Genomic DNA, 57671 nt, shown 5'->3' on the forward strand with positions numbered 1-57671 from the left:
TAGAGATCGGCAAACACCGCCACTGTCCCATAGGCCTCGAAGCGAGGCACCTCGCGAAACTCGACGCCCTTGGCAAGCATCGCCTGGTGGTCGCGGGCGAAGTCGTCGGTCTCGAGGAAGAGAAACACCCGGCCGCCGGTCTGATTGCCGATGCGGCTCGCCTGCGTCTCACCCGAAGCCTCCGCCAGGAGCAGCTGCGCGCCGTGTCCGCTTGGCGGCGTGACCGTCACCCAGCGCTTACCGCCGCCGAGGTCGGCATCCTCGCTCAGCACAAAGCCGAGTCGGTCGACATACCAGGCGATCGCATCGTCATAGTTTTCGACGACGAGCGCCACGGTCGCAAATGCTGCGCTTCTCGGCAAAGCTGCTCATTTGTTGCGGATCGCAAATTGACCGATCATGCGGCGTTCGGCGATGTCGTAGACGAAGATTGCTCTGCCGCCGTCGGCAAGCTCGGCGTCGATCGACAGGCGGTTGYCGGACAGCGCCTGGCTCACGACCTTGGCGCCTACCGGCAACACGATGTCGCCGGAGAGCGGCGCGCCGGCCGGGGCTTGGGCATCGGCGACGGGTACCGGCCCGGCACCGGGTGCATTGCGCGCTTTGTAGACAAGGGCCCCGATCACCACCATAAGGGCAAGGAACAGAAGACCGAGATTGACGACCATGAAGCYGATAAGCTTCCTGCGCACTCTCTCGGCCGCGGGGTCGAGCGGCTTTTCCCCGCCTTCAACAAACGGGGCTTCTTCGGCGTTGGGCCGGGCCATGGCTAAACATTCCGCAACGGGTTTCGATGAGCGCTCATAACGAAGACACTCCGATTTTGATAGGGCCCCGATTTTTGACAGAGGATGAATCGGCAGGCGAGGCGTTGAGCGGCGGCGAGGCGGTGGAGCTGGAAGCCGGCGCGGAAGCCGCCGGCCAGCGCCTCGACCAGTGGCTGGCCGCCAGGCTCGGTCCCGAAATTTCACGCAGCCGTGTGCAGGCGCTGATCAAACAAGGCGCCGTCTCGATCGCCGGTAAGCCGGTCGAGGAGGCCAAGCGCAAGATGGTCGCCGGCGAGCGTGTCTCGGTGGTCATGCCCGCGCCGGAGCCGTCCGAACCGCAGGGCGAGGCGATCGCCCTCGACATCCTCTATGAGGACGACGAACTGATCGTCGTCAACAAGCCGGCCGGACTGGTCGTCCATCCCGGCGCCGGCAACTGGACCGGCACGCTTGTCAACGCGCTGATCCATCACTGCGGCGACAGCCTGTCCGGCATCGGCGGCGTGAGGCGGCCGGGGATCGTGCATCGCCTGGACAAGGAAACCAGCGGCGTCATGGTGGTGGCCAAGACCGACCGCGCCCACAAGACGCTGTCGGAGGCCTTTGCCGACCACGGCCTGACCGGCGATCTCGAGCGTGCCTATCTGGCGCTGGTCTGGGGCATTCCGCAGCGGCCGACCGGCACCGTCGACGCGCCGCTCGGCCGCGCCGCCGATCGCGTCCGCCGCGCCGTCGTTCCCGAAAACCGCGACGACGCCCGCCACGCCGTCACCCATTTCACCGTGGTCGAGCGCTTCGGCGAAGGGCAGAAGGCCTTCGCCACCGCAAGCCTGGTCGAATGCCGGCTGGAAACGGGCCGCACCCATCAGATCAGGGTCCATATGGCGCATATCGGCCATCCCGTCATAGGCGATCCGGACTACGGCCAGGCCTTCCGTACCAAGGCCAACCGACTGCCGGGACCGCTCAAAAACGAGGTCAATGCATTTCCCCGGCAGGCGCTCCACGCCTGGCTCCTTGAATTCCGGCATCCGACTACCCATGTAACGATGCGGTTCGAGGCGCCGATGCCGAGGGACATGGAGGAACTCGTCGGCGGCTTTCGGAAGCTCTGAACCCGCCATCAAGACGCTTCAAACCAGCCATCAAAAAACCTGACTGGCGTTGTTCACTTAAGCGTGACACACTGTTTTGCGTTGAACAAATGCCTGTCCTTTCTGGTTTTGTTCCTATATACAGCCGTTGCCGCGGATGAGCCGATTGGCATTCGCGTCACATGCCCGCCGCGTTTAGGGGGCATCACTCCAATAGAGAGGGGGCGCAATCATGGCCCAGTCACTACCCAGTATCGTTTCCGGTGAAGGYGGTCTCGCCCGTTACCTGGAAGAAATCCGTCGCTTCCCGATGCTGCAGCCGCAGGAAGAGTACATGCTCGCCAAGCGTTATGCCGAGCATGGCGACACTTCGGCTGCCCACAAGCTCGTCACCAGCCATTTGCGGCTCGTCGCCAAGATCGCCATGGGCTATCGCGGCTACGGCCTGCCGATCGGCGAGGTGATCTCGGAAGGCAATGTCGGCCTCATGCAGGCCGTCAAGAAATTCGAACCCGAGCGCGGCTTCCGCCTCGCCACATACGCGATGTGGTGGATCAAGGCCTCGATCCAGGAATACATCCTGCGCTCGTGGAGCCTGGTCAAGATGGGCACCACCGCCAACCAGAAGCGCCTGTTCTTCAACCTGCGCAAGGTGAAGGGCAGGATCCAGGCGCTCGACGAAGGCGATCTGAAGCCCGATCAGATCAGCGAGATCGCCACGCGCCTCAACGTTTCCGAGGCCGAGGTGGTGTCGATGAACCGCCGCCTGTCGGGCGACGCTTCGCTCAACGCCCCGATCAGGGCGAGCGAGGGTGAGTCCGGCGAATGGCAGGACTGGCTGGTCGACGACCACGAAAGCCAGGAAGAGATGCTGATCGAGCAGGACGAGTTGGAAAGCCGGCGCGCCATGCTGTCGGGCGCCCTCTCGGTGCTCAACGATCGCGAGCGGCRCATCTTCGAGGCGCGCCGCCTGGCCGAGGAGCCGCTGACGCTGGAAGARCTGTCGGCCGAGTTCGACATCAGCCGCGAGCGCGTGCGCCAGATCGAGGTGCGCGCCTTCGAGAAGGTGCAGGACGYGGTCAAGGCCGCGGCCAAGCGCCAGAACCAGGCGTTGCGCACCATCGAGGCGCAGCCGGCGGCCTGACAAGCTCGACATCGAATAGAAAAAGGCGGCGCTCCGGCGCCGCCTTTTTTAATGTCCGCGATTGGCGAAAGCGGCGCGGCCAGTTCCCTTCTCCCCGTCACTATAYGGGGAGAAGGTGCCGGCAGGCGGATGAGGGGCAGTGCGAACTTCGACAGTTAGCGCGCTCAGAATCAAGTGCGGGCCTGAAGCCCCGCCCCTTGCCTATCCATCCAACGCTGGCGCCGCCCCTCACCTGCCTGCCGGCATCCTCTCCCCGTATAGTGACGGGGAGAGGGCGCTCTCATCGATGGTTTCGCCAATCGCCAAGGCCGCCAATCACGCCGTCGGCTGCTTGGTCTTGCGCAGATACGGCAGCACCGTGTCAAAGGCGCCGAAGCGCTTGATCGCGTCCTCGTTGGAGACGGCGGCGGTGATGATGACATCCTCGCCMTGCTTCCAGTTCGCCGGCGTCGCTACCTGGTGCTTGGCCGTCAGCTGGATGGAATCGATGACGCGCRGGATTTCGTCGAAGTTGCGTCCCGTGGTCATCGGATAGGTCAGCACCAGCTTGATCTTCTTGTCCGGGCCGATGACATAGACCGAACGCACGGTGGCGTTGTCGGCCGGCGTGCGGCCTTCCGACGTCTCGCCGGCACCTGCCGGCAGCATCTCGTAAAGCTTGGCGACCTTGAGGTCTTTGTCGCCGATCAGCGGATAGTTCACCGTCTGGCCAGTGGCAGTCCTAATGTCGTCCTGCCACTTCTCATGGCTCGATACGGGATCGACGGAAATGCCGATGATCTTGACGTTGCGCTTCCTGAACTCGCCTTCCAGCCCGGCCATCGTGCCGAGCTCGGTCGTGCAGACAGGCGTGAAGTTCTTCGGATGGCTGAAAAGCACCGCCCAGCCGTCACCGATCCATTGATGGAAATTGATCGTTCCTTGCGTGGTCTCGGCCGTGAAGTCCGGCGCGGTATCGTTGATGCGAAGGCTCATGACGTGCTCCCTTACCCTTGTGACATGCCGCCGGCACAGGCCAACCCGTCCGGCTCGGCTCAGCCTTCTATACTGCCGGACGGCCAGGTTCAAAAGGCTTGTGTCTGCCGGCCTGATGGAGGCGGCGGAAAAATTTCGTCTTTTCCTGGAAAAGACAGCTGGAATTTCCGACGCAGCCGCCCGACCGGGAATGGAGCGGCAGCATGTCGCTAATGCATGTCGCCCAAAAGTGCGCAGCGGTTTTGGGGGAACGCCATGCCTCGAAACACAAAGGCTTAAAGCGCGCCGTCTGAATACATTTCAGCGCGACGTGCCTTGAAGCAAGTCTCCCGAAAGCGGGAGCCGGTTTCGGGACAAAGACATGCGTAAAATCAAAAACATAAAGCGCATGGAACGTACCTGAAGGATCGCGACGCGCTTTGAGAAACTTGCAGCGGTTGGGAAAAAGACGTCGATGGAAAGAGGATTTGAAGGCGTCGCCTGAGCTCGCTTCGACGCGGCGCGCTTAGGCCTTCTTCATCGCCAGCGTCGCCGCCAGATCTTCCATGCGCTGGGCGAGCGCGCCGAGCGCCGTGACCAGCACGCTGTCGTTTCTGTCGGCCTTGATAAGCGCCTCATCGCGTGTCTTGCGCAGCGTCTGTACCTCGCTTTCCATGCCCTTGACGCGCTTGGCGAGTTCCGAGAGCTCATCCATCACCATGATGCCGGCCATCACGGTCAGCCGCTGGTCGCCGATCTCCCCGAACGAATCCTTCAGATGCATGACATAGCGGTCGAAGYGCTCGGCGAGGTCGATCAGGTGCYCCTCCTGGCCCTCGTCGCAAGCCATGCGATACTGCTTGCCGTCGATGGAAACCGTGACCTGTGCCATTGGCCTACCTGTCCAGTACCGCGCGGATGGTCTCCATGGCTGTCACCAGCCGGCGCGACACTTCCTTGTTGGCATCCTCCAGCCGTTCGGCGCGGGCTTCGGAATTGTCGAGCTCCTGTGCCAGCCGCGAGYGGTCGGCGTTCATGCGCTGCACCTCGGCTTCGGCTTCGGAATAGTCGCGCTCATGCTCAAGCCGCGCCGCCACGGCATTTTCCAGCCCTTCCATGGCCTTRCCGAGCCTGGCGATGACTTCCTTGAGGGTCGTTTCCCCGGTCATGGCCTTCGTCCTATGCCCTGCCCATCACCGAATCGCTCGCGTTCAGAACGCGTTATCCGGGAAAGATTAGGCGTCGTGTGAAGCGCGCGTCAATAAAGCTCTCGCGACTGTCCCCCGCTAACGCTAATGTTGCGCGATYGACCCCATCACAAGCCCGGCAAAAGCCGAGCGATTTGTTGACTAAAAGGCCGCGGCTGCTATGTGTCGCGGCATCCTTTCCAAGGGCTCTCCCAAGGCTCCAACCCCTATTTCCGGAGGAAGCATGACCTCGCGTGAACAACATGACCGGATGGCCAATGCGATCCGTTTCCTTTCCATGGATGCCGTCGAAAAGGCGAATTCCGRGCATCCCGGCCTGCCCATGGGCTGCGCCGACATCGCCACGGTGCTGTTCASCCGCTTCCTGAAATTCGACGCCAAGGCGCCGCACTGGGCCGACCGCGACCGCTTCATCCTGTCGGCCGGCCACGGTTCGATGCTGCTCTATTCGCTCCTGTACCTCACCGGCTACGAGGACATGACGATCGACCAGATCAAGAACTTCCGGCAGCTCGGATCGCGGACCGCCGGCCATCCCGAATATGGCCATGCCGCCGGCATCGAGACCACCACCGGGCCGCTCGGCCAGGGCCTTGCCAATTCGGTCGGCTTCGCGCTGGGCGAGCGCATCATGAACGCAGCCTTCGGCAACGACCTCGTCAATCATTATACCTATGTGCTGGCCGGCGACRGCTGCCTGATGGAAGGCGTTTCCCAGGAGGCCATCGCTCTCGCCGRCCATCTCAAGCTCAACAAGCTCATCGTCTTCTGGGACAACAACAACATCTCGATCGACGGTCCGGTCTCGCTCGCCGACAACACCGACCAGGTCGCCCGTTTCCAGGCTAGCGGTTGGAACGCCAGCCACATCGACGGCACCGATCCGGAAGCGATCGCCTACGCCATCGAGGCGGCGCGCCATTCCGACAAGCCGACGATGATCGCCTGCAAGACGACCATCGGCTTCGGCGCCMCGACCAAGGCCGGCACCAACAAGGCGCATGGCTCGCCGCTCGGCGCCGAGGAAATCGCCGGCGCCCGCAAATTCTTCAACTGGGAGTCGCCGCCCTTCGAGGTGCCGGCCGACATCCTCGACGCCTGGCGTGAGGTCGGCAAGGCCGGCGCCAAGGCGCGCGCCGACTGGGAAGGCCGGCTTGCCAAGGCGGACGCCAAGCTGAAGGGCGAATTCGAGCGCCRCATCGTCGGCAAGCTGCCGGACAATTTCGACGCCGTCATCACCGAGTACAAGAAGAAGCTCTCGGCCGACAAGCCGAAGGTCGCCACCCGCAAGTCCTCGGAAATGGCGCTGGAAGTGATCAACGGCGCGATTCCCGAAACCATCGGCGGCTCGGCCGACCTCACCGGTTCCAACAACACCAAGACCAGCCAGACCAAGAACATCACGGCGGACGACTACGGCCAGCGCTATGTCCACTACGGCATCCGCGAGCACGGCATGGCGGCGGCGATCAACGGGCTGACCCTGCATGGCGGCCTGATCGCCTATGGCGGCACCTTCCTCTGCTTCTCCGACTATGCCCGCCCCTCGATGCGCCTTGCCTCGCTGATGGGCATCCGCTCGATCTTCGTCATGACGCATGACTCCATCGGGCTCGGCGAGGACGGTCCGACCCACCAGCCGGTCGAGCATCTGGCAGCGCTGCGCGCCATTCCCAACCACAACGTGTTCCGCCCGGCCGATGYGGTCGAGACGGCGGAATGCTGGCAGCTGGCGCTGAAGTCCGAAAAAGCGCCGTCGACTCTGGCGCTGACCCGCCAGAACCTGCCGACCGTGCGCACGGAATTCAGTGAGGAGAACCTCAGCGCCTCCGGCGCCTATGAGCTTGCCGCGGCCAGCGACGAGGCGGCCRTGACCATCTTCGCCACCGGCTCGGAGGTGGAGGTTGCCCTCGGCGCCCGCGAGCTGCTCGAGAAGCACGGCCACCCGACCCGCGTCGTCTCGGTGCCCTGCTTCGAATTGTTCGCCCAGCAGAGCGAGGACTACCGCAAGAAGACGATCGGTAATGCTAAGGTGAAGGTCGCCATCGAGGCCGGCATCCGCGAGGGTTGGGACCACATCATCGGCATGGACGGCATCTTCATCGGCATGACCGGCTTCGGCGCGTCCGGATCGATCGAGCAGCTCTACCCGCATTTCGGCATCACCGCCGAGGCTGCGGCCAAGGTGGTTGAAGCCCGCCTGCACGGCAATTGAGGCATTGCATGTCGCTCAAAAGCGGGCAGCCGCTTTGAGCGACATGTAACGAAGCAATAACGTTCCGGTGCAGCGAAGCCTTTCGGACGGCTTCACTGGGCTGGGCTAGCCTAATCGATTTAAATATCGGCTTATTCGGCTGGATTCTTTGCCCGCCCGCCGTTATGAAGCTGCGGACCCATCCGCTTTCCAGCCCCAGGGAGAGAACAATGACCGTCAGAGTTGCCATCAACGGATTTGGCCGCATCGGGCGCAATGTCCTGCGCGCCATCCATGAATCCGGCCGCAAGGATATCGAGGTCGTCGCCGTCAACGATCTCGGTCCGGTCGAGACCAATGCGCACCTGCTCCGCTACGACAGCGTGCATGGCCGCTTCCCGCACGAGGTGACTGTCGACGGCGACCAGATCTCCGTCGGCAAGGAGAAGTTCAAGGTCACCGCCATCAAGGATCCGACCCAGTTGCCCTGGAAGGACCTCGGCGTCGACATCGCGCTCGAATGCACTGGCATCTTTACCGCCCGCGACAAGGCCGCCGCGCATCTGACCGCCGGCGCCAAGCGCGTCATCGTCTCGGCCCCGTCCGACGGCGCTGACCTCAYGGTTGTCTACGGCATCAACCACGACAAGCTGACCAAGGACCACATCGTCATCTCGAACGCGTCCTGCACCACCAACTGCCTGGCGCCGCTTGCCGCCGTGATGCACGAGACCGTCGGCATCGAGAAGGGCATGATGACGACGATCCACTCCTACACCGGCGACCAGCCGACGCTGGACACCATGCACAAGGACCTCTACCGCGCCCGCGCCGCGGCCCTGTCGCAGATCCCGACCTCGACGGGCGCAGCCAAGGCGATCGGCCTCGTGCTGCCCGACCTCAAAGGCAAGCTCGACGGCATCTCGATCCGCGTGCCGACACCGAACGTCTCGGTCGTCGATTTCAAGTTCATCGCCAAGCGCTCGACCACCGCGCAGGAGATCAACGAGGCGCTGATCGCCGCCTCCAACGGCAAGCTGAAGGGCATCCTGTCGGTCACCCATCACCCGAACGTCTCGATCGACTTCAACCACGATCCGCATTCCTCGATCGCGGCGCTCGACCAGACCAAGGTCATGGACGGCAACTTTGTCTCGGTGCTCTCCTGGTACGACAACGAATGGGGCTTCTCGAACCGCATGGGCGACACCGCCGTCGCRCTCGGCAAGACCATCGCCTGATTGCAGTCGTCCTTTTGATCGTCTGAAACGCCCGGCTCCGGCCGGGCGTTTTTCGTTCGGCACCAGCGGCCCTGGCAAAAAAGCCATGCTGCCGCCTTGCACCCGTCATGTCTTCGCCCCACTCTGCCGTAAAGCGGGAGGGACGCGGATTTGAGGGGCAGTTCTGGATGGAGCACGCGATCTATCTTGTAACGCTGGTCGGCACAGCGCTTGTCGTTGCCGCCGCGTTCTCAAGTCTGATCGCCTTCCGCTTCGGCGCTCCGCTGCTGCTTCTCTTCCTCTGCATCGGGCTGGCGACCGGTGTCGACGGCCTCGGCATCCAGTTCGACAACGCCCGCCTGGCCTATTTTGCCGGCTCGCTGGCGCTGGCCATCATCCTGTTCGATTCCGGTTTCGGCACCCCGCTCAACGCTCTGCGCCAGGCGGCGGGACCGGCGCTGTCGCTGGCGACCGTCGGCGTCATCATCACCACCGGCATCTTCAGCGTCGCCGCGTTTTATCTCCTCGACCTCAGCTGGCTGGAATCCTCGCTGCTCGGCGCCGCCGTCGCCTCGACCGACGCGGCCGCCGTGTTCTTCCTGCTGCGCGCCGGCGAGATCCATCTGCGTGAGCGCGTGCGCTCGACGCTCGAGGTGGAATCCGGCACCAACGACCCGATCGCCATTTTCCTCACCATCACCCTGGTCGAGATCATCGCCGCGCACACGGACCCGCAGGCGGACGCTCTCGCCGCCAACCTGGCGATCGGCTTCCTCRTCAACATGGGGCTTGGCGCCGTCATCGGCGTGCTCGGCGGCTTGGCGATCGTGCGTCTCGTCGAGCGGCTGAACCTCGACCACGGCCTACTGCCGATCTTCGTGCTGACGCTGTCGCTGATGGTGTTCGCCGCCGCCGGCGCTATCGGCGGCTCCGGCTTCCTGGCCGTCTATCTCGCCGGCCTCGTCGCCGGCAATTCCGATATCCGCGCCGTCACCATCCTCAAGCGCTTCCAGGACGGCATCTCGTGGCTGGCGCAGATCATCATGTTCCTGATCCTCGGCCTGTTCGCCACGCCCTCGCAGTTCCCGGCGATCCTCGTGCCCGCGATCCTGCTCGGCTTGTTCCTGATCTTCGTTGCGCGGCCGCTCGCCGTCTGGCTCTGCCTGGTCCCGTTCCGCCTGCCGCGCCCGGAGGTAGCCTTCGTCTCGTGGGTCGGCCTGCGCGGCGCCGTGTCGATCCTGCTTGCCATCACGCCCCTGCTGGGCGGCTTGGCGAACGGCCGGCTGATCTTCAACGCCGCCTTCATCATCGTGCTGGTGTCGCTGGTGGTTCAGGGCTGGACCGTCGGCCCGCTGGCGCGCCGCCTCGGCCTGATTGTGCCGGCGCGGCTCGGCCCGCTCGACAAGGTCGAGCTCGAGCTGCCGGGCTCCGCGCATCACGAGCTGCTCGCCTATCGCGTGGCGCCCGGCAGCCCGGTGGCGCGCGGCGAGCGCATCCCGCGCTGGGCAAGGCCCTCACTGGTGCTGCGCGACGGCCGCTCCATGCGCTTCCAGGACATGGGCAGGCTGGCCGCCGGCGACCAGGTCTATATCTTCGTGCCGGACCGCTATCCGCGCCTGCTCGACAAGCTGTTCGCCAGCCGCGCCGTCGTCGACCCCGAGGATGCCGACTTCTTCGGCGCCTTCCCGGTCGACCCGGCCCGCTCCGCCRCCGAGCTGGAAGCCGCCTACGCGCCCGGCCTCACCGAAGCCGAGCAGAAGCTCACTGTTGCTGCACTCGTCACGGAGCGGCTCGGCGGTCAGGCGGAATATGCCGACCGCGTGATGATCGGACCGATCGAACTGATCGTGCGCGATGTCGACGACAAGGGCAGGATCACCGGCCTTGGCCTGTCCTTCGAGCCGACTGCGCCCGTGGCGCGCGTGCCGGTTTTCCTCAGCGCCGGCGAGATCGCCGACCGCATTGGGGCCTTCATCCGCAACTGGCGCAAGCCAGCGGAAACTAAGACCGCCGAAAACGGGCGGGACGAAGCAGCAACGCCCGAGCCTGCGGCGCAAAAAGCACCAAGCGAAAGCTGATGTCTCACGCCGACATCATTTTTGCGCGCTTGCGGTAACGCAGCCCTTGCATCGTCCCCGGTGCGGGGTAAGGTCGCCCGCGTTTTCGCGGAAAGGAACGACCATGGCCGGCTTCAAGACACTCGACGATATCGACGCCGTGAGCGGCAAGCGCATCCTGGTGCGTGTCGACCTCAACGTGCCTGTTGCCGACGGCAAGGTGACCGATGCCACGCGCATCGAGCGCATCGCGCCGACCATTTCCGAGCTCTCCGGCAAGGGCGCCAAGGTGATCCTGCTTGCGCATTTCGGCCGTCCGAAGGATGGTCCGTCGGCCGAGTTCTCGCTGGAGCCGATCGCCCGGGCGACGGCCGAGGTGCTCGGCCGCCCGGTCGGCTTTGCCGCAGACTGCATCGGCGACAAGGCGGCAAGCGCCGTCGCCGCCATGAAGGATGGCGACGTCCTGCTTCTTGAGAACACCCGCTTCCACAAGGCCGAGGAAAAGAACGAGCCGGCCTTCACCGAAAAACTCGCCGCCAATGGCGACGTCTACGTCAACGACGCCTTTTCCGCCGCGCATCGCGCGCATGCGTCGACCGAAGGCCTGGCGCACCGGCTGCCGGCCTATGCCGGCCGCACCATGCAGGCTGAGCTCGACGCGCTGGAAAAGGGCCTCGGCAATCCGGTGCGGCCGGTGGTCGCCATCGTCGGCGGCGCCAAGGTGTCGACCAAGATCGACCTGTTGATGAATCTGGTGAAGAAGGTCGACGCGTTGGTCATCGGCGGCGGCATGGCCAACACCTTCCTCGCCGCCCGCGGCACCGATGTCGGCAAATCTCTGTGCGAGCATGACTTGGCCTCCACCGCCAAGCAGATCATGATCGAGGCGGCCGAAGCCGGCTGCGCCATCATCCTGCCCGCCGACGGCGTCGTAGCAAAAGAATTCAAGGCCGGCGCGCCGAGCGAAACCGTCGCCATTGAGGCCGTGCCGGCCGACGGCATGATCCTCGATGTCGGCACAAAGACGGTGAATACCGTCACCGACTGGATCGACCGCGCCGCGACGCTGGTCTGGAACGGCCCGCTCGGCGCCTTCGAGATCGAGCCCTTCGATCGGGCCACGGTGGCAGCGGCGAAGCATGYCGCGGCCCGCACCAAGGACGGCAAGCTGGTGTCGGTCGCCGGTGGCGGYGACACGGTGGCCGCACTCAACCATGCCGGCGTCGCCGACGACTTCACCTATGTCTCGACCGCCGGCGGCGCGTTCCTGGAATGGATGGAAGGCAAGCCGCTGCCCGGCGTCGAGGTGCTGAAGCGCTAAAGCAATTCCGAAARGTGCCGGGCGGTTTTCTGTCCGGAATTGCGGTGAAGCAACCCATTTTGGCGCCAGGCGGCAACGCCTAGCGGTGCAGAAATCTGGCCGGAAACATCACACGATCAACAGTGGGCGGGCCGGTTCAGGTCTGGAATCCTTTCAATCGATTCGAGCTTTCCGGCGTCATTCCTTTGGCTGTAGTGTTCTGCTAGGCGCGGAACATAACCGTCAAGGAGAGCACCATGAGCGAACGTCTCGAAGACATTGCCGCCGCGATCGTGGCCGATGRCAAGGGCCTTTTGGCCGCCGATGAGAGCTCCGGCACCATCAAGAAGCGCTTTGACGTGATCGGCGTCGAATCGACCGCCGACAACCGGCGCGACTACCGCGAGATGATGTTCCGCGCCACGGAGGCGATGACCAAGTACATTTCCGGCGTTATCCTCTATGACGAGACGATCCGTCAGAAAGCCGCTGACGGCACGCCGCTCGTCGACATCATCAAGGCCTCCGGCGCCATTCCGGGCATCAAGGTCGRCCTCRGCGCCAAGCCGCTGGCCGGCTTTCCCGGGGACACCGTCACCGAGGGTCTCGACGGCCTGCGCGATCGGCTGGCGGACTATTACAAACTCGGCGCCCGCTTCGCCAAATGGCGCGCGGTGATCGATATCGACACCGCCAAAGGCGTGCCTTCGGTGACCTCGATCGGCGCCAACGCGCATGCACTCGCCCGCTATGCCGCGCTCTGCCAGGAGGCCGGCATCGTGCCGATCGTCGAGCCGGAGGTGCTGATGGACGGCGCCCATTCGATCGACACCTGCTATGAGGTGACCAAGGCGACCCTGCTGAAGGTTTATGGCGAGCTTTATGCCGCGCGCGTGGTGCTGGAAGGCACCATCCTCAAGCCGAACATGGTCATCTCCGGCAAGAAATCGGGCAAGAAGGACAATCCCGAAGATGTCGCCGAGAAGACGATCAAGCTGTTCCGCGAAACCGTGCCGGTGGCAGTACCGGGGATTGCTTTCCTCTCCGGTGGCCAGGATGACGAGCAGGCGACAGCCAACCTCAACGCCATCAACGTCATCGGCCCGCATCCGTGGAAGCTCAGCTTCTCCTACGGCCGCGCCCTGCAGGCAGCCGCGCAGAAGGCCTGGAGCGGCAAGGCGTCCAACGTCGCCGCAGGCCAGGCTGCCTTCWTCCACCGCGCCCATATGAACCACCTCGCCGCACTCGGGAAGTGGCAGCCGGCGCTGGAAAAAGCTGCCTGATCCTACCCCTGCAATTCGTAGCACCCAGCCCGGGCCATCGCCCGGGCTTTGCTTTTCACGGCCGGCATTCCCACTTCTGATGCTGCGTCGGAAAGCGCGCCGGCCATGTCGGATCGCGCCGATGCCGAACGTCCTTGGCAGGAGAGGACAGGAGATACTCATGCATCGCAATGCCGTCGTTTCCCGCGAGGACTGGTTCGAGGCGCACAAAAGGCACCTCGAGCGCGAGAAGGAGCTGACGCGGTTCCGCGACCGCATCGCCGCCGAGCGGCGGCAACTACCCTGGCTGAAGCTTCGCAAGGATTATGTCTTCGAAAGCGAGYAGGGACCGAGGCGCCTCGCCGAACTGTTCGCCGGCAAGAGCCAGCTGATCGTCTACCATTTCATGATGACGCCGGGGTCCGACCATCGCTGCGAGGGCTGCTCGTTCCTGGCCGACCATATCGACGGCGCCAACCAGCATCTCAAGCACCACGACGTTTCGCTGGTCGTCGTCTCACGGGCACCCCTGGCCGAGCTCCTGCCCTACAAGCAGCRCATGGGCTGGAAGTTCGACTGGGTGTCGTCCTATGCGTCCGACTTCAATTTCGACATGCAGGTTTCCTTCACCGACCGCCAGATCGCAGCCGGCGACACCGTCTACAATTTCGAGAAGCGCCCGCTGAGATCGAAAGACCTGCCGGGCACCAGCGTCTTCTATCGCGACGAATGCGGCGACATCTTCCTTACCTTCATGTCGCGTGCCCGCGGCGGCGATGCGCTGATCGGCGCCTACCACTATCTCGACATGACRCCAARGGGCCGCGACGAGACCGGCCCCTATCATGGCCTGATGGATTGGGTACGGCTGCACGACGAATATCAGGACCAGGGCAAGGCTAGCCCGGATTGCTGCGCGTGACGGCTCTTTCACCTTGGAAGAAACATGCGCGGGAGCGGCAGGCTATATCCCCATCACGCCCAATGCCCAAGCACAGCCGCGAGCGAGATCGCGGCCATCGCAAGCAGCGCCAGCTTCCAGAAGTCGCTGCGGCGCCTCAGCCCCGGCCAGCCGAGCGGCTTGATGACCTGGATGAGCATGATGCCGATGATGACAAGAGCGAGAAGTTTCGTCATGCCGCCTTTGACCAGCATCGCCGCCGGCTGTCAAAGCGGTTCTTGCAGCCCGTCGCTCCTGACAAACAATCTTTTCCCGACGCTTCGCCAAGCTTTCCCGCGCCGCTGCGGCAGCCCTGCCAGGCTGCTGACAGACTGCTGTCAGCAGGGGTGTGAGATACTGCTCCCATCGAAAAAGAGGAGCCTTGTCATGAACGGTTTTACGATACTGCGCGGCGTGCAGCACTATGTCGGCAGGATCCGCACGGTGCGGAACGAGATCCGCACCGTGCGTTTTCTGAACACCTTGCCGGCGGACATCCGCAAGGACATCGGCTGGCCGGACCTGTACGACGGCCGCGTGCGCGAGAATTGAAATTTTTTGGGCTGCGACTTGGATGGAGCCCATGCCGCGCCCAGATGTAATGGCGGTTGAAATACTGGATGTCCGGGAAGACGCCGTTGGCTCCGGGTGGATTGGCTGCCGCCTCCTGACAGTATGTTGTCAGGAGGCTTGCGTTATGAGGCAGCCTCGAACCTGCGGGAACCGGCTTTGGGACCGCGGCGAGCATAGAACCGAAACCAAGGGGTCAAACGATGCGCCGCGCCGACAGACTCTTCCAGATCGTGCAGCATCTGCGTGGCGGCCGGCTGGTCACCGCGCAGAAACTCGGCACGTGGCTCGAGGTTTCCGAGCGGACCATCTATCRCGACATAGCCGACCTGCAGTCGACGGGGGTGCCGATCGACGGCGAGGCCGGCGTCGGCTACATGATGAGGGAGGGCTTCGACCTTCCGCCGCTGATGTTCACGCGTGATGAGATCGTGGCGCTGGTTGCCGGCGCGCGCATGGTGCGCGCCTTCGGCGGCGCGGCGATGGCTAGGGCGGCGGACGAGGCGCTGGTCAAGATCGGCGCCGTGCTACCCGACGCCGAGAAGGACCGCATCGCCCGCACCGAGATCCACACGCCGATGTGGGTGGTGAGCGACGCCGCGCGCGAGGCGATCGACCTGATCGAGCGCGCCATCGAGAAGCGCCAGGTGCTTACCATCGACTATTCGGACGAGGCCGGCCGCAGCACCGCCCGCGACATCAGGCCGTTGGGATTGTGGTTCTGGAGCAAAGTCTGGACTCTCGTCGCCTGGTGCGAGATGCGCGACGATTTTCGCGCCTTCCGTATCGACCGCATCGCCTCGGTCGTCATCGCCGGCCGCATCTACAAGCCGGAGCGCGGCAAACAGCTTGCCGACTTCTATCGCGCCGTGGAGCGCAGCGAAGACTACGGCATGGCGCCCGACCGCGCGGYGCGCAGTTGACTCCTCCCCAGCCGCCCGCCGACAAAAAAGCCCGCGCGAAGCGGGCTTTTTTGTCGGGTCAATTCAAGCCGCCCAAAAGAGTGCAGCGGTTTTGAGAAAAGCGCGTCGCGTCGCGTCGAAACGGAATCGAGCGCCTTAGAGATCTTATTCCTCTTCCTCGTCGTCTTTCTTGTCCTTCGACTTCAGCGCCGAAAGCTTGGCGAAGACGGCGTTGGGATCGAGCTCCTGATCCTCGTCCTTCGGCTTTTCCGGAGCCGGCGTCAGGCGTTCGGTCAGCGCTGCCGGCAGCAGCGTGTCGCCGGCGACCGGCTGCGCCTGCTCGCGGCCGCGCGAAGCGCGGTTGACTTCCATGTCGAGGTCGATCTGCGAGGTCAGGCCGAGCGTCACGGGATCCATCGGCTGCAGATTGGCCGAGTTCCAGTGCCGGCGCTCGCGGATCTGCTCGATCGTCGACTTGGTGGTGCCGACAAGCCGCGCGATCTGCGCGTCCTTGAGCTCGGGATGGTTGCGCACCAGCCAGAGGATGGCGTTCGGCCGGTCCTGACGCTTCGACAGCGGCGTGTAACGGGGACCCTTGCGCTTCGATTCCGGCACTCGCACCTTGGGCTCGGACAGTTTCAGACGATGGTTCGGATCCTTTTCGCCGCGCGCGATCTCGTCGCGGGTGAGCTGGCCGGTGATGATCGGGTCCATCCCCTTGATGCCCTGCGCCGACTCGCCGTCGGCGATCGCCTTGACCTCCAGCGGATGCAGCCCGCAGAACTGCGCAATCTGCTCGAAGGAGAGCGCGGTGTTGTCGACCAGCCAGACGGCGGTGGCCTTGGGCATCAGCAACGTATTGGCCATATCAAAAAATCCTTCTCGTTCGCCCGCGTTCCCGCGCGGGCGGTGGTTTTAGAGCCACCAAAATGGGAAATTCGCGGCGTATATAAACGCTCCGCAACGATTTCGCAATGTTTTTGGGAAGGAGCGAACCGGCGTTCCAAAAGACAAAACCCGCTGGACAGGGTCCAGCGGGTTCGGAACCGGAGACGAGCAAGCGTCTGCGACGGCTCTGGCTTYGCGGCCGCGGCCCGGCCTGTCGGCCGGGTCGCGCTTGAAATCAAAGAGCCTGGCGGGCGATCTTCTCGATGTCGGCGCGGTTGATGCCGAGGTCGTTCAGCTGACGGGCGTTGAGCCGGTTCAGCTCACGCACGGTCYCGTTGTAGAGGCGCCAGTTGCGGAAAGYGCGGATCGGGTTCATTTCAGTCCTCCATTCATCTGGATCATTCGTTGCGATGGCGCGTAGATAGGCACCGCTGCCCAGAAATTGAACGGATGCTTTTGCATACCGGCAATGCATTTGTTGCAATGCAGCATTAAGATATTTTGAACGGCCTGCCGCAGGGCGTGCGACATCCCCAGGGTGTCGAGATTCAGGTCGGATCGAGGCGGCGCCGAAGATTGCGCGAAGCGCTCAGCCTAGCCGACGTCGAGCACGATCTTGCCGATATGCTCGCCCTCCTCCATCCGCTCATGCGCCCGCCAGGCTTCCGTCAGCGGGAAGATCATATCCATGACCGGCGCCACCTTGCGGGTGCCGAGCAGCGGCCAAACCTGGGCCTCGAGAGCGGCTGYTATGGCCGCCTTGAACTCGACCGTGCGCGGCCTGAGTGTCGAGCCCGTATGGACGAGCCGCTTGACCATGAGTTTTGCGAAGTCGGCGCTTGBGACAGCGCCGGCCTGCACGGCGATCTGGACGATACGCGCTTCGACCGCCGCTGCGTCATAGTTGCGCGCCACATAGTCGCCGCCCACCATGTCGAGGATGACATCGGCGCCTTTGCCGCCGGTTGCGTCCTTGACCTCGCTGACGAAGTCCTGCTCGCGGTAATTGATCGCCCGGTCGGCGCCGAGCTTCAGGCAGGCGTCGCATTTCTCCTTGCTGCCGGCCGTGGTGATGACATAGGCGCCGAACGCCGACGCCAGTTGTATGGCCGTGGTGCCAATGCCGGACGAGCCGCCGTGCACGAGCAGCGTCTCGCCCTTCTTCAGCCCGCCGCGCTCGAACACATTGTGCCAGACGGTGAAGTAGTTTTCCGGCACGGCGGCGGCCTCCGAATAGGTGAAGCCCGCCGGGATCGGCAGCACGCTGCCGGCATGGACTTTGACATATTCGGCATAGCCGCCGCCCGGCGTCAGCGCGCAGACCCGGTCGCCGACGCGCCAACGCGATGTCTCGTCGCCGAGCGCCGCGACCTCGCCGGCCGCCTCAAGGCCGGGCAGGTCCGAGGCGCCCGGCGGCGGCGGATAGGCACCCTTGCGCTGCTGCACGTCCGGCCGGTTGACGCCGGCGGCATGCACGCGGATGAGGATCTCTCCGGGGCCAGGCGCCGGCACGTCGCGCGTCTCCGGCTTCAGCACCTTGGGGCCGCCGGGCTGCGAGATCGCGATGGCCGTCATCTTTGCCGGGATCGTCTGTCCGCTTGCCATAGTGTCCGATCTCCTATGCCGGTTCGTCGCCGGCCCGTTTGCATCCGCGCCCCCGCCCTATGTATGCTGATTGCCGGATCAGGCAAATGGCCAAGTGAGGGAGAGCGACGATGGCGATCTTCGACGACGAACCCAGGAAGAAGCCGCGCCCGCACGAGATCGGCCAGGATCTCTCGTTGCTGTCCGTCGACGAGTTGTCCGAGCGCATTGACTTGCTGCGCGAGGAGATCGCCAGGCTGGAAGCCGAGCGGGCAGCCAAGGGCGCCACCAAATCCGCGGCCGAGGCGCTGTTTCGCCGGGGATAATCCGCGCGGCGTGCCTGCCCGCCCCGGAAAAGCCCGAATGCGACTGCCAGACCTGCGCCTCGAAATTCCCAGCTGGATCAGCCCATGTTCGCAACCTACCGACCGATCCTCTCGCTGCTGCGCGGCACGGCGTTTCTGCTGGCGGCTTCCGGTCTGCACGGCCTGCTCCTGCCGCTGCGCGGACAGGTAGAAGGGTTCTCGACCGCTTCGCTCRGCCTGATGGGTACGGCCTGGGCCGGCGGCTTCGTCACCGGCTGTTTCTTCGCGCCGCGCCTCGTGCGCCGCGCCGGCCATGTCAGAGCCTTCGGCGCCTTTGCCGCGTCGGGAGCGATCATTGCGCTGCTCACCGGCCTCATCATCGACGAGTATTTCTGGATTCTGCTGCGCGCCTTCACCGGCTTCACCATGGCCGGCGCCTTCATGGTCATCGAAAGCTGGCTGAACGAGAAGGCCACCAACGAGAACCGCGGCACCGTCTTCGGCCTCTATATGATGGTCACCTACGCCTCGATCATGGGCGGCCAGATGATCGTCGCCGGCGGCGACGTGAAATCGGCCTCGCTGTTCATGATCACTGGCATCCTGTTCTGCCTTTCGCTCATTCCGACCGCCGTCTCGACGCAGTCGCACCCCAAACCGCTGCAGGACGTCAAGCTCGACGTCAAAGGCCTTTACGTGAATTCGCCGGTGTCGGCGGTGGCCTGCCTTCTGATCGGTATCGCCAACGGCGCCTGGGGCACGCTCGGCGCCGTCTATGGCGCCCGCATCGGCATCTCCACCGCCGAGATCGCGCTGATGATGAGCCTTGTGGTCATCGCCGGCGCGGCCATGCAGCTCCCGGCCGGACGGCTGTCCGATACAACCGATCGCCGCTTCGTGCTGGCGGGTGCGGCCTTCGGCGCGGCGTTGTTTGCGCTGTTGATCTTCCTGTTCGAGYCGCATTCGGGCGTCTTCGTCATCGTGCTGACCGCCGCCTACGGCGCCTTCGCCTACACGCTCTATTCGATCGCGGTCGCGCACGCCAACGACCACGCCCGGGCCGAGGATTTCGTCAAGGTCTCGGGCGGCCTGCTTCTGCTCTACGGTTTCGGCACCATGATCGGGCCGCTGCTGGCCGCTGCCTTGATGGGCTTGCGCCCGGAAGGGCTCTTCCTCGCAACCGCCTTCGCGCATCTTTGCCTCGCCGGCTACACGCTGCTGCGTATCCAGGCCCGCGCGCCTGTGCCGATTGAAGACCGCGATGCCTTCAAGACGCAGCCGGCCGACCGTGCCGTCACGCCGGAAGCCTTGCGTCTCGATCCGCGCAGAAAGGTTGAAACCGATAGTTGAGATTTGGAAAACTTTGCCTCACAAATAAGGAATGATGTTTTCCGACGCCTTCATGGCGATAGCCGATCCCAACCGGCGCTATCTCTTGGAAGAGCTCCGGCGCGGCCCGAAGACGGTTAATGAATTGGCGGCCGGGTTGCCCGTTTCACGTCCGGCCGTTTCCCAGMATCTGAAAGTCCTGCTCGACGCCGGCCTGGTCAACGCCAAGGCCGAAGGCACCAGGCGCGTCTACACCGTCAGCACCGCCGGCTTTCTCAGGCTCAACGTCTGGCTCGATCAATTCTGGGAAGTCGAGGAGATCGGCACGCCCGGAAGCTAGAATTCCACCATCAGATCCCGGAGGCCAGCGCAGCGCCAAGCGCGTCGAGCAGCTCGCCCGTTCCATGCTCGCGAGTGGCCGGCGTATCGTGGCCGTCGAAGAACGCTCCCTGCTCCGTCAGTATAAGTCGCGTACCCTTGCCTTCCGCGACCAGCTCGATCGTCGCAAGCGATACCGAGACCCGGGTTTCGCCGAACAGCAGCTCGTAGCTGTAGACGATGCGCCGGTTTGGTACGATGTCCTGATAGACCGCATTGTAGAAATGCATCTGGCCGTCGCTCGGGCAACCGGCATTCACCTCCCTGCCGCCGACGCGGAAGTCCATTTCGTGCCGGCTCGGCATCGGGTTGTCGGGATCGACGAACCAGCGCTTCTTGGCCGCCGGGTCGCTCAGCGCGAAATAGACTCTTTCGGGCGCCGCCGGATAGAGGCGCTCGATGACGAAGGTGGAATGGACGACGGATCGTTCGGTCATGACGGTTCCCTTCAGCTTTCATCCTCGGTATCAGCGAGAAAATCGCCGAGCCGGTCGAGCCGGCGCTCCCAGGCAAGGCGCCGCTCATTGATCCAGTGCTCGGCAGCCTGCAGCGCCTTCGGCTCGATCCGGCAGGTGCGTACCCGGCCGAGCTTTTCGCTACGCACCAGGCCGCTCGCCTCGAGTACGTTGAGATGCTGGACGACGGCCGATAGCGACATCGCCAACGGCTCGGCCAGTTGGCTGACCGAGGCCGGACCGCGCGACAGCCGCTCCACCATCTGACGCCGTGCGGGATCCGCGAGCGCCTGGAACATCAGGTCGAGCTGGGCGGGATCGTGCAGCATCGCCGGCTAGCCATCATTGTAGGGGAAGAGCTTGAAATAGGGCTGGGCTTCCTCGATCACGCGGGCGAAGGACGGGCGTTCGAGCAGGCGGTCGTGATAGCGCTTCACGGCGGGGAAATTGTCGCCGAACGGCTCGACCTTGTTGGCGTAGAACAGCGCCGGCGAGGCCGCGCAGTCGGCCATGGTGAAGGTCTCGCCGACCGCCCAGGTCTTTCCTCTCATCTCGTTCTCGATGATGGCGTAGGAATTGCGCAGCTGCTCCCGCGCCTGCCCGACGCCGAACGGATCGGTCTTGTCCTGTGGCCRCAGCCGGTCGCCGACGATTTTCTGCATCGGCTCCTGCACATAGAAATCGTAGAAGCGGTCGGTCTGGCGGACCTGGATGGCGAGGTCGATGTCGGCGGGAATGAGCCCGACCGGTCCCGGGTAATGGGCGGCGAGATATTCGATGACGATGGTCGATTCAAGCACCGTGCGGTCCCGTGCATCGTCCCGCAGGGCGGGCATCTTGCCGGTAGGCGATATTTTCAGGAAGGCCGCGCGCGACTCTTCATCGCCTAGGTCGACTATCACCGGCGTGAAGGATGTGTCGTTCTCGTAGAACGCGATCAGCGGCTTCCAGCAGAAGGAAGCGAGCGGGTGGAAATGCAGCGTCAGGGACATTCTTTGGCGCTCTCGGTCAAACTGTCGAAGCAATACTGAAGTGATCACTTAACTATTTTCATAAACCGATAGAGTCAAGCCTTCCTTGGCTAGCGATGCGTCGCGATCGCTTCGATGATTTGCGGCCAGTCGGCGCGGTGCAGCTCGTGGCCGCCACCCTCGACCCGCACCAGCCTGGCGCCGGGAACTGCCTTGCTCAGCRCCTCGCCATGCTCGACCGGAAAGAGCGGATCGGCGGTGCCATGGATGACGAGCAACGGCACGGTTAGATCCTGTATGTGCCGTTTCTGGCCTCCGCCTCCGAGCAGGAAATGATTGATCGCGCTGAGYAATCCACCGGAGCGGTCGAAGTCCGCCGCGACCAGCGCGCGCACCTCCGCATCCTCGAACGGATGCGCGGTGCCGGCCAGCGCGCGTGAGTTCCTGACCATGAAATCAAGCACCTGAGCTCGATTGGACCGGTCGACAGTCGCGCCCTGCGCCGCCTGCTTCCTGTAGGCCTCGGTCGTTCCGGGCAGGCCCGACGTATCGACGCCGAGCGGCGAACTGGAGATCACGGTGAGCGCGCTGACGCGCTCGGGGTATTTCAGCGCGACGGTCTGCGCGATCATGCCGCCCATCGACATGCCGGCCACATGCGCTCTAAGGATGTCGTGATCGTCGAGCACGCGAATGGCGTCATCCACCATGTCCTCGAACGTGTAGGGCGGCGCGCCCGGCGTGTATTTGGTCGACCGCCCGGTATCGCGATTGTCGTAGCGGATCACGAAGCGGCCGCGTTCGGTGAGCTGCCGGCAGAAATCTTCCGGCCACCACAGCATCGAGGCCATGGCGCCCATGATCAAAAGGATCGGCGGATCGGCCGGATTGCCGAAACTCTCCGAGGCGATTTCTGGGGGCGGCAAAGCGGCCATCCTCTTCTCCTCCCATCTCAATCTGATTGTGTTTTGCAATCAGTTGCACGATAGTCGGACCGATATCATAATGCAACCGGTTTTGGAGTAACGCATGAACACCGAGCACCGTTCCGGCTGTCCGATCAATCTGTCCCTCGAGGTCTTCGGTGATCGCTGGAGCCTGATCATCCTGYGCGACATGATCTTCGGCGGCAGGCGTCATTTCCGCGAATTGCTCAACGGCTCGCTGGAGGGCATCGCCTCCAACATCCTGGCCGACCGGCTGAAGCGGCTGATGGAGCTCGGCCTGCTGACTAAGGCCKACGATCCTAGCCACAAGCAGAAGGCGATCTACAGCCTGACCGAGATGGCGATCACCCTGGTGCCGATCATGGCGCATCTTGGCGCCTGGGGCCGGGTTTGGCTGCCGGTCAGCGAGGAGCTTTCGATCCGCGCCGAGCTTCTCGAAAAAGGCGGTCCGCCGCTATGGGAACAGTTCATGGACGAGCTGCGCCACGAACATCTCGGCGCCCCGGCAAAGACGCCGCCGGGCACGCCCGGCGTGCGCGAAAAGCTGYAGGCAGCCTACGAAGCTGTGGGCGCCCGCAAGACCGAGGCAGCCACGGCGTGAGGCTTGCGACGAGGCCCAATGCATGTCGCCCAAAAGTGCGCAGCGGTTTTGGGGGAACGACATGCATCAAAAAAGAATTAAAGCGCGTCGTCTGAATACGTTTCAGCGCGAGGCGCTTTAATTCACATTGATGTCGCGGCTCGCCGACCGCATCGACACCGAGAAGCCGGCCAGCACGTCGAACAGCGCGATGATCATCAGCGTGAAGAACACCGAGTGCGCCGCGCCCTTCACCAGCAGGAACTCGACCAGGAAAGCGATGAAGACCAGCGTCGACAACAGGTGATCCATGATCGAGGCGTTGGTCGTGCGCGCCGACTTGACCATCTCGACGAACAGGAAGACCAGGCCGATCAGCACGACCAGATCGCCGAGCCTCATCGAGAAGACCCCGCCCGACATCATGTGGAACGAGAGCATTTCGCTCGCCCATGGATCGTCGCCGCCGCCGAACAATCCGAGCAGTCCGAGATTGTAGAGGACGAAAGGTACAATCAGCAGCGGGATGGCACCGAACATCTTGGCGTCTCCAAATGAGGCACCCTTTTTGTAAAGGGCCCGGCAAGCACGCCGTCAAGGCTTTTCAGCGGCGGCGTCGAACACGCTGTAAGACCTAATGAAACAACAATGTCAGCCGGTTGGCCTCGCCATTCTCTGCAAAGCTGCGCCCGAAATCCACCAGCCAACGACCAAATGCAAAAAGACCGGCCACTGGCCGGTCTTCGATACGTCGCAAACCGTGGAAGCTTCTCAGCTTTCCTTCGGCTCCAGGACCTGGCGGCCACGATACATGCCGGTCTTCAGGTCGATGTGATGCGGGCGGCGCATTTCGCCGGAATTCTTGTCCTCGACATAGGTCGGGGCCTTGAGGGCGTCGGCCGAGCGGCGCATGCCGCGCTTCGACGGAGAGGTTTTTCTTTTTGGAACGGCCATGGATATGCTCCACTACATGGTCAAAATGCCCCGGCAACCCTCGCGAAAKGGCCGCATCGAGGCCATAATCTGAGAAAGTCGGGTGCCTATACACGCCTTGCGCCGTTTTGGCCAGCACTGCCRTGAATTTTTTTGAGCCGGCGCCGCTTCCTCCTAATCGAGGCAACCGACATAGGCGCCGGAACGCCCCGCGCGTCGCTCGATCAGATTGGCGAGACGCCTCAATCCTGGTCCTGGCCTGGCCGGGTTGCGCTCGATCGGGTTGGGCAGGGTGACGGCGAGCAGTGCTGCCTGGCGGCGCGACAACTGCTTGGCCGAGACGCCGAAATGATGCTGCGCCGCGGCCTCGATGCCGTAGATGCCCGGCCCCCATTCGGCGATGTTGAGATAGATCTCCATGATGCGCCGCTTCGACATCACCGCGTCGAAATAGACGGCCAGAGGCAGCTCGACCACCTTGCGCACGCTGCCCAGCGGCCGCGACCATAGGAACAGGTTCTTCACCGTCTGCATGGTGATGGTGGAGGCGCCGCGCGTCGCCTCGCCGGCTAGCGCATCGTCGACCACGCCGCGCAATTCGCCGAGATCGACGCCGCGATGGAAGCAGAACTGCCCGTCCTCCGACATGATCACCGAATGCGCCAGCACCGGCGCCACGTCGTCGATCGACACCCAGCGCCGGTCGTAGCCGGAGAAGGTCACGAGGTCCTTCAGCATCAGCGTCGATAACGGATGCACGAAGGGCGGCAGATAGAGGAAGGTGAGCACGACCGGGATCGCCGCCAAAACGATGGCGACGACCAGGCAGCGCCGGCCAAGGCGCTTGAGACCGGCGCGGTTCAGGCGCCGTGGTCGCACCATGTCCAGCCCTTCGGTTTCATGATCGACGATCGGTTCCGTCAAGCCGCCCCACCCGTGCCCATCAGCCCACCCGGCATAAAGGCGCCGGGCTTCTTGCGCAATGTCTGAGTGTCGGCTACCGGTCCCGGCCATGATGAAAGACGACCAGATGGCCTTCGAGACGGCGCTGTTTACGCGCGCTGCCGCGATCGAGCTCCTGCTACGGCAGATCCTCGATGCGCGCCTGCTTTCCGGGGAGATCGCCCGGCCGGAGCGCCTGATGGCGGCCATGCGCCACGGCGTGCTCAATGGCGGCAAGCGGCTCCGCCCCTTTCTGGTCATGGAAAGCGCGGCGCTCTTTTCCGCCGACGGCGAGGCGGCGCTGCGCGTCGCCGCGGCCCTCGAATGCGTGCATTGCTATTCGCTGATCCATGACGATCTGCCGGCCATGGACGACGATGATCTGCGCCGCGGCCAGCCGACCGTGCACAGGGCCTTCGACGAGGCGACCGCGATCCTTGCCGGCGACGCGCTGCTGACGCTTGCCTTCGACATCATCGCCGACGAGGCGACCGCGCTGCCGGCCGAGCGCCGGGCGGCGCTCGTGCTGGCGCTCGCCCGCGCTGCCGGAACTGGCGGCATGGTCGGCGGTCAGTCGCTCGACCTCGAAGCCGAGCGCAAGCGGCCGGACGAGGACGGCATCATCCGGCTACAGGCTATGAAGACCGGCGCGCTGATCCGCTTCGCCTGCGAAGCCGGCGCCATCATCGCCGGCGCGCCCGCCGCCGACCGCGAAAGGCTGGCCGAATTCGGCTCGGCCATCGGCCTTGCCTTCCAGCTTGCCGACGACCTGCTCGACCTCACCGCCGACGCAGCGCAGATGGGCAAGGCGACGAAGAAGGACGCCACCGCCGGCAAGGCGACGCTTGCCGCGCTGCACGGCCCTGACTGGGTGCGCGAGCAACTCCACGGCCTCATCGACCAGGCGCATGCGCTGCTCGATCCCTATGGCGAGCGGGCGGCCCTGCTCAAGGCCGCCGCGACTTTCGTGGCGACGCGGAACAGCTGACGTCGTAGGCGTCAAATCTGGCCAAGATTTTACCGCGCGGATCTGGTCCCAGATCTTGATCCTCTGCGTCTATGCTGGGCGCTCGCAGGCACCAACGAAATCTTAATGTAAATCAAGCGTAATCCCGACCGCTAAAATTGTGCGTATGGGTTGGGGTTGCGCATGCCGGAGTATTCCTCCTTCATCCGGTCGATCCGGATTCGCTATTTTTCGGGATTGCTCGTCTTTGCGCTGGCCTCGGCCGCCGTCATGTTCGCGCTCAACCGCGTGAATTCATACCGCCACGAGGTCGACGCTCTCAGCGGCAATTTCGTCATCTTCTCCCGCGACCTGCGCAACGCCACCAATTTCGCCGAGACGACCGGAACCGCCTGGCGGGCCGAGACCCGCGATGYACTGACCGCAGCCGCGCGCGGCCATTCCGAACGCCTGATGGGCGAGATCGAGATCCTCAACGCCCAGCTCGCGGCGATCCGGCCCCGCCTGTCGACGAACACGCTCAACGCCCTCGAATCCGCTTCGGTCAATGGCGATCTGTTCTGGTCGGCACGCGACATGGTGCGCAACTTCAATCTGATGTCGGTTGCCCAGAAAGTCGATGAATGGAGCTACCGCGAGATCCGCAACCAGAACGATCTCTTCGCCCAGCCGATGCTGGTGCGCGTGCGCACCGCGCTCGACGACGAGCGGCATCTCGCCGACGCCTCCAGCGACCGGCTGCTCCTGTGGGCGAGCGGCCTGCTGATTGCCGTGATCGCCGTCGCCGCGGTTCTGATCTTCCGGCCGATGGAGAACGCGATCCGCCGCGCCTTCGCCGRAACCGCCGCATCGCTGTTCAAGGCGGAGGCCGCCGACCGCGCCAAGTCCGAATTCCTCGCCAATATGAGCCATGAGATCCGCACGCCGATGAACGGCGTGCTCGGCATGGCCGAGCTTCTCGCCAAGACCGAGCTGACGCCGCGCCAGAAGACCTTCACCGATGTCATTGTCAAATCCGGCAATGCGCTGCTCACCATCATCAACGACATCCTCGACTTCTCGAAGATCAATGCCGGCCAGCTGACGCTCGACCCCGCCCCCTTCCGCCTCGCCGAAGCCGTTGAGGACGTGGCCACCCTGGTTTCGGCCCGCGTGGCCGAAAAGAACCTCGAGCTCATCGTGCGCGTCGATCCGCGCCTGCCGGCTTTCGTCRTCGGCGACGCCGGGCGCTTCCGCCAGATCGTCACCAATCTGCTCGGCAACGCGGTGAAGTTCACCGAGAAGGGTCATGTGCTGATCGATGTCGGCGGCGAAGTCGTCGACGACAAGGTGCAGCTCAAGGTCCGCGTCGAGGACACCGGCATCGGCATTCCCGCCGAGAAGCTGCAAAGCGTGTTCGAGAAATTCGCCCAGGTGGATGGATCCTCGACCCGCCGTCACGAAGGCACCGGCCTTGGGCTGGCCATCTCCGCCCGCCTCGTCGACCTGATGGGCGGCAAGATTGGYGTCGAAAGCGAGATCGGCCGCGRCTCGGTCTTCTGGTTCGCCGTGCCGCTGCCGGTGCACAGGCAGGATGCGCGCGACGAGATCGTGCCGGTGGATGTCACCGGCGCGCGCGTGCTGGTCATCGACGACAACCCGGTCAATCGCGAGATCCTGCTGGAGCAGTTGCGGAGCTGGAGCTTCGACTGCGCCGCGGCCGAAAGCGGCGCCGTCGGCCTCGCCTTCCTCGACCGCGCCTGCCAGCTCRGCGCCTCGGTCGACTGCATCATCCTCGACTACCAGATGCCCGGCATGAACGGCGCCGATGTCGCCAAGGCGATCGCCGCCGACAGCCGTCTCGCTTCCATTCCAGTGGTGCTGCTCACTTCGGTCGACCAGGTCGATTTCGGCAGGATGGTGATCGATTTCGGCATCGTCGCGCATCTCACCAAGCCGGCGCGTTCGGYGGTGCTGCTCGGCACCGTGATTTCCGCCATCCAGAAGGCGCGCATGCAAGGCGCCAAGGCGCATTTCGTGCGCGAGCCGGTGGTTGCCCAGACGGCGGCGCCGGCCTTCACCGTCATCCGCGGCCCGGCGGTTCCGGTGCCCGCCGCGCCGGAATCGGCGGCCCCGCCGAGCGGCCCGATCGATATAYTGATCGCCGAGGACAACGACGTGAACCAGCTGGTCTTCGGCCAGATCCTCAATGGCCTCGGCTTGAGCTACCGCATCGCCGGCAATGGCCGCACCGCGGTTGAAATGTACCGCTCGCTGCGGCCGCGGCTGGTGCTGATGGACGTCTCGATGCCGGAGATGAACGGGTACGAGGCGACGCGCGCCATCCGCGCGATCGAACAGCAAAGCGGCAGCCATACGCCGATCATCGGTGTCACCGCGCATGCRCTCAAGGGCGATCGCGAAAAATGCATCGAGGCCGGCATGGACGACTATCTGCCCAAACCGGTCTCCCCCGACCGCCTCGGCGGCAAGATCGGCACTTGGCTCAGCGAAACGGTGGCGGCGAAGACGGCGTAATTGCTTCCAACGACCAAGCGCACAGTTCCTTCGCGCTCCCTCTGGCCTGCCCTCCATCTCCCCAACTTCAGTCCTGCTGCTTCGGAGATTGGCGAAAGCAGAGGTGACGGCCAATCTCCCCCCAAGTGAGGGAGATGCCCGGCAGGGCAGAGGGGGGCGCTGTCCCGCCAGCGTTTCCAGATATCGTGCTTCAGCCGACCTACCGGTTGCGCATCACAACACAGGCGCCCCCGACGCTGTGCAGCTTGCCGCAGATGCCGTCCGCCTCGGCCCGGGAGTCGGCGCCGATCCTGACCGCATAGATGCCGCGCCGGCCGATCGGCGTGCGCACGCGGCTGACTACCGGATCGTGGTTGGCGAGCAGGGTCGGGAACCGGCCGCGCACGCGCAGCCATTGGCTGACCGCGGCGGAACGGCGGAAGTTGCCGGCCACCTGCACACCCCACGGCTTGATGTTGATCGAGGCCATGGCGACGGTTTGCGACATGATCACCGGCAGCCGGCGGCAGGCGACCGCGAAGCTCGACTTAGCATCGAGCGGCTGGATGGTTCCCGCGTAAGCGGTGTCGGAAAACTTGTCGACCGGCTCGCCCATGATGTCGAAGACGTAGCTTTCGGTCTCCATCGGCAGGAAGCCGCCCGCGCTCAGCCAACGCGACACGCGGTTCTCGCCGGCATTGTAGGCGGCAGCCGCCAGGCCGAGATTGCCGTAACCCACCTTCATCTCGGCAAGGTATTTCGCCGAGGCCGGGATGGCCTGCTCGATGTCGAAGGGATCGGCGAGCCCGCGCAGCTTGGCCGTTCCCGGCATGAACTGCGCGATGCCTTCGGCGCCCACCGGGCTGACCGCATTGGGGTCGAAGCGGCTTTCCTTCCAGATCAGCCGGGCGAAGAAATCCTTGGGCAGGYCGTTCTGTTCGGCCTCAGCCTCGATCAGATCGCAGACGCGGGAAATCAGCCGCTTGGCGGCCGATTGCGGCGGATCGGCCAGTGCCTGACCGGACAGGAGCAGCCCGCAGGAAAAGATCAGCGCCGCCGCGAGAGCAATTTCAGCAAAGGTGCGGAAGGGTTTTCCGTCCGCAATGGCGTCGAAACAAACGAACAGAGCGGTTCGGCGTTTCCGGGAAACGATGACCCGCTCTAGCAAACGCTGCATCGGCTTATTCGGCCGCTGCTTTGCCGTGTCCGTATCTCTGCTCGATATAGTCGGCGACCATCTTCTCGAAATCCTGCGCGATCGAGGGGCCGCGCAGCGTCGCCGCCTTCCTGCCGTCGATGAACACCGGCGCCGTCGGCGTCTCGCCGGTGCCCGGCAGCGAAATGCCGATATCGGCATGCTTGGATTCGCCGGGTCCGTTGACGATGCAGCCCATCACCGCGACCTTGAGGTTCTCGACGCCGGGATATTTCTCGCGCCACACCGGCATGTTCTTGCGGATGTCGGCCTGGATGCTCTGGGCGAGTTCCTGGAACACCGTGGAGGTCGTGCGGCCGCATCCGGGGCAGGCGGCGACGATCGGTACGAACTGGCGGAACCCCATCGTCTGCAGYAGTTCCTGCGACACCTGCACCTCGCGGGTGCGGTCGCCATTCGGCTCCGGCGTCAGCGAGATGCGGATCGTGTCGCCGATGCCCTGCTGCAGGAGGATGCCCATCGCCGCGGAAGAGGCGACGATGCCCTTGGTGCCCATYCCGGCTTCGGTGAGGCCGAGATGCAGCGCATGGTTGGATCGCGTCGCAAGCTCAGTATAGACGGCGATCAGGTCCTGCACGCCGCTGACCTTGGCCGACAGGATGATCTTGTCGCGGCCGAGCCCGATCTCTTCCGCCATCTCGGCCGACAGGATCRCCGACTGCACGATCGCCTCGCGGGTGACTTCCTGCGCGGTGAGCGGTGAGCCTTTGGCCTGGTTCTCGTCCATCAGCCGGGTCAGCAGTTCCTGGTCGAGCGAGCCCCAGTTGACGCCGATACGCACCGGCTTGTCGTGCTTGATCGCCATTTCGACGATCGCCGCGAACTGGCGGTCCTTCTTTTCCTTGAACCCGACATTGCCGGGATTGATGCGGTATTTCGCCAGCGCCTCGGCGCAAGCCGGGTGATCGGCAAGCAACTTGTGGCCGATATAGTGGAAATCGCCGACCAGCGGCACATTGACGCCGAGCCTGGCCAGCCTTTCCTGGATGCGCGGAACGGCAGCGGCGCTCTCGTCGCGGTCGACGGTGATGCGCACGATTTCCGAGCCGGCGCGATGCAGCGCGGCGACCTGGGCGACCGTCTGGTCGACATCGGCCGTGTCGGTGTTGGTCATCGACTGCACGACGACCGGCGCGCCCCCACCGACCATGACGCCGCCGACATCGACGCCGACGGATGCGCGGCGCGGGAAAGGAGAAGAAAAATATCCGGTCATGGCCGGCCGCCTCTAGCTCGGAGCAGAAGATGCTCAAGGGTCCGGGCATGAGGTGGAGGAGCAGGGAAGGCTTGTCAATGGCAATGGGCAGGCGATCGCGCAAATCGGCAGCCAGACCCGGTTGCCGAGACTATGAAGCCGACGGCCCGGCTCCGAGGACTTCCGACCTACGCCGCCGTCAAAACTAGCAAAAAATCCAAGCAAAAAACCCAAGCGCCGGTGGCTTGAGAGCCACCGGGAGGATAGTTGCGCCGCAAATGGCGCGTGTGTCTAAAGGAGCTTCAGTGTGCTGTCGGTTTCGCCTTCAGCTTTTCAATCTCGTCCTTGATTGCCAACTTGCGCCGCTTGAGAGTCGCGATCTCGAGGTCGTCTACAGAAGGATGGTTCATCGCGTCGGTCAGTTCGCGCTCGATGTCGCCATGCTTCCGCTGCAACTCGTCAAGATGGGATGCAAGAGACATGATTGGTTCTCCCTTTCATGGTTTCCTCGATTGCAGCCGTCGCAGGCACGTCCACCGCAGGTCGCTACTGTGACGGCACCGTGACAGTTTGCCACCAACCAATCTTGATGTCGAATGCCGCGTGGTAGCATTCCACGACAATGTGAAATGTGATATCAGCGGCGCGCCGGTCACAAACCCCACCGGCCCCGCCCGGACGCCATCCCTGGGCGATGCATGCGCAGACGGTAGATAATGTCCGAACAGGAACAGGCTGAAATACGCCTCGAATATTCCCGGCTCAAACAGGAACACGCCGATTTCGACGCCGCCATCAATGCGATGGTCGCCATGGGTTGCGACCCGCTCCAGATCCAGCGCATGAAGAAGAAGAAGCTTCAGCTCAAGGACCGGCTGATGGCGCTGGAAGACCGCATCATCCCCGACATCATCKCCTGATCCGACTACCGCTTCGGTTGCATCAGGAAATCGACAGCCGCGCCGCGCGCTCGCGCAGCAGCGCGACCAGGTCGCTTGTCCGCTCCTGCGATGTGTCGATCGGGACCACCAGGCACATCGTCGCCTCGACCTTGCCGGGCGCCGAGAAGACCGGTGCCGCCAGGCATTTGGTATAGGCGTCGACGAGGCCCGACGTGACGCAATAGCCGGTGGCGCGGGCTTTTGCGATGTCGTCGATGAAATCGTCGAGCTCGATCTTGCGGCCGTCCGGCAGAATGAGATCGTCCTCGGAGATCATCGCCTCGATGCGGCTCCGTTCGAGGCCGGCAAGCAGCAGCCGGCCTGAAGCCGTCCAGGGAAGCGGGATCTGCAAGCCGGTGGCGGAACTGATCCGGAAGGGGCGGGTGCCGGGGCTCGAATGGACGATCGTGTAGCGGCCGCTCTGCAGCATGCAGAGTTCCGAGGTCTCGCCGGTCTCGCGCGACAGCGCGTCGACCTCCTGCCGCCCGCGCCGCAGCAAGTCGTTGCCGCGCATATAGGCCATTCCATAGAGGTAGAGCTTCTTGCCGAAATAGACGCGGTTGCCGTCGCCGGCCATCTCCAGCAGACCGGCTTCGACCAGTTCGCGCACCAGCGTGTAGGTCGTCGAGCGCGGAGCGTTGAGCCCCTTGGCCAGCTCGCCGATGCCGATCGCCCGCTGGTTCGCGTGCAGGAAGTCCAGAATGTGAAGAACCCGGTTCAGGCCCTTCTCGCGCGAATTCGCAGGCCTCTCTTCATCCGAACTTGCGGCCTGCCATTCGGCCAGAGCTTTGCCATCTTGCATTGTCGCTTCCTGATGTTAGTATCTGTCTTGTACAGGATACATGCGTCTCTTGTAAGAGACAATTGCTATGTCGATTACCGGCGCGTGCATTCAAAGGGGAACACAACACGAAAGGAAGGTCGCCGTGAACGACACATCCGGAAGACGGGATTTTTTGAAATTGGGAATGGCGGGGCTTGCCACTGCCGGCGCCATGGCCGCGGTCAGCGCCGAGAAGGCCGCCGCGCAGGCCGCATCCGACAGCGTGCTGCGCACCGTGCTCGACCGCGGCAAGTTGATAGTCGGCACCGGCAGCACCAACGCGCCCTGGCATTTCGAGAACGATGCCGGCGAACTGGTCGGCATGGACATCACCATGGGCCGCATCCTCGCCAAGGGCCTGTTCGACGATCCGACCAAGGTCGAGTTTGTCCAGCAGGATCCGGCTCAGCGCATTCCCAACGTGACCACCAACAAGGTCGACATCACCATCCAGTTCATGACCATGAACGCGCAGCGTTCGCAGCTCATCCACTTCTCGCGGCCATATTATGTTGAAGGCGTCGCGCTGCTCACGCTGCCCGGTTCCGAGAACAAGACCTTCGACAAGCTGCTTGCGGCGGGCTCGGCCACGCGCGTCTCKATCCTGCAGAACGTCGACGCGSAAACCTCGGTGCATTTCGCCCTGCCGCAGGCGCAGGTGATGSAGATCGACACCCAGGCCAACGTGCTGCAGGCGCTGGAATCCAAGCGCGTCGACGCCGCCGCGGWCGACCTCTCCACCGTGCGCTGGCTCGCCTCGCGCAACCCGGACAAATATTTCGATGCCGGCAAGAGCTGGTACTCGATGCTTTACGGCGCGGCACTTCGGCAGGGCGATCTCGATTGGCTGACCTTCGTCAACCAGACCTTCACCATCGCCATGTTCGGCCACGAGACGGCGCTCTACGACGCCGCCTTCAAGGAATATTTCGGCCAGGAGCCGCCGCCGCGTCACCCGGGCTTCCCGGTCATCTGACGAAGCTATCCGACGCAGCCGGTGGAAGGGCGAAGCAAACGTCCTTCCACCTGTTTCTCCTCGACACGGCTGCGGTCATTGCGAATCCTTGGGGCTTCGCCAAGCTGGACCATTGAGACGGACGCATGGGCTACACGCTCAATTTCAACCTGATCTGGCGVCATTTCGACAAGCTCTCGGGCGGGCTGCTGCTCAGCCTCGAGCTTGCCGTGATCTCGATCGCCATCGGCATCGTCATTGGGCTGGTGCTGGCGGTCTGGTATGTCTCGGCCGGGCGCGTCGTGCGCGGCGTCATCGCGGCTTACGTCGAATTCATCCGCAACGTGCCGCTGATCCTGCTGGTCTATCTGGTCTTCTACGGGCTGCCGACCGTCATCGACCTCGCCTACAGCGCGCAGACCTCCTTCGTAGCGACTCTGGCCCTTTACAGCGGCGCCTATCTGGTCGAGGTGTTCCGCTCCGGCCTGGAGGCGGTGCCGCGCGGCCAGATCGACGCCGGCAAGGCGATCGGCCTGACGCCATGGCAGCGTCTGCTGCATGTGCGGCTGCCGACGATGATGCGCATCACGCTGCCGGCGCTCTCCAACACCTTCATCTCGCTGTTCAAGGACACGTCCGTCGCGTCCGTCATCTCGGTGCCGGAACTGACCTACGGCGCGCAGTGGATCAACTTCAACACCTTCCGCATCGTCGAGGTCTATCTGGTGGTGACGGCGATGTATCTGGTAACGGGCTACGCCCTTCTCTTTGCGCTACGGCTCGTCGAGCGCTGGTACAGGACGGCGCGCTGATGCTTGGCCAGATCGCCTATGCCCTGCCGTTCCTCGCCCAAGGCTTCGCGCTGACCCTGTGGGTATCGCTGCTGGTCGTGGTGCTGTCGCTGATTGCCGGCGTCGTCCTCGGCGTCGGCCTCGTCTACGGACCGACGCCGCTGCGCTGGGCGGTACGCATCTTCAGCGACACCATCCGCGGCATTCCGATCCTGGTGCTGATCTTCTTCGTCTATTACGGCCTGCCGGCGGTCGGTGTTCACCTGCAGTCCTTCTGGGCCGCAGTGCTGGCGCTGACCCTGTTCAAGACAGCCCAGGTCGTCGAGTATCTGCGCGGCGCGGTCGCCTCGATCCCGAAGGGACAATCGGAAGCGGCCATGGCGATCGGCCTGACCTTCCGGCAGCGGCTCRCCTACGTCATCTTCCCGCAGGCCTTCCGCCGTTTCCTGCCGCCTTGGATCAACGGCGTCACCGACGCGGTGAAGGGCAGCGCGCTGGTTTCGCTGCTCGGCATCACCGATCTGATGCAGGCCGTCAACCAGGTCATCGGCCGCACCTATGAGGCGATGCCGCTCTATATCCTCGGCGCTCTCATCTACTTCGCCGTCAACTACGCGCTCTCGCTCGCCAGCCGGCGGCTCGAGCAGCGCTTCGCCTTCATCCGGGAATAGCACGATGGCCACCAACTCCAACGACAGCCCAGCACTGCTCGATATCGCCGAGGTCTCGAAATCCTTCGGTTCCGTCGAGGTGCTGCGTTCGGTCAGTCTCAAGGTGGCGAAGGGTGAGGTGGTCACCATCATCGGCCCGTCYGGCAGCGGCAAGACGACGCTGCTGCGCTGCGTGAACTTTCTCGAAAGCTACGACAGCGGCTCGATCCGCATCGACGGCAAGGAGGTCGGATTTCGCGATGGCGGCGCGCGGCAGAGGCGCAGCGAACGCGACTTGGCCGCGATGCGCGCCGAGACCGGCATGGTGTTCCAGAGCTTCAATCTGTTCCCGCATCTGACGGCCGCCGGCAACATCATGCTCGGCCTCACCAAGGTGCGCGGCAAGAGCAAGGCGGAAGCGCGCTCGATCGCCGAGCATTGGCTGGGCCGGGTCGGCCTCGCCCACAAGGCCGACAGCCTGCCCGCCGAATTGTCCGGCGGCCAGCAGCAGCGCGTCGGCATTGCGCGCGCAGTGGCCATGGAGCCGAAGATCCTGCTGCTCGACGAGATCACCTCGGCGCTCGATCCGGAACTCGTCGGCGAGGTGCTGGCTGTCGTGCGCAGCCTCGCCGAGGACGGCATGACCATGGTGATGGTGACGCATGAAATGGCCTTCGCCCGCGATGCCTCCAGCCGCATCGTCTTCATGGCCGATGGCGGCGTCAGCGCCGTCGGCCCGCCGAAAGAGGTTCTCGCGGCGGAGACCACCAATKAGCGCCTCCGTACCTTCCTTGCGCGCTTCCGCGCCTCGCATTTCTGACATGGGCAAAAGCGCCCAAGGGAGCCTTCTTCCATGACGCCCTACACCCGGCTCGCAGAACTCGGCCTGACGCTGCCTGAGCCGCCGACCCCCATTGCCAATTTCGTCACCCATGCCGAGAGCGGCCGGCTGATCTTCCTCTCCGGCCAAGGGCCGCTGCGCGCCGACGGCACGCTTTTTACCGGCAAGGTCGGCGAGGACGTAACCGTCGAGCAAGCCTATGAGCATGCCCGTCTCACCGGGCTCAACCTGCTTGYCGTGATGCATGCGGCGGTGGGCGACCTCAGCCGCATCGTGCGCGTCGTCAAGCTGCTCGGCTTCGTCAACGCCACGCCGACCTTCAGCGACCATCCCAAGGTGGTCAATGGCTGTTCCGATCTCTTCGCCGATGTCTTCGATAAGATCGGCGGCCATGCGCGCTCGGYGATCGGCGTCGGCTCGCTGCCTGGCAACATCACTGTCGAAATCGAAGCGGTCGTCGAGATCGCGGCCTGACATCAACTGGACCTGCTGCCATGAAAACCTATTCCGACACCGGCTCCAACTCCAYGATTCGCGAGCGGCTGGGCTTGAGGCCTATYATCAACGTGTCCGGCACGATGACGACGTTGGGCGCCTCGATCATCGTTCCTGAGGCGATCCGCGCCATGGCCGAGATCGCCTCGCAATGGGTGGAGATRGACGATCTGCAGCGCGCCGCGAGCGCGGTCGTAGCGCGCCTGACCGGCGGCGAGGCCGGCTTCATCACCGCCTGCTGCGCCAGCGGCATCACCATGGCGATCGCAGGCACCATGACAGGCACGAATCTTTTGGCGATCGAGCGCCTGCCRGACGACACCGAAGGCCTGAAGTCCGAAGTCGTCATCCAGCTCGGCCACATCGTCAACTACGGCGCGCCGATCGACCAGTCGATCCGCGTCRCCGGCGCCAAGGTGGTGCCGGCGGGCACCGTCAGCGTCACGCAGGACTACCACGTGCGCGAAGCGATCAACGAGCGCACGGCGGCGGCGCTTTACGTCGTCGCGCACCACACGGTGCAATACGGCATGCTTTCGCTGGAGGAGTTCTGCGAGATCTGTCACGCCAAGGGTGTGCCGGTGATCGTCGACGCCGCCTCGGAATACGACCTGCGCGGCTTTCTCGCTCGCGGCGCCGACGTCGTCGTCTATAGCGGCCACAAATTCCTGAGCGGCCCGACCAGCGGCATCGTCACCGGCCGCAAGGACCTCGTTCGAGCGGCCTATCTGCAGAACCGCGGCGTAGCCCGGGCCATGAAGGTCGGCAAGGAAAGCATCGCCGGCACCATGGCGGCGCTCGAAGCCTGGGAGAAGCGCGACCATGCCGGCATCCGCCGTCGCGAGGAGGCTGCGCTCAATCTGTGGAAGGACGCCCTCCAGGGTATCCCCGGCATCGGCGCCCAGATCGTCCCCGACCCGACCGCCAATCCGCTCGACCGCCTCCAGGTGTTTGTGCGCCCGGAAAGCCGCTTTACCGCAGCCGGCCTCGCCGCAGCACTTGCCGCCGGATCGCCGCCGGTCATCGTGCGTAATCACGAGGTCGAGCGCGGCCACTTCTTCCTCGACCCCTGCAACCTCCATCCCGGCGAGGCCGAGATCGTCGCCGAGCAGATGCGGGCCGTGCTGACCGCAAAGGATCGGCCGGCGGACGCAATGAAGGYGGCACGCAAGGATTCTGCCGGCGCGCTGCGCTGGCCGGACTAGGCTCGCGGTGTGGAATAGATTATTTCATCGGAAATTCCATCGATGGATGATTCCCGTCCCTCGCTATTGCCCCCTTAGGAGGACCGCAAAAATGGATATTCCAAGACTTGGCGAATGTAGATTTGACGAACGCGACGGCTGCTACGTTAGCGATCCTATCTCGTTGGCGGTTATGAATGGGGACAAATGCCGAATACTCGTTGAAGGATACGACGAAGATCCTCCAGTTGAAGATTTCCACGAAGCAATTGCAAACTTCTTGGAAGCGCCCAATACCGTTCTAACGGCTGCAGAACCGCATATCTTCAAATATTATCTAGACGTCAAAGCAAGCATTGAAACAGAAGATGATTTTCCATCTATCGGCTCGCCCTCTGAGATATGGCAATTCGTTCAGCTTGGCGCAGAGGCCATCGTTAGCCGCCGGCCCTATGGTGATAATGGCATATATGTCTCGCTCGAGTGCGAATGTGATTGGRAGCCTGAACACGGCCTTCAGATCGTTTTCAAGAATGGTGCCGTCGTAAATAAGGTGGGGCCATATGATGGCCACCTCACAAACTCAGACGCCTATGCTGACAGCACTCTCGARAATGTTGTCTATCGCTAACTAGCCCCAGCGTCAGGCGTCACCATACGATGTTCGGGCAGTGTCTCCGAGCTAAAGGCTTGCTAGATGCTTTCGACTGTCGCGAAGAGGCGGTGCGCGGTAGTCACCACATCCTTGCGGCTGACGGCGAATTCCGCTAAGGCGCGCCTTTGCCGCCGGGAGCGAAACCTTGACCGATCAGCGTGCCGACGTCGCCATCATCATGGGCAGCCAGTCCGACTGGGCGACGATGCGCCAGGCGGCGGAAACGCTGGATGCGCTGGGCATTCCGCACAAAAGGCTGATCGTTTCGGCGCACCGCACGCCTGACCGCCTCTATGAATTCGCCAAGGGCGCAAAGGCGGCCGGCTACAAGGTCATCATCGCCGGCGCCGGCGGCGCGGCGCATCTGCCCGGCATGACGGCGGCGATGACGCCGCTGCCGGTCTTCGGCGTGCCGGTCGAATCCAAGGCATTGTCCGGCCAGGATTCGCTGCTCTCCATCGTGCAGATGCCGGCGGGCATCCCGGTCGGCACGCTGGCAATCGGCAAGGCTGGCGCCGCCAATGCGGCGCTGCTCGCCGCCGCGGTCCTGGCTCTGAATGACGAAAAACTCGCGGCCCGGCTCGACGCATGGCGCGCCGCCCAGACCGCGAAGGTCGCTACCGAACCGGCGGACACGCCGTGAGCCTGGTGCAGGGATCGACCATCGGGATCATCGGCGGCGGCCAACTCGGCCGCATGCTGGCGATGGCCGCCGCGCGCCTCGGTTACCGCACCAACGTGCTGGAGCCGCAGGCCGATTGCCCGGCGGCCCAGGTCGCCAACCGGCAGATCGTCGCCGCCTATGACGATCCCGCAGCGCTTGCCGAATTGGCTGGCGCCAGCGCCGTCGTCACCTACRAGTTCGAGAATGTCCCGGTTGCGGCAGCGGAGACGCTCGCCGCGCGCGTCCCCGTCTATCCGCCGGCCCGCGCCCTCGAAGTCGCGCAGGATCGCCTGGCCGAGAAGAATTTTCTGAACGGCATCGGCATTCCGACGGCGGAATTCTGTCCCGTCGACAATGACGACGAGCTGACTGCGGCGCTGAAAAAATTCAGCGGCAGCGGCGTGCTGAAGACGCGCCGCCTGGGCTATGACGGCAAAGGCCAGCGCGTCTTCCGCAACATGGAAACGGGCGGCTTTGCCGGCACCTGCGAGGCGATGGGCAATGTGCCGCTGATCCTCGAATCGATGGTCGATTTCGAGCGCGAGATTTCGGTGATCGCCGCGCGTGGGATGGATGGCAGGATCGCCGCCTACGATCCGGCCGAGAACGTCCATCGCGAAGGCATTCTGCGCACTTCCACCCTGCCGGCTGCGATCGGTCCGGAAACCGCCTCGGCGGCCAAGGAGGCAGCGGCAAAGATCCTCGCGGCGCTCGACTATGTCGGCGTCATCGCCGTGGAATTCTTTGTCCTTGCCGACGGCTCGCTGCTGGCCAACGAGCTTGCTCCGCGCGTCCATAATTCCGGCCACTGGACGGAAGCCGCCTGCATCGTCTCCCAGTTCGAGCAGCATATCCGCGCCGTCGCCGGGCTGACGCTCGGTTCGCCCGCCCGGCATTCCGACTGCGTGATGGAAAACCTGATCGGCGACGATATGTTGAAAGTGCCGGCGCTGCTCGCCGAGCCCGAGCTGATGCTGCATCTCTACGGCAAGGTGGAATCGCGTCCCGGYCGCAAGATGGGCCATTTCACGCGGATTCGTCGCTGAAGCAATGCCAGGAAAAGCATGTCCGGAATTGCGTCGAACGGACGCTGACGCCGCGACTACTGCATATCCTGATCTTCGTCCTCGTCCGGACTGGCGCAGCTCGGATCGCCTTCCTGGCAACTGGGGCCGGAGGTGAGCTGCTTGGTGCGCTCGTTGGTCAGCTCCGTCAGGCATTGCGAGACCTCCATCGGATGGATGGAGCCGCCTTCGCTGCCGGCGGTCGCATAGGCGCATTCGGCGTCGCGGAAGGCGATCCAGGCGCGCTGTGCCGTCTGCAGCAACTTGTTGGCCTTCTCGCCATTGCGGCCGACAATGTCCTTGTAGGCGGCGTTGAGCTTGGCATCGGCCGCCTGAAAATCGACCCCGGCGCAGATGGTCATCATCGACTGGCTGTCGTCGTTGCGGTCGCACGCCTCGGCCCAGGCGGCCGGAGCCGATGCCAGGACGACGAGGCAGGCGGACAGAATGAGGCGGCGCATGATGGGTCTCCGGTCGCTTCGCTCGGGGCCGCACCATTCCAGCCGCCTCTGAGACGCGCAATGCCGCGCGATCCGGATGGCGAATATTTGATCGGCGCGCCATTTGCAGCATAAGAGCCGCCCGCTTGCGGTTGACACGGACAAGGCTCCTCGTTTATGAGCCACGCAAGTTCAGGGCGCGCTTTTTCGGGCGCGCCTTTAAATTTCGGCCCGGGACCGGGCCTCGACCGAACAGGCAAGACCATGAAGATCAAGAATTCGCTCAAGGCGCTCAAGGCGCGTCACCGCGACAACCGGCTGGTTCGCCGCAAGGGGCGCATCTACATCATCAACAAGACCGCTCCGCGCTACAAGGCGCGCCAGGGCTGAGACTTGCGCGCGGCTTAAATGCATGTCGCCCAAAAGTGCTCAGCGGTTTTAGGCGAACGACATGCATAAAACAGCGCGCCCGCTGATGTCGATGGCCGGTTCGCCGGCCCTTTCACGCTAAAAATCATTTTGACGAACCGCGCCCCGGGACTAGATTCCTGTGATGCGGATTCTTTTTGCATTTTTCGCCRCCCTGCCCCTCTTCGGCACAGCCCTGCCCGCATGGGCGGCAGATCAGGCCGCGCCGCCAGCCAATTCGCCTCCACCTGCCATCACACCGCCGCCGCCCGCTCCGACCAAGCAGGGCCGCCTTGACCAGCTCTTTGTCGATCTCAAGCGCGAGCGCAACGAAAAGGCTGCCGAACGCATCGCCGGCCGCATCTGGAATGAGTGGAACCAGTCCGGCAGCGCCTCGATCGACCTGATGATGCAATGGGCGCAGAAGGCGACGGAAGACCAGAAATACGACGTCGCGCTCGATTTCCTTGACCAGGTGGTGACGCTGCAGCCGAATTATGCCGAAGGCTGGAACCGCCGCGCCACCGTGCATTTCCTGATGAAGAACTATGGGAAGTCRATGTCCGACATCGACCACACCCTGCACCTCGAGYCCCGCCATTTCGGCGCTCTCTCCGGCCTCGCGCAGATCATGGCCGAAACCGGCCACAAGCAGTCGGCGCTGGAAGYCTGGCAGAAGGTACTCGCCATCTATCCGATGATGCGCAGCGCCCAGGACCAGGTCTCGACGCTTTCGGAAGAACTGGCCGGCGAAGGCATTTGATATCTTTAGGGGAGTAAGGGAATAGGGGAGTAAGGCAGTAAGTGAGTGGCGCAGATTGCGTTGCGGAACACAAAACCCTGCTCCCCTACTCCCTAATCCCCTACTCCCCTACTCCCAACTAGTTCCGCCTCGCACTTCCTCCGCATGATCCTCGTCTTCACCGCGCTCCTCCTCGTTGCTGCATTCCTCTTCGTCCTTGCCGGCATCGCCCGTGCGGGCACTTGGCTGATCGAGGGCCGCAATCCGCCGGACGGTGAATTCGCCGACATCGACGGCGCCCGCATCCATTATGTGCGTGTGCCGGCGCCCGCTGGCGCTGATCTGCCGCCGGTCGTCTTCATCCACGGCGCCAGCGCCAACCTCAAGGACCAGATGCTGCCGCTCCGGCCGCTGCTCGAAGGCCGCGCCGAGTTGCTGTTCCTCGACCGGCCGGGGTTCGGCTGGTCGGAGCGCGRCACCAACGAAACGCTGGCGTCGCAGGCCGATACAGCCGCTGCGCTGATGGAGCGCCTCGGCATCGAAAAGGCGATCATCGTTGGCCATTCCTTCGGCGGCGCGATCACCACCGCCTTTGCCCGCAARCATCCCGGAAAAACGCTCGGCCTGGTCTTCCTGGCGCCCGTCAGCCATGCCTGGCCTGGCGGCGCGACCGCCTGGTACTACAAGCTGACCGCCATTCCGGTGCTCGGCTGGCTGTTTTCCGAAACCGTGGCCTGTCCGGCGGGCATGCTGCAGATCGGCAACGCCACGGCCTGCGTGTTTTCGCCGAACCATGTGCCCAAGGGCTATATCGGCGAGGTCTCGATCCCGCTGGTGCTGAGGCCGCGTGYGTTCCGCGCCAACGCCCGCGACGTCGCCCAGCTATACGATTATGTGCGCGCGGCCTCGCCAGGCTACCGCGCAATCAAGGCGCCGACTGTCGTCATTTCGGGTGACCGCGATAAGGTGGTCTACGCCACGATCCATTCAGTCGGCCTGGAGCGCGACATTCCCGGCGCCGAGYTCGTCTGGGTCCGCAATCTCGGCCACAAGCCCGACTGGATCGCGCCCGATCTCGTCGTCGGCGCAATCGGGAAAGTGGCTGGCGAGGCCGTCGACCTCGAGGCAATCGCAAGCATTGTGGAACGTCGCATCGCCGGCGACACCCAGGGCGCCGGGAGATTTCCGGAACTCAAGGCGCCGGACGCCGAACTGGCGCCAGGCTAAGCTCCGAGCGAAGGCTCGAGATTCAGGTCAGATCGGCCTCGCCTGAATATCTACCTTAATGCGTCTCCGACCCGACATACGCGATGCGCAGCATGTTGGTAGAGCCGGGCGTCCTCAGTGGCACGCCGGCGGTGATGATGACGCGGTCGCCCGGCTTGCCGAAACCCTCTTCGAGGGCGATGCGGCAGGCGCGGTCGACCATATCGTCGAGGTCGGTCGCATCCGGCGAAACGACGCAATGCGTGCCCCACAAGAGCGACAGCCGGCGCGCCGTGTTGACGATCGGCGACAGCGCCACGATCGGCACCTGCGGCCGCTCGCGCGCGGCGCGCAGGCCTGTGGTGCCGGAAGCCGTGTAGGAGATGATTGCCGACAGTCTCAGCGTCTCGGCGATCTCGCGCGCGGCGAGCGAAATCGCGTCGGCCCCGGTCGCTTCCGGCTCCGAGCGCTGCGCGTTGATGATGCCGGCATAATTCGGGTCGGTTTCGACCTTGGTCGCGATGCGGTTCATCGTGGCGACCGCCTCGACCGGATAGGCGCCGGCGGCCGATTCGGCCGAAAGCATGATCGCGTCAGCGCCCTCGAAAACGGCGATCGACACGTCGGACACTTCGGCGCGGGTCGGCACCGGCGCGGTGATCATCGATTCCAGCATCTGCGTCGCGATCACCACCGGCTTGCCGGCGCGGCGCGCGGCGCGCGTGATCTGCTTCTGGATGCCGGGCACGGCTTCCAGCGGCATCTCGACGCCGAGATCGCCGCGCGCCACCATCAGCGCGTCGGAGAGCTCGATGATCTCGGCCAGGCGAGCGACCRCCTGCGGCTTTTCGATCTTGGCCATGATCAGGGCCCGGCCGCGCGCGATCTTGCGGGCCTCCGCCAGATCCTCGGGCCTCTGCACGAAGGACAGCGCTACCCAGTCGACGCTTGCCGCCAACACCGCGTCGAGATCGGCACGGTCCTTCTCGGTCAGCGCRCCGACCGGCAGGTCGGTGTCGGGCAGGCTGWCGCCCTTCTTGTCGGAAATGCCGGTGCCGGCGACGACCGTGCAAGTGATCGACTTGCCGTCGCTCTTCACCGCCTTGAGCTCCAGCTTGCCGTCGTCGATCAAAAGACGGTGACCGGCTTCGACCGAGCTCAGGATTTCGGGATGCGGCAGGTAGACACGRCTGGACGAGCCGGGTTCCGGATTGTCGTCGAGCGTGAAGCTCTGGCCGACGGTCAGCGTTTCCTTGCCGTTGGCGAACTTGCCGACCCTGAGCTTCGGCCCCTGCAGGTCGGCGAGGATGCCGATCGGCCGGCCGACTGCCGCCTCGACGGCGCGGATGCGACCGACGAGCGTGCGCATCAGCTCGTGGTCGGTGTGGCTCATATTGATGCGGAAGACATCGGCGCCCGCTTCGAACAGCTTTCTCAGCATCTCCTCGGAGGAGGAAGCCGGACCGATGGTGGCGAGGATCTTGACCTTGCGGTTACGTCTCATTGACTGTTTGTTCCCGGAGCGGGGGCCGCTGGCGCGCCGCCCGTTGCGGGCTCGTCGGTCAGCTGGACCATCCAGCTTGCCTGCTCGCCCGTGTCATATTCCTGAAATCCGGCGYGCTGGAAGCCCCGGGCGACGCAATCATTCACGCCGGCGATCTTGAACTCTTTCTCGGCCACGCACATGTTGATCGGGCCGTCCCAACGCCCGCCGCGCTCGGCGTCTTCTGCATAAAGATAGTAAAACCTTGATGACAGGGGACCCTCGATCAGCGTCTTGCAGGTCGAGCCTTCGATGTGCCACCAGCCTTCGGTGATCCAGCCGGCCTTGGCGCGATAGCCGATGCCGACGCCCACCAGATTTTGCGTGGCATTGCAGACGCGGAAGTCGGCCCGGGCCGACGAGGTCGCGGCGACCACGCACAGACCCGCGCCAAAGATCAGGAGCGGCAGGGTCAGGCGCTTGCGCAGCCTGCCGGCGAAACCCATTCCAAATCCCTTCGCGAACCACATTTGCATCTCTCGAAGCCTTTTCAGCAAACTCCGGGCGCATGTCAACGCGCCGCTTTGTTCAATTCCAATCGATTTAGAAGGGCTTGGCGCCCGATAAGTCGCCCCATCCAAGATTTTTTGCAGAAACCTTGGCCAAACAACGGCATTGCGCCTGCGTCCTCTTCGTGGAATGACGATACCAGCCTGCCTGGTAGCCAGCGAACAGACCGTTTTCAGCCGATGACCCGATCCACAGTTTTCGCGCCTTTCGACATCGTCGAGGGCGACCGCAAGAAAGGCATCGTGCTTCTGGCCGATCATGCCCACCGCGACCTGCCGGAGGAGTATGGCAGCCTCGGCCTGCCGGCCGAAGAATTCGAACGCCATATCGCCTACGACATCGGCGTCGAGACGGTGACGCGCGAACTGGCGGCGGCGCTCGACGCGCCGGCCGTGCTCGCCGGCTTCTCGCGGCTTTTGATTGACCCCAACCGCGGCGAGGACGACCCGACGCTGATCCGCCAGCTCTATGACGGCACCATCGTGCCGGGAAACTATCCCATGGCCGATGCGGAACGGGAGAAACGGCTCGACAGGTATTATCGGCCCTACCACGATGCCGTCGGCGCGATGATTTCCTCCGTCGCCCACGCCTCGGGGAAAGCGCCGTTCATCTTCTCGGTGCATTCCTTCACCCCGCGCATGCAAGGCTTTATCCGGCCTTGGCATGTCGGCATCCTGTGGGATCTGGACGACCGCGTGGCGCGGCCGCTGATCGATATGCTGGCCGAAGACAAGGCGCTCATCGTCGGCGACAACGAGCCCTATGACGGCGCGCTGCGCGGCGACACCATGTTCCGCCACGCCATCGTCAACGGCTACGCCCACGCACTGATCGAGATCCGCCAGGACTTGATCGCCGACCGCGAAGGCGCTCTTGCATGGGTGGAGCGGCTGGCCCCCATCGTTGACGCCATCGACCGCCGTGCCGATATACACGAGGTGAAGATGTTCGGCTCGCGCACCGGGCCGGTGTGACGGGCCCCAATGCATGTCTCTCGGGACAAGACATGCGTAAATCAAAAACCCAAAGCGCATGGAGCGAATCTGAAAAATCGCGACGCGCTTTAAGCCCACGGAGTTCCATGCAATGACCGAACTCAGCGACGAGCAGAAACGCGATTTCGAGGCCGCCGCCTTCCGTCGGCTGGTCGGGCACCTGCGCGAGCGCGGCGACGTCCAGAACATCGACCTGATGAACCTCGCCGGCTTCTGCCGCAACTGCCTGTCCAACTGGTATCGCGAGGCCGCCGAAGCCGACGGCGTTGCCCTCTCGAAGGATGAATCCCGCGAGATCATCTACGGCATGCCCTACGCCGAATGGCAGGCGCTCAACCAGACCGAGGCCTCCGAGGCCAAGAAGGCCGAGTTCGAGGCAAGGCGCCCGAAGGATCATTAGTGATGCCGATCACTTCGCGACTTCGTCATCCTAGGGCGAAGCAGTCGCGAAGCGACGGCGCGGAGACCCTAGGATGACGAACGGAGAGGCGTTTCTGCAACCTCCAAAGCCGCAGCATGCCTCGAACGAAACCGACCCCTCGGTCGCCTCCTGGTCCAAGCACTTCCGCAAAGCGGTCCTTGACTGCCGATTGAATCGATCTAATTTGCCGCGCGAAGCCATTGGCGTAGCGGACTTCGGACTGTGAGCAAGAAGAACTTCATGCAGGCCGCGATCCGCGGTCGCTGGGCCGTTGCCGGCATTTTCCTGGCCAATGGCTTCCTGACCGGTAGCTGGGCGCCGCAGATCCCGGTGTTCCTCACCCGGCTCGACATCTCGAAATTCACGCTCGGCCTGCTGATCCTGCTGTTCGGCATCGGCGCCGTGATCGCGATGACCTGGTGCGGCCATCTCATTGCCAGGCGCGGTTCGCGCACAATGGTGCGCTGGTTCGGCCTCTGCGGCAGCTTCGGCCTGCTGGTCGTGGCGCTCGCGCCCAACGTGCCGCTCGCGGCCATCGCCATGCTCCTCTTCGGCGGCTCGATCGGCGGCATGGACGTCGCCATGAACTCCAACRCCGTCGTCGTGGAACGGCGGCTCTCCCGCGCGATCATGTCGTCCTCGCATGGCTTCTGGAGCCTCGGCGGTTTCGCCGGCGGCGCGCTTGGCGGCTACGCGATCCAGAACTACGGCTATCTCGCGCATGCGATCGTCGTGACGGCAATCGCCTTCGCAGTGATCGCGCTTGCCATCGGCTACCTCGTCGCGGAGGACAAGCTGCAAATTGCCGGGCATCAGAAATTCGCCCTGCCCCGGCACACGGTGGTTTATCTGGTCGGGCTCATGGCGCTCCTCACCATGGTCTCCGAGGGCGCCGTGCTCGACTGGGCAGCGCTTTATCTCAACCAGGAGCTCGGCGCCGATCTCGCGGTTGCYGGCCTCGCCTATGCCGCCTTCTCCGGCGTCATGGCCCTCATGCGCTTCCTGGGCGACGGCGTGCGCAACCGCTTCGGCGCTGTGGCGACGCTGCGCGGCTCGGCGCTCGTCGCCGCCGCCGGCATGTTCGTGGCGGGCCTGTCGCCGTCCCCTTACCTTGCGATTGCCGCCTTCGCCTTCTGCGGCTTCGGCATCGCCAACATGGTGCCGATCCTGTTCTCGGCCGGCGGTAACCAGGAAGGCATGTCCTCCGGCACCGGAATGAGCGTCGTCACCACCATGGGCTATTCAGGCATCCTGGTGGCGCCGTCGGCGATCGGCTTCGCCGCCGAGCGCTCGAGCTTCGGCCCGATCTTCATCGCGCTCTCCGGCCTGCTTGTCGTCGTGCTGTTGATGGCGGGGCTGGCTCACCGGGCGGAATTCGCCGCCGAACCGGYGCCGGCGGAGTAGCGCTTCAGCTCCTCATGCAGGAAGTCCGCCACGCGGCGGATGCGCATGCTGGTCCGCACGTCGCGATGCATGGCGAGCCACACCGGCAGGCTGGGCAAAGGCAAATCCGGCAGCAGCTTCTCCAGATCCGGATCGCAGTCCGCCAGCGGCTCCTGGCCGATGCCGATACCGTTGCCGGCCYGCACTGCCTGCCACAGCACGATCTGGTTGTCGGTCCTGAAGCGGAAGTGGCTGCGGCCGACCGGAATGCCGTAAGCGGTGAACCCGCGAATGATCTCGTCGCTGCGATCRAAGCCGACCAGGGCGTGATCGGCAAGCTCGGAGGGCTTTTCCGGCCGGCCACATCGGTCGAGATAGGATTTCGTCGCGCACACGCAGAGCGCAATGTCGGTGACCTTGCGCGCCACCAGCTCGTTCTGCGCCGGCCTGACCATGCGGATGGCGATGTCGGCGTCGCGGCGCAGCAGGTTTTCGACCTGGTTCGAGGCGACGATCTCGAGCTCGATCCCAGGCTCCTCCTCGCCAAGACGCGCCATCATCTGAGGCAGCACGCAGGCCGCGACCACCTCTGAGGCCGCGATGCGCACCGTGCCCTCGATCGCCTCGACCGAGCCCAGCGCCAGCAGCGAGAAGGCATTGGCCTGCTCGCTGACCGCCCGCCCGCGTTCGTAGAGCGCGCTGCCCGCCTCGGTCAGTTCGTAGCCGCGCCGCCCGCGCCGGAACAGCGTGACGCCGAGCGCCTGCTCCAGCTCGGCGACATGACGGCCGAGCGTCGGCTGGCTCGATGCCAGCCTGCGGGCGGCGGCCGAAAGGCTACCGGTCTCGGCGACGGCGACGAAGCTCTTGATCAGGTTCCAGTCGAATTCATTCATTCATTTTCGAATATCAGATCGCCAAACTCAGTCAATTTCCATTCGTTTCCGGAGGGGCCAGATTAAGCGGGCAAACGCAAGCAGCGGAGACGAAAATGACCAAGATCGCAATTCTGGGCGCCAATGGCCGGCTCGGCCGCGTGGTCGCCAAGGCCTTCATCGATGCCGGTTTCGACGTCCGAACCGTCACCCGCACCGGCAAGGTGCCGGCGGAGCTCAGAGGCGCCGCGGCGGTCGCCGGCGATGCGCTCGACCGCCAATCGTTGATCCGCGCCACGGAAGGCGTCGACATCATCTTCAACGGCCTGAACCCGATCTACACCGACTGGGGTAAGTGCCTTCCGATGGCTGAGAACGTCATGGCCGCCTGCCGGGCGAACGGCGCGCTGCATCTCTTCCCCGGCACGGTCTACAATTACGGCTCGCCGATGCCGCAGGTGATCACCGAGGAGACGCCGTTCCATCCAACCACCGAGAAGGGCCGCATCCGTGTTGCCATGGAGGACCTTTTCCGCCGCGAGGCCGACGCCGGCCGGGTGCGCACCATTCTGCTGAGGGCCGGCGACTTCTTCGGCGGCACCGGCACCGGCTCCTGGTTCGACCTCGTCGTTGCCGCCAAGATGAAGAAGGGCACCTACACTGCTYCGGGCCCGGCCGACCTCGTGCATGAATGGGCCTATCTGCCGGACTTTGCGGTCGCCYTTGTCGGGCTGGCGCGCAATCTCGACAAGCTCGGCTTCTACGAGGCGTTGAATTTCCCGGGCCACGCCGTCACCGACCTCGAGATCAAGGCCGCCGCCGAGAAGGCGCTCGGCCGCAAGCTGAAGCTCAGCTTCATGCCCWGGTGGGTGCTGCGCGCCGGCAGCCCGTTCGTGGCGATGTGGCGCGAGATCGTCTCGATGTCCTATCTTCGCTTCGAAGCGCACCGGCTGGTCTCGACGCGGCTCGAAGAAGTGATCGGCGAAATACCGCACACGCCGCTYGACCAAGCTGTAAGGGAAGCCATCCACGATATCGGCATCGCCGTCGCGCCCTCGCGCAAGGCCGCCTGATCAAAGCAAAGAACATCCGGCAAACGAAATGCCCGGGCTTCGGAGGCCCGGCCGTAAATCGATCAAATCCGACCCATCAGCAACAGGATCAGCAGAACGATCAAAAGAACGCCGACGATTCCCGACGGCCCGTAGCCCCAGGCGCGCGAATATGGCCACGCCGGCACGGCGCCGATCAGGATCAAAATCAGGATGATGATGAGAAGTGTGCTGATCGTCATGGTAGCCCTCGCCGTATGGTTGAATTCAAAAGGACAATGCAAAAAGCCGCCCGGTTGTTCCCGGGCGGCTTCCTGGCTCAGGGCTTTGAAATCGCGCTATTCCGCGGCTTTCGGGAAGGCGACTGCCGRCTCGGGGCCGGCCTCCTCCGCGGCCGGTTCATCGGTCGACACCTTGCCCTTGCCGCGGCGGAACAGGCGGCTGAACCAGCTGCGCCGCGCGCCGGGCTTAACCTTGGCGCGTGTGAACACCATCAGCATCGACGGCGTGACCACCAACGTCAGAATCGTGGCGAAGGACAGGCCGAAGACGATCGCCGAGGAAAGCGAAATCCACCATTGCGTCGACGGCGCGTTGATCGTTGTCTCGTGATGGAAGATTTCGAGGCCGAGGCCGAAGGCGATCGGCAGCACGCCGAGGACCGCCGAAACCGCCGTCAGCACCACAGGCYGGGCGCGCTCGCGGCAGGTCTGCAGCACCGCGTCAATCTTGTCCCAGCCCTCCTCGCGCAATCGATCATAGGTGTCGATGAGAACGATGTTGTTGTTCACCACCACRCCGGCGAGCGCGATGACGCCGATGCCCGACATGACGATGCCGAAGGCCTGACCTGTCAGGAGCAGCCCCAGGAACACGCCGATGGTCGCCATGACCACGCAGGACAAGACAAGCCAAACGCTGGTGAACTTGTTGAACTGCGCAAGCAGCACCAGGAAGATCAGGAAGATCGCCGCGCCGAAGGCCTTGCTGAGGAAGGCGCTCGCCTCCGCGCTGTCCTCGTTGGAGCCGGCAAGCTTCCAGCGGATGCCACTGCCGAGATTCATGTCGGCGACGGCCTTGGTGACTTCCTGCTGCACCGCCGCCACCTGCGCGCCGGCGCTGACATTGGCCTGCACGACCACGGTGCGCGCGCCGTCGATGCGGTTGAGGATGCCGACGCTTGGTTTTGCCTTGCGGATGACGAAGTTCGAGATCGGCACCGCCCCTTGCGAGGTCTGCACCCGAAGTTCGTCGAGCGTCGACAGCGTACGCCGGTCCTCCGGCAGACGCAGCCGAATATCGACCGCCTTGTCGGTGCCGGCCGGCCGGTATTCGCTGAGCTTCAAGCCGTTCGTCACCAGCTGCACCACGGTTCCGACCGAGGTCGGGYTGATGCCATATTGCGCGGCCTTGGCACGGTCGACCTCGAGCGCCCAGTCGACGCCGGGCGGCRGCAGGCCGTCCGAAATGTCGATGACATTGGGGATCTTGGCGATCCGCGCCGCCACCGCGCGCGCCTTGTTGTCGAGCCCGGCAGGATCCGCGGCCGACAACCTGATCTGGATCGGCTTGCCGGTCGGCGGGCCGGCCTCCGGCACGCGCACCTCGACATCGACGCCGGGAATGCCGGCCATGACGCCGCGCAGGTCGTTGAGAATCTGGTTGGCGGACTTGCGCTCGCGCCAGTCGACGAATTCGTACTGGATCACGCCGACCACGTCTTCCGGAATGTCCTGCCCGCCGCCCTGCGTCTTGCCGACGCGCGTATAGACCGACTTCACGCCSGGCCAGCCGAGCAGGCGGCTTTCCGCCGTCTTGGTGGCGGCGTCCATTTCGGCCAGCGAGAGATTGCCGCGGGTATGCACATAGAGCAGGCCGTAATCCGGCTCGACATTGGGGAAGAACTCGACCCCGGCGCCGTATTTCGAATAGGCGAAGCCGACGCCGACCAGCAGGCCGACGGTGAGCAGGATGACGGTAACCGGGAAGCGCACCGCCTGCTTGACCACGGCCATGTACCAGCCGTCGCGGTGCTCCTCCTCGTGATGCGCCGGCGCCTTGGCGAACATGGCGCCCAGTGTCGGCGCGAAGACCAGCGCATAGAGCATCGAGGCCGACAGCGTCACGATCAGCGTGATCGGCATGTACTTCATGAAGTCGCCGATGATGCCGGGCCAGAAGAGCAGCGGCGAGAAGGCGGCGATGCGCGTCATCGTCGCGGCGATGACCGGGCCGGCCATGCGCCTGGCGGCGAGCGCGAAGGCGTCCGCCTTCGGCATGCCTTCGCTCATGCGGCGTTCCGCGAATTCGGTGACGATGATGGCATCGTCCACCAGCATGCCGACCGCCAGGATGAGGCTGAACAGCACGATCATGTTGATCGTGTAGCCCATCATCGCGAGCAGCAGGATGCCGATCAGGAATGACGATGGAATGGCAAGACCGATGAGCAGCGAGGCGCGGCCCGACAGCGCATAGAGGATGACGATGAACACCAGGATCACCGCGATCATCACATGGTTCTGCAGGTCGCCCAGCAACTGGTTGACGAAGACCGACTTGTCTTGCGTGTAGGTGACATGCATGCCTTCCGGCATCGTCTTGATGAAGGCGTCGGAGACGGCGCGGACCTGGGTCAGCATGTCGATCAGGTTGGCGCCGATGCGCTTCTTCACCTCGATGGCGATGGCCGGCTTGCCGTCGAGGCGGKTTACCGTTTCGGCGTCCTTGAAGGTCGAGCGTACGGTGGCAATGTCCTTGGCCTGCACCACGGCATTGGGCGTGGYGACGACCGGCAGGTTGGCGACATCCTCCGGCGTCTCGATCAGCGACGGCACCTTGACCGCGTATTTGCCTTCCGAGCCTTCGAGATTGCCGGCGGCGACAAGGCTGTTGGAGGCGCCGACGCCCTGCATCACCTGGTCGAGCTGCAGCCCGTAGGAGGAAAGCTTTACYGGATCGACGACCACCTCGACGAGATCGTCGCGCGCGCCCTGCAGCGAGCCTTCGAGCACGCCCGGCACTTCCTCGATGCGGTCGCGTAATTCGCGTGCCRCCGACGTCAGCACGCGCTCAGGCACATCGCCGGAAAGGGTCACGACCATGACCGGGAATTCGGAAACGTTGACCTCGGTGACGGTCGGCTCCTCGGCCGCCTGCGGCAGGTCGGCCTTGGCGTCCTGCACCTTGCTGCGCGTATCCTGCAGCGCAGTCGCCAGATTGGTCTGYGGCTGGAATTCGACCAGCACGTAGCCGCCACCCTGAAAGGCGGCGGAACGCATTTCCTTGAGCCCCTTAAGGCTCTTCAGCTTGGTTTCCATCGGCCGCAGCAAAAGCCGCTCCGAATCCTCCGGCGAGATGCCCTGGTAGACCAGGCTGACATACATCATCGGAATCGGAACGTCGGGCTCCGCTTCCTTGGGCGTCGACTGATAGGCGACCCAGCCCGCGACGAGCAGGAACATAAGCGCCGATATGGTGAGGCGGGCGTTGCGGATGGCGAGTCTGATGATGTCCATGACTTATGCCTGATGTTTCTCGGGAAGCCGCGGCATGGGCCGGCGGCGCCGGTCGGCTCCCGGCGCCGGGCGTCGCGCTACTGCGTGCCGGCGGCGGCTTCGCTGATCAGCTTATTGATGGTCGCCTGGTCGGCCTCGACGGGCTTCACCAGATCGCCCTCCTTCACCAGTTCCTGGCCGGCGACGATGATGCGTGCGTCCTGCGGGATGCCGCCGAGCACCAGGCCCTTCGGTGTGTCGTCGACGAGGTCGATCGGGAAGAACGCCACCTTGTTGTCCTTGCCGACTGCGCGGATGCCGAGATCGCCCTTGTCGCCCAGYGTCACCACCGAGCGCGGCAGCATCACAGCATCGGTCGGCTCGGCGCTGAGGGTGATCTCGGCCGTCATGCCGGCGGGGATGGAGCCATCGGCATTGGGGATCRCCACCTCGACACGGAAAGTGCGGGTCTGCGATGAGGCGTCGCGGCTGATGTAGCGMACCTTGCCAGTGACCTTCTGGTCGTTGACCAGGCGCACATTGGCCTCGTCGCCGATCTTGATGTAGCGCAGGTCGCGCTCGCTGATCTCGCCGCGCGCGATCACCGGGTCGAGCGCAAGGATCGTCGCCACCTCGCCGCCCTRCATGACCGAGCTGCCGAGTTCGACCGGCACGCGGTCGATGACGCCGTCGAACGGCGCCTTCACTTGGTTGCGATCGAGTTCGGCCTGCGCCGTCTCCAGCATCGACTGCGCCGCCGTCAGGTTCGAGCGGGCGGTGTCGAGCTGCAGCTTGGGAAGGTTGCCGGTCTTGGCCAGGCGCTCGGAGGCATCGAGTTCGGCCTTGCGCTGCGCCAGGAGTTGCCTGGCATTGTCGACATTCGAGATCTTCTCTTCGGCGGCAAGCATCAGCACCAGGTCGCCCGTCTTGACGTGYTGGCCTTGCTTGACCGGCAGCTTGTCGATGACGCCGGAGACGCGCGTTGCAAGCACCGCGCGCTTGTCGGCTTCGGTCTGCCCGGAAATGCGGATGGCGCGGGCATAGGTCTTGCGCGGCGGCATCACCACCGCGACGGTGCGCGGCGCCGTCTTCGGCTCGRCCGCTGCCGTCTTTGGCTTGTCGGCCTCCGATTGCGCGGCCTTGCCTGCGTCACCTGCCTTCTGATGGTCGGCGGCACTGCCCACGGACGAGAACTCGCCCGTTGCCATCCAGGCAGCGAATCCGATGAGCACAGCAATGGCTGCAAGCTTGTGAAACCTGATTTTCGGCATCGTCATTTTTCCGTTGCAGGCTTGGCGGGTCGGCGCTTCGACTACCGGGCGCGCGGCCGATATGGGTGCGCGCAAAGCCATGTTCAATTTGCCGTGATCGGCGGAAGCGCGCTTCTACCGCAAAGTTGCGGCGCAATATAGTGAGAAAAATTGCAGCATTATTGCGCCGCCGGCGTGGATGAACCGGCCTTTTTCGGTCTTTTAGACTCCCCACTGCCCGGCTTTGCCCAGTCCGGCCCAGTTTTCCGCCGGCTCGAGCGGTCAGTGGCAGCAGGCGTCAGCATGATGCGGATTTTTTTGCGCAATCACTGTTTTGGTGGGATGAGACAGTGCTGGGACGCGCTCACACCGAAAAATAAATACTGTCAGGTGATCAAGTTAACTTCAGCGCGAACTGAAACGTGCAGGTGTTGGGAGCAATCTAGGCCTTGCGCCGAGCCGACTCCGGCTTCATGTACGCGGCAAGGAATTCCTTGACCCGCCGGCCCGGCGCTGGCCCGCGCATCGGCTTGAAGCCGTCGTCGAGTTCGCCGGACAGGTCGAGCGTCGCCCGCTTGCCCACGGCGTCGTAATTTTCCTCCAGCCAGTCGCTGGCGRCACTTCGGCCAAGGTCGCGCAGATAGGCGAGGAAGGCCCACTCGGCATTGACCTTGGACGAGGCCGAGAGGTCCTTGAAGGCCTCGTCGGCATCGATCCGGTGCATGCGGATGTCGCGATATTCGCCATGCGGCAGGCGGCCGGCCGCGATCAGCTCCTTGACGAAGGCGATCGAGCGGAATTCGCGCAGGAGCCCGGCATTGAAGGTGATCTCGTCTATGCGGTTCTGGATCTCGTTGGCCGTCTTCGGCGTGCCTTCGCGCACCACCGGGTTGATCTGCACCAGAAGCACGTCCTCGGTGGCGCTCGCCTTGAAGAACGGATAGAGCGCCGGATTGCCGCCATAGCCGCCGTCCCAGTAGGGCACGCCCTTGATCTCCACGGCGCGGAACAGCTGCGGCAGGCAGGCCGACGCCATCACCGTGTCGGCATCGATCTCGCCATCGGAAAAGACGCGCAGTTGTCCGGTCTCGACATTGGTCGCCGAGATAAACAGCTCCATCGACTTGCAGGCGCGCACATTGCAGAAATCGATCTCCTTCTCGACCACGTCGCGCAGCGGATTGAGGCCGAGCGGGTTGGCGACGTAGGGCGAGAAGACCCGCGACATGGTGTCGAAGAAGAAATAGCCGGGCGTGTTCTCGATCGACCAATTGCCCCACACGACATCCCACGGCATGCGCTGCACCGGGCTGAAGCGGYCCTTCGAGGCGACGGCGCGCCAGAAATCGTCGAGCTTCTTGCGCGCGCCCTCGACACCGCCGCGCACCAAACCGTCGGCCAGCGCCACCGCGTTCATGGCGCCGGCGCTGGTGCCGGACACGGCCGCGATCTCCAGCCGCCCATCCTCGAGCAGCCGGTCGAGCACGCCCCAGGAGAAGGCGCCGTGCGAGCCRCCGCCCTGGAGCGCGATGTTGATCTTCTTCCTGTCCTCCGCCTTGCCGTTCTTCGCCATGGCGTTCCTGTTTTCCTGGCGCGTCAGTTTGCCCGGCATTGCGTGGAGCACCCTGCCGCCAATTCATGTTGCAGTGCAGCATATAGGGGTTGACCAAGGCAAGAACACGAACACGGTCGTGTGATCCGTTGAAATTTCGGTCATGAAAAGAGCCTCTCCGCTCGCCGCGAGCGGAGAGGCTGCACCAGGCTTGCTCGAAGCGTCAGGCGACGAGATCGGGAACCGGCCCGACATAATGCGACTGTGGCCGGATCAGGCGACCGGTCGCCCGCTGCTCGCGCGCATGGGCGATCCAGCCGGCGACGCGGCCGGCGGCAAAGACGTTGGAGAACGCCTCTTTCGGGAAGCCGGCGGCTTCGAGCAGCAATGCCGTGTAGAACTCGACATTGGTTTGGAGCGAGCGCTGCGGCTTGGCGAGGCGCAGCACCTCGAGCGCCGTCTGCTCCACCGTTTCGGCGAAAGCCAGCCGGCTGCCGGTTTCATTGCGGCTGCCGAGCCGGCGCACCACGGCCTTCAGCACGTCGGCGCGCGGATCGCGCACGCGGTAGATGCGATGGCCGAAGCCCATGATGCGCTCGCCGCGCGCGATCTCGCCGCGCAGCCAGCCGGCGGCGTCGCCGCTGGCTTCGATGGYGTCGAGCATCTCGATCACCGGTCCCGGCGCGCCGCCATGCAGCGGTCCCTTGAGGGCGCCGAGCCCAGCCAGGATCGCCGAGGTCAAGCCCGCCTGCGTCGACGCCACCACGCGCGTGGYAAAGGTCGAGGCGTTCAGCCCATGGTCGCAGACCGTCACCAGATAGGTGTCAAGCACCTTGGCGAGCGCCGGCGATGCAGCGCCGCCGAGCATTCGCAGCATATCGGCGGCATGGTCGGTGCGACCGTCCGGACGAAGAGGCTTCTCGCCGCGGGCAAGCCTGAGCAGGGCCGGCGTCAACACCGCCGGCGCCGCGATCAGCCTGAGCGCATCGGCGAGCCCGTCGCCGTCCGGAAGCAGCGCCATGCCGGCGCGCATGGCGCTGTAGAGATCGAGCGGCGCGAGTTGGRCAAGCACCGGCTGCAGCCGTTCGAAAACCTCGACGCGCGCGCTGCCGATCGCCTTCTCCAGTTCGCTATCGCCGGGCACCGCGTCGAAGAAGCCGTCGAACAGCAGGCGGACCACCTGGCCGTAGCGCCAATGGCCGGCCAGCTCCGCCAGCGAATGGCCTCGGATGGTGAGATGTCCGCCGGCGCCGTCGACATCGGAAAGAACCGTGTCTGCCGCGACAACATCGTCGAGCCCGTTTGCCATGACTGTCTCCTTGATCTTTTGTGCATTGCAATTAATGCTGCGCAATCAATGCATCAATCTTGATCAATCAAATCAATATGAGCGAGATGCCATGTCCGAATGGCTGACACGGGAGGAAGCGCTGGCGCGGCTCAACGTCCGACCGCAGACGCTTTACGCCTATGTCAGTCGCGGCCGCATCGGCATGCGGCCGGACGAGGCCGACCCGCGCCGCAGCCAGTACCGCGCCGACGACATTGCCGGGCTCGCCACCCGCAGGGCGCGCGGACGAAGCCCGCAGGCGATCGCGGAAAGCGCCATCGCCTGGGGCGAACCGGCTATCACCACCGCGATATCGACGGTCCTGCATGGCCGGCTCGTCTACCGCGGCAAGGACGCGGTAGCGCTTGCGGCGACGGCGACGCTGGAGGAGACAGCAGGCCTGCTTTGGGCGTCGGACGCCCCAGTCTCCTTCGCGTCGCTGACCGGGTCGGCTGTCAGGGAGGCCGGCACGCCAACGGCCTTTTCGAGACTCTCGGCCCTTGCGGCTTCGGGCTGGCCTTCACTCGGCCGCAGGGCGGCCATGCTGCAGCAGGACGGCGCCAGCGCCACCAGCGTCCTAGCAACATCCCTCGGCGCAAGCCCGGG

General features: G+C 64.3%; 62 protein-coding genes and 1 pseudogene (1 of these 63 running past the window's edge). 34 read left to right on the forward strand and 29 right to left on the reverse strand.

The genetic code is table 11. The features are described from left to right. Positions 1-372 (reverse strand): annotated as a pseudogene (locus tag ORS3428_RS03895) (VOC family protein); the annotation flags it as partial. Continuing rightward, complete coding sequence (locus tag ORS3428_RS03900; RefSeq protein ID WP_071094760.1) at positions 369-767, reverse strand: fimbrial protein; 399 nt, start codon at positions 765-767, stop codon at positions 369-371. The gene ORS3428_RS03900 and the pseudogene ORS3428_RS03895, both read right to left, overlap by 4 nt. A 26-nt stretch (positions 768-793) precedes the next feature. Here ORS3428_RS03900 and ORS3428_RS03905 point away from each other — a divergent pair, with 26 nt between their 5' ends. After that, the gene (locus ORS3428_RS03905) at positions 794-1882 is read left to right on the forward strand and encodes an RluA family pseudouridine synthase (protein ID WP_083354979.1); all 1089 of its coding nucleotides are present in this window, start codon (positions 794-796) and stop codon (positions 1880-1882) included. A gap of 211 nt (positions 1883-2093) precedes the next feature. Next, the gene (gene rpoH, locus ORS3428_RS03910; protein ID WP_071094765.1) at positions 2094-3005 is read left to right on the forward strand and encodes an RNA polymerase sigma factor RpoH; all 912 of its coding nucleotides are present in this window, start codon (positions 2094-2096) and stop codon (positions 3003-3005) included. A 315-nt stretch (positions 3006-3320) separates the two neighbouring features. On the opposite strand, the gene ORS3428_RS03915 is transcribed toward rpoH, so the two are convergent. The 3 genes from ORS3428_RS03915 to ORS3428_RS03925 form a co-directional block, all read right to left on the reverse strand. Continuing rightward, positions 3321-3980: a peroxiredoxin gene (locus ORS3428_RS03915; RefSeq protein ID WP_071094767.1), complete on the reverse strand. Its 660-nt coding sequence runs from the start codon at positions 3978-3980 to the stop codon at positions 3321-3323. A 505-nt stretch (positions 3981-4485) separates the two neighbouring features. Then, positions 4486-4851 carry a cell division protein ZapA gene (locus tag ORS3428_RS03920; protein WP_071094769.1) on the reverse strand — a complete coding sequence of 122 codons (366 nt, stop codon included), beginning with the start codon at positions 4849-4851 and terminating at the stop codon, positions 4486-4488. 4 nt (positions 4852-4855) lie between these two features. Beyond that, positions 4856-5128 (reverse strand): DUF4164 domain-containing protein, encoded by a 273-nt coding sequence (locus ORS3428_RS03925; RefSeq protein ID WP_071094771.1) that lies wholly within the window; start codon positions 5126-5128, stop codon positions 4856-4858. A gap of 262 nt (positions 5129-5390) precedes the next feature. Here ORS3428_RS03925 and tkt point away from each other — a divergent pair, with 262 nt between their 5' ends. From tkt to ORS3428_RS03955, 6 genes are all read left to right on the forward strand, one after another. Next, positions 5391-7382 carry a transketolase gene (gene tkt / locus ORS3428_RS03930; protein ID WP_071094774.1) on the forward strand — a complete coding sequence of 664 codons (1992 nt, stop codon included), beginning with the start codon at positions 5391-5393 and terminating at the stop codon, positions 7380-7382. Positions 7383-7591: 209 nt separating this feature from the next. Then, positions 7592-8602 carry a type I glyceraldehyde-3-phosphate dehydrogenase gene (gene gap / locus ORS3428_RS03935; protein ID WP_071094776.1) on the forward strand — a complete coding sequence of 337 codons (1011 nt, stop codon included), beginning with the start codon at positions 7592-7594 and terminating at the stop codon, positions 8600-8602. Positions 8603-8769: 167 nt separating this feature from the next. Beyond that, entirely contained in the window at positions 8770-10659 is a 1890-nt protein-coding gene (locus ORS3428_RS03940; protein WP_071094778.1) for a potassium/proton antiporter, read from the forward strand. 103 nt (positions 10660-10762) lie between these two features. Next, on the forward strand, positions 10763-11959 hold the full coding sequence (locus tag ORS3428_RS03945; protein ID WP_071094780.1) for a phosphoglycerate kinase: 1197 nt from the start codon (positions 10763-10765) through the stop codon (positions 11957-11959). Between the two features lie 236 nt (positions 11960-12195). Continuing rightward, positions 12196-13221 (forward strand): class I fructose-bisphosphate aldolase, encoded by a 1026-nt coding sequence (locus ORS3428_RS03950; protein WP_071094782.1) that lies wholly within the window; start codon positions 12196-12198, stop codon positions 13219-13221. 160 nt (positions 13222-13381) lie between these two features. Then, on the forward strand, positions 13382-14122 hold the full coding sequence (locus ORS3428_RS03955; RefSeq protein WP_071094784.1) for a DUF899 domain-containing protein: 741 nt from the start codon (positions 13382-13384) through the stop codon (positions 14120-14122). A gap of 53 nt (positions 14123-14175) precedes the next feature. Here the strand turns inward: ORS3428_RS03955 and ORS3428_RS03960 are convergent, their stop codons facing one another. After that, entirely contained in the window at positions 14176-14337 is a 162-nt protein-coding gene (locus tag ORS3428_RS03960) for a hypothetical protein (protein ID WP_108722969.1), read from the reverse strand. 190 nt (positions 14338-14527) lie between these two features. Between ORS3428_RS03960 and ORS3428_RS32170 the strand changes: the two genes are divergently transcribed. Together ORS3428_RS32170 and ORS3428_RS03965 are read left to right on the forward strand one after the other, a co-directional pair. After that, positions 14528-14692, forward strand: coding sequence for a hypothetical protein (locus tag ORS3428_RS32170; protein WP_108722967.1), 165 nt, complete (start codon positions 14528-14530; stop codon positions 14690-14692). A gap of 221 nt (positions 14693-14913) precedes the next feature. Further along, entirely contained in the window at positions 14914-15633 is a 720-nt protein-coding gene (locus ORS3428_RS03965) for a helix-turn-helix transcriptional regulator (protein WP_071094788.1), read from the forward strand. 144 nt (positions 15634-15777) lie between these two features. Here ORS3428_RS03965 and ORS3428_RS03970 read toward each other — a convergent pair whose 3' ends face one another. The 3 genes from ORS3428_RS03970 to ORS3428_RS03980 all read right to left on the reverse strand — a co-directional run bounded on the left by ORS3428_RS03970 (position 15778) and on the right by ORS3428_RS03980 (position 18105). Continuing rightward, positions 15778-16479, reverse strand: a complete 702-nt coding sequence (locus ORS3428_RS03970; RefSeq protein ID WP_071094790.1) for a DUF1013 domain-containing protein — start codon at positions 16477-16479, stop codon at positions 15778-15780. A 256-nt stretch (positions 16480-16735) separates the two neighbouring features. Then, the gene (locus ORS3428_RS03975; RefSeq protein WP_071094792.1) at positions 16736-16876 is read right to left on the reverse strand and encodes a DUF1127 domain-containing protein; all 141 of its coding nucleotides are present in this window, start codon (positions 16874-16876) and stop codon (positions 16736-16738) included. 218 nt (positions 16877-17094) lie between these two features. Beyond that, positions 17095-18105 carry an NAD(P)H-quinone oxidoreductase gene (locus ORS3428_RS03980; RefSeq protein WP_071094794.1) on the reverse strand — a complete coding sequence of 337 codons (1011 nt, stop codon included), beginning with the start codon at positions 18103-18105 and terminating at the stop codon, positions 17095-17097. Between the two features lie 110 nt (positions 18106-18215). Here ORS3428_RS03980 and ORS3428_RS03985 point away from each other — a divergent pair, with 110 nt between their 5' ends. The 3 genes from ORS3428_RS03985 (at position 18216) to ORS3428_RS03995 (ending at position 20058) form a co-directional block, all read left to right on the forward strand. Beyond that, the gene (locus ORS3428_RS03985; protein ID WP_071094796.1) at positions 18216-18410 is read left to right on the forward strand and encodes a DUF1192 domain-containing protein; all 195 of its coding nucleotides are present in this window, start codon (positions 18216-18218) and stop codon (positions 18408-18410) included. Between the two features lie 84 nt (positions 18411-18494). Next, on the forward strand, positions 18495-19739 hold the full coding sequence (locus ORS3428_RS03990) for an MFS transporter (RefSeq protein WP_071094798.1): 1245 nt from the start codon (positions 18495-18497) through the stop codon (positions 19737-19739). A 31-nt stretch (positions 19740-19770) separates the two neighbouring features. Then, on the forward strand, positions 19771-20058 hold the full coding sequence (locus ORS3428_RS03995; RefSeq protein ID WP_071094800.1) for an ArsR/SmtB family transcription factor: 288 nt from the start codon (positions 19771-19773) through the stop codon (positions 20056-20058). Between the two features lie 10 nt (positions 20059-20068). Here ORS3428_RS03995 and ORS3428_RS04000 read toward each other — a convergent pair whose 3' ends face one another. The 4 genes from ORS3428_RS04000 to ORS3428_RS04015 all read right to left on the reverse strand — a co-directional run bounded on the left by ORS3428_RS04000 (position 20069) and on the right by ORS3428_RS04015 (position 22457). Continuing rightward, the gene (locus ORS3428_RS04000; protein WP_071094802.1) at positions 20069-20533 is read right to left on the reverse strand and encodes an SRPBCC family protein; all 465 of its coding nucleotides are present in this window, start codon (positions 20531-20533) and stop codon (positions 20069-20071) included. Between the two features lie 11 nt (positions 20534-20544). After that, on the reverse strand, positions 20545-20880 hold the full coding sequence (locus tag ORS3428_RS04005) for an ArsR/SmtB family transcription factor (protein ID WP_071094804.1): 336 nt from the start codon (positions 20878-20880) through the stop codon (positions 20545-20547). A 6-nt stretch (positions 20881-20886) separates the two neighbouring features. After that, positions 20887-21543 carry a glutathione S-transferase family protein gene (locus tag ORS3428_RS04010; RefSeq protein ID WP_071094806.1) on the reverse strand — a complete coding sequence of 219 codons (657 nt, stop codon included), beginning with the start codon at positions 21541-21543 and terminating at the stop codon, positions 20887-20889. A gap of 89 nt (positions 21544-21632) precedes the next feature. Beyond that, on the reverse strand, positions 21633-22457 hold the full coding sequence (locus ORS3428_RS04015; protein ID WP_071094808.1) for an alpha/beta fold hydrolase: 825 nt from the start codon (positions 22455-22457) through the stop codon (positions 21633-21635). Between the two features lie 94 nt (positions 22458-22551). Between ORS3428_RS04015 and ORS3428_RS04020 the strand changes: the two genes are divergently transcribed. Continuing rightward, positions 22552-23070, forward strand: coding sequence for a winged helix-turn-helix transcriptional regulator (locus ORS3428_RS04020; RefSeq protein WP_071094810.1), 519 nt, complete (start codon positions 22552-22554; stop codon positions 23068-23070). A 117-nt stretch (positions 23071-23187) separates the two neighbouring features. Here the strand turns inward: ORS3428_RS04020 and ORS3428_RS04025 are convergent, their stop codons facing one another. From ORS3428_RS04025 to ORS3428_RS04035, 3 genes are all read right to left on the reverse strand, one after another. Beyond that, entirely contained in the window at positions 23188-23589 is a 402-nt protein-coding gene (locus ORS3428_RS04025; protein WP_071094812.1) for a hypothetical protein, read from the reverse strand. 231 nt (positions 23590-23820) lie between these two features. Then, positions 23821-24003 (reverse strand): 50S ribosomal protein L32, encoded by a 183-nt coding sequence (gene rpmF, locus ORS3428_RS04030; protein ID WP_006203806.1) that lies wholly within the window; start codon positions 24001-24003, stop codon positions 23821-23823. A gap of 153 nt (positions 24004-24156) precedes the next feature. Then, positions 24157-24864, reverse strand: coding sequence for a transglycosylase domain-containing protein (locus tag ORS3428_RS04035; protein ID WP_071095112.1), 708 nt, complete (start codon positions 24862-24864; stop codon positions 24157-24159). Between the two features lie 130 nt (positions 24865-24994). On the opposite strand from ORS3428_RS04035, the gene ORS3428_RS04040 reads away from it, so the two are divergent. Both ORS3428_RS04040 and ORS3428_RS04045 read left to right on the forward strand, forming a co-directional pair. Then, positions 24995-25912 (forward strand): polyprenyl synthetase family protein, encoded by a 918-nt coding sequence (locus tag ORS3428_RS04040; protein ID WP_071094814.1) that lies wholly within the window; start codon positions 24995-24997, stop codon positions 25910-25912. Between the two features lie 162 nt (positions 25913-26074). Next, a complete protein-coding gene (locus ORS3428_RS04045) occupies positions 26075-28408 on the forward strand; it encodes a response regulator (protein WP_071094816.1) in 2334 nt (777 codons plus the stop codon). 199 nt (positions 28409-28607) lie between these two features. On the opposite strand, the gene ORS3428_RS04050 is transcribed toward ORS3428_RS04045, so the two are convergent. The 3 genes from ORS3428_RS04050 to ORS3428_RS04060 all read right to left on the reverse strand — a co-directional run bounded on the left by ORS3428_RS04050 (position 28608) and on the right by ORS3428_RS04060 (position 31280). After that, a complete protein-coding gene (locus ORS3428_RS04050; RefSeq protein ID WP_083354980.1) occupies positions 28608-29564 on the reverse strand; it encodes a lytic transglycosylase domain-containing protein in 957 nt (318 codons plus the stop codon). Between the two features lie 4 nt (positions 29565-29568). After that, positions 29569-30819 (reverse strand): flavodoxin-dependent (E)-4-hydroxy-3-methylbut-2-enyl-diphosphate synthase, encoded by a 1251-nt coding sequence (ispG, locus tag ORS3428_RS04055; protein ID WP_071094819.1) that lies wholly within the window; start codon positions 30817-30819, stop codon positions 29569-29571. A 281-nt stretch (positions 30820-31100) separates the two neighbouring features. Further along, complete coding sequence (locus ORS3428_RS04060) at positions 31101-31280, reverse strand: YdcH family protein (protein WP_040974305.1); 180 nt, start codon at positions 31278-31280, stop codon at positions 31101-31103. 234 nt (positions 31281-31514) lie between these two features. On the opposite strand from ORS3428_RS04060, the gene ORS3428_RS04065 reads away from it, so the two are divergent. Continuing rightward, positions 31515-31718 (forward strand): YdcH family protein, encoded by a 204-nt coding sequence (locus tag ORS3428_RS04065; RefSeq protein ID WP_071094821.1) that lies wholly within the window; start codon positions 31515-31517, stop codon positions 31716-31718. A gap of 22 nt (positions 31719-31740) precedes the next feature. Here ORS3428_RS04065 and ORS3428_RS04070 read toward each other — a convergent pair whose 3' ends face one another. Further along, positions 31741-32541 (reverse strand): IclR family transcriptional regulator, encoded by an 801-nt coding sequence (locus ORS3428_RS04070; RefSeq protein WP_071094823.1) that lies wholly within the window; start codon positions 32539-32541, stop codon positions 31741-31743. 166 nt (positions 32542-32707) lie between these two features. On the opposite strand from ORS3428_RS04070, the gene ORS3428_RS04075 reads away from it, so the two are divergent. The 9 genes from ORS3428_RS04075 to ORS3428_RS04115 all read left to right on the forward strand — a co-directional run bounded on the left by ORS3428_RS04075 (position 32708) and on the right by ORS3428_RS04115 (position 39843). Next, entirely contained in the window at positions 32708-33538 is an 831-nt protein-coding gene (locus ORS3428_RS04075) for a transporter substrate-binding domain-containing protein (protein ID WP_244507849.1), read from the forward strand. 125 nt (positions 33539-33663) lie between these two features. Further along, positions 33664-34329: an amino acid ABC transporter permease gene (locus ORS3428_RS04080; RefSeq protein WP_071094827.1), complete on the forward strand. Its 666-nt coding sequence runs from the start codon at positions 33664-33666 to the stop codon at positions 34327-34329. Then, the gene (locus ORS3428_RS04085) at positions 34329-34979 is read left to right on the forward strand and encodes an amino acid ABC transporter permease (RefSeq protein WP_071094829.1); all 651 of its coding nucleotides are present in this window, start codon (positions 34329-34331) and stop codon (positions 34977-34979) included. The genes ORS3428_RS04080 and ORS3428_RS04085 overlap by 1 nt, the downstream gene beginning before the upstream one ends. Before the next feature lie 4 nt (positions 34980-34983). Then, positions 34984-35778: an amino acid ABC transporter ATP-binding protein gene (locus ORS3428_RS04090; RefSeq protein WP_071094831.1), complete on the forward strand. Its 795-nt coding sequence runs from the start codon at positions 34984-34986 to the stop codon at positions 35776-35778. Positions 35779-35811: 33 nt separating this feature from the next. Beyond that, a complete protein-coding gene (locus ORS3428_RS04095) occupies positions 35812-36273 on the forward strand; it encodes a RidA family protein (RefSeq protein ID WP_071094834.1) in 462 nt (153 codons plus the stop codon). Between the two features lie 20 nt (positions 36274-36293). Further along, complete coding sequence (locus tag ORS3428_RS04100) at positions 36294-37499, forward strand: aminotransferase class V-fold PLP-dependent enzyme (RefSeq protein WP_071094836.1); 1206 nt, start codon at positions 36294-36296, stop codon at positions 37497-37499. A gap of 91 nt (positions 37500-37590) precedes the next feature. After that, a complete protein-coding gene (locus ORS3428_RS32925) occupies positions 37591-38109 on the forward strand; it encodes a DUF6985 domain-containing protein (RefSeq protein ID WP_131802834.1) in 519 nt (172 codons plus the stop codon). A 169-nt stretch (positions 38110-38278) separates the two neighbouring features. Further along, complete coding sequence (gene purE / locus ORS3428_RS04110) at positions 38279-38776, forward strand: 5-(carboxyamino)imidazole ribonucleotide mutase (protein WP_071094840.1); 498 nt, start codon at positions 38279-38281, stop codon at positions 38774-38776. Continuing rightward, positions 38773-39843 (forward strand): 5-(carboxyamino)imidazole ribonucleotide synthase, encoded by a 1071-nt coding sequence (locus tag ORS3428_RS04115; RefSeq protein WP_071095117.1) that lies wholly within the window; start codon positions 38773-38775, stop codon positions 39841-39843. Before purE ends, ORS3428_RS04115 begins: the two co-directional genes overlap by 4 nt. A 56-nt stretch (positions 39844-39899) precedes the next feature. Here ORS3428_RS04115 and ORS3428_RS04120 read toward each other — a convergent pair whose 3' ends face one another. Then, on the reverse strand, positions 39900-40322 hold the full coding sequence (locus tag ORS3428_RS04120) for a lysozyme inhibitor LprI family protein (protein ID WP_071094842.1): 423 nt from the start codon (positions 40320-40322) through the stop codon (positions 39900-39902). A gap of 243 nt (positions 40323-40565) precedes the next feature. On the opposite strand from ORS3428_RS04120, the gene ykgO reads away from it, so the two are divergent. The 3 genes from ykgO to ORS3428_RS04135 all read left to right on the forward strand — a co-directional run bounded on the left by ykgO (position 40566) and on the right by ORS3428_RS04135 (position 42678). Continuing rightward, positions 40566-40691, forward strand: a complete 126-nt coding sequence (gene ykgO, locus ORS3428_RS04125) for a type B 50S ribosomal protein L36 (protein ID WP_040974291.1) — start codon at positions 40566-40568, stop codon at positions 40689-40691. A gap of 163 nt (positions 40692-40854) precedes the next feature. Continuing rightward, positions 40855-41472: a tetratricopeptide repeat protein gene (locus ORS3428_RS04130; protein ID WP_071094844.1), complete on the forward strand. Its 618-nt coding sequence runs from the start codon at positions 40855-40857 to the stop codon at positions 41470-41472. Positions 41473-41616: 144 nt separating this feature from the next. Beyond that, entirely contained in the window at positions 41617-42678 is a 1062-nt protein-coding gene (locus ORS3428_RS04135; RefSeq protein WP_071094853.1) for an alpha/beta fold hydrolase, read from the forward strand. A 55-nt stretch (positions 42679-42733) separates the two neighbouring features. On the opposite strand, the gene pyk is transcribed toward ORS3428_RS04135, so the two are convergent. Both pyk and ORS3428_RS04145 read right to left on the reverse strand, forming a co-directional pair. After that, on the reverse strand, positions 42734-44161 hold the full coding sequence (gene pyk, locus ORS3428_RS04140) for a pyruvate kinase (protein ID WP_071094855.1): 1428 nt from the start codon (positions 44159-44161) through the stop codon (positions 42734-42736). Next, the gene (locus ORS3428_RS04145; protein WP_071094857.1) at positions 44158-44646 is read right to left on the reverse strand and encodes a DUF1036 domain-containing protein; all 489 of its coding nucleotides are present in this window, start codon (positions 44644-44646) and stop codon (positions 44158-44160) included. The genes pyk and ORS3428_RS04145 overlap by 4 nt, the downstream gene beginning before the upstream one ends. 243 nt (positions 44647-44889) lie before the next feature. Here ORS3428_RS04145 and ORS3428_RS04150 point away from each other — a divergent pair, with 243 nt between their 5' ends. The 3 genes from ORS3428_RS04150 (at position 44890) to ORS3428_RS04160 (ending at position 47533) form a co-directional block, all read left to right on the forward strand. Beyond that, on the forward strand, positions 44890-45687 hold the full coding sequence (locus ORS3428_RS04150; RefSeq protein WP_071094859.1) for an N-formylglutamate amidohydrolase: 798 nt from the start codon (positions 44890-44892) through the stop codon (positions 45685-45687). 112 nt (positions 45688-45799) lie between these two features. Then, complete coding sequence (locus ORS3428_RS04155) at positions 45800-46108, forward strand: DUF1244 domain-containing protein (protein WP_071094860.1); 309 nt, start codon at positions 45800-45802, stop codon at positions 46106-46108. Positions 46109-46369: 261 nt separating this feature from the next. Then, a complete protein-coding gene (locus ORS3428_RS04160; RefSeq protein ID WP_071095120.1) occupies positions 46370-47533 on the forward strand; it encodes an MFS transporter in 1164 nt (387 codons plus the stop codon). Here ORS3428_RS04160 and ORS3428_RS04165 read toward each other — a convergent pair. Next, positions 47491-48405 (reverse strand): LysR family transcriptional regulator, encoded by a 915-nt coding sequence (locus ORS3428_RS04165; protein ID WP_071094861.1) that lies wholly within the window; start codon positions 48403-48405, stop codon positions 47491-47493. The two genes, ORS3428_RS04160 and ORS3428_RS04165, sit on opposite strands and share 43 nt — an antisense overlap. Positions 48406-48500: 95 nt before the next feature. On the opposite strand from ORS3428_RS04165, the gene ORS3428_RS04170 reads away from it, so the two are divergent. Next, positions 48501-49457: an SDR family oxidoreductase gene (locus ORS3428_RS04170; protein WP_071094862.1), complete on the forward strand. Its 957-nt coding sequence runs from the start codon at positions 48501-48503 to the stop codon at positions 49455-49457. Positions 49458-49519: 62 nt separating this feature from the next. On the opposite strand, the gene ORS3428_RS04175 is transcribed toward ORS3428_RS04170, so the two are convergent. From ORS3428_RS04175 to ORS3428_RS04195, 5 genes are all read right to left on the reverse strand, one after another. Beyond that, the gene (locus ORS3428_RS04175) at positions 49520-49678 is read right to left on the reverse strand and encodes a DUF3309 family protein (protein WP_071094864.1); all 159 of its coding nucleotides are present in this window, start codon (positions 49676-49678) and stop codon (positions 49520-49522) included. 96 nt (positions 49679-49774) lie between these two features. Continuing rightward, positions 49775-52954, reverse strand: coding sequence for an efflux RND transporter permease subunit (locus ORS3428_RS04180; RefSeq protein ID WP_071094866.1), 3180 nt, complete (start codon positions 52952-52954; stop codon positions 49775-49777). A gap of 77 nt (positions 52955-53031) precedes the next feature. Beyond that, entirely contained in the window at positions 53032-54204 is a 1173-nt protein-coding gene (locus ORS3428_RS04185) for an efflux RND transporter periplasmic adaptor subunit (protein WP_108722970.1), read from the reverse strand. Positions 54205-54625: 421 nt separating this feature from the next. Then, the gene (locus ORS3428_RS04190; protein WP_071095123.1) at positions 54626-55756 is read right to left on the reverse strand and encodes a patatin-like phospholipase family protein; all 1131 of its coding nucleotides are present in this window, start codon (positions 55754-55756) and stop codon (positions 54626-54628) included. A 202-nt stretch (positions 55757-55958) separates the two neighbouring features. Next, positions 55959-57044 carry a citrate synthase/methylcitrate synthase gene (locus ORS3428_RS04195; RefSeq protein ID WP_071094868.1) on the reverse strand — a complete coding sequence of 362 codons (1086 nt, stop codon included), beginning with the start codon at positions 57042-57044 and terminating at the stop codon, positions 55959-55961. Between the two features lie 91 nt (positions 57045-57135). Here ORS3428_RS04195 and ORS3428_RS04200 point away from each other — a divergent pair, with 91 nt between their 5' ends. Continuing rightward, positions 57136-57671: the 5' end (the start) of a citrate synthase gene (locus ORS3428_RS04200; protein ID WP_071095124.1), read on the forward strand. The gene runs 610 nt beyond the window's last position; 536 of the gene's 1146 nt are visible here — the first part of the coding sequence; the start codon lies at positions 57136-57138; the stop codon falls past the right edge of the window.

The organism is Mesorhizobium sp. ORS 3428 (assembly GCF_001854785.1).
Taxonomy (GTDB): Bacteria; Pseudomonadota; Alphaproteobacteria; order Rhizobiales; family Rhizobiaceae; genus Mesorhizobium.

Bases quoted from the DNA above. Each gene is read 5' to 3' on its own strand.
- ORS3428_RS04035 (WP_071095112.1), bottom strand. From the start codon at position 24,864: ATGGTGCGACCACGGCGCCTGAACCGCGCCGGTCTCAAGCGCCTTGGC.
- ORS3428_RS32170 (WP_108722967.1), top strand. From the start codon at position 14,528: ATGAACGGTTTTACGATACTGCGCGGCGTGCAGCACTATGTCGGCAGG.
- ykgO (WP_040974291.1), top strand. From the start codon at position 40,566: ATGAAGATCAAGAATTCGCTCAAGGCGCTCAAGGCGCGTCACCGCGAC.
- rpmF (WP_006203806.1), bottom strand. From the start codon at position 24,003: ATGGCCGTTCCAAAAAGAAAAACCTCTCCGTCGAAGCGCGGCATGCGC.
- ORS3428_RS04175 (WP_071094864.1), bottom strand. From the start codon at position 49,678: ATGACGATCAGCACACTTCTCATCATCATCCTGATTTTGATCCTGATC.
- ORS3428_RS04120 (WP_071094842.1), bottom strand. From the start codon at position 40,322: ATGCGCCGCCTCATTCTGTCCGCCTGCCTCGTCGTCCTGGCATCGGCT.
- ORS3428_RS04000 (WP_071094802.1), bottom strand. From the start codon at position 20,533: ATGACCGAACGATCCGTCGTCCATTCCACCTTCGTCATCGAGCGCCTC.
- ORS3428_RS03960 (WP_108722969.1), bottom strand. From the start codon at position 14,337: ATGACGAAACTTCTCGCTCTTGTCATCATCGGCATCATGCTCATCCAG.
- ORS3428_RS04040 (WP_071094814.1), top strand. From the start codon at position 24,995: ATGATGAAAGACGACCAGATGGCCTTCGAGACGGCGCTGTTTACGCGC.
- ORS3428_RS03985 (WP_071094796.1), top strand. From the start codon at position 18,216: ATGGCGATCTTCGACGACGAACCCAGGAAGAAGCCGCGCCCGCACGAG.
- ORS3428_RS03970 (WP_071094790.1), bottom strand. From the start codon at position 16,479: ATGGCCAATACGTTGCTGATGCCCAAGGCCACCGCCGTCTGGCTGGTC.
- ORS3428_RS04025 (WP_071094812.1), bottom strand. From the start codon at position 23,589: ATGTTCGGTGCCATCCCGCTGCTGATTGTACCTTTCGTCCTCTACAAT.
- ORS3428_RS04005 (WP_071094804.1), bottom strand. From the start codon at position 20,880: ATGCTGCACGATCCCGCCCAGCTCGACCTGATGTTCCAGGCGCTCGCG.
- ORS3428_RS04150 (WP_071094859.1), top strand. From the start codon at position 44,890: ATGACCCGATCCACAGTTTTCGCGCCTTTCGACATCGTCGAGGGCGAC.
- ORS3428_RS04155 (WP_071094860.1), top strand. From the start codon at position 45,800: ATGACCGAACTCAGCGACGAGCAGAAACGCGATTTCGAGGCCGCCGCC.
- ORS3428_RS04070 (WP_071094823.1), bottom strand. From the start codon at position 32,541: ATGCAAGATGGCAAAGCTCTGGCCGAATGGCAGGCCGCAAGTTCGGAT.
- ORS3428_RS03905 (WP_083354979.1), top strand. From the start codon at position 794: ATGAGCGCTCATAACGAAGACACTCCGATTTTGATAGGGCCCCGATTT.
- ORS3428_RS04060 (WP_040974305.1), bottom strand. From the start codon at position 31,280: ATGTCTCTTGCATCCCATCTTGACGAGTTGCAGCGGAAGCATGGCGAC.